At 60.3% G+C, this 57,671-nt stretch carries 52 protein-coding genes and 1 pseudogene (2 of these 53 only partly in view); 21 read left to right on the plus strand and 32 right to left on the minus strand.

Going from position 1 to position 57,671, the window contains the following annotated elements; all coding sequences use genetic code 11:
* Together AB7951_RS18045 and AB7951_RS18050 are read left to right on the plus strand one after the other, a co-directional pair.
* Window positions 1-748, plus strand: partial view of an AMP-binding protein gene (locus tag AB7951_RS18045; protein WP_441255971.1) — the 3' portion only. Its footprint begins 482 nt before the window's first position; the window shows 748 of its 1,230 coding nt (coding positions 483-1,230); the start codon falls outside the window, past its left edge; its stop codon occupies window positions 746-748.
* Window positions 749-839: 91 nt separating this feature from the next.
* Entirely contained in the window at window positions 840-1,292 is a 453-nt protein-coding gene (locus AB7951_RS18050; RefSeq protein WP_441255972.1) for a GtrA family protein, read from the plus strand.
* 13 nt (window positions 1,293-1,305) lie between these two features.
* On the opposite strand, the gene AB7951_RS18055 is transcribed toward AB7951_RS18050, so the two are convergent.
* Window positions 1,306-2,463, minus strand: a complete 1,158-nt coding sequence (locus AB7951_RS18055) for an AGE family epimerase/isomerase (RefSeq protein WP_441255973.1) — start codon at window positions 2,461-2,463, stop codon at window positions 1,306-1,308.
* Window positions 2,464-2,879: 416 nt separating this feature from the next.
* Here AB7951_RS18055 and AB7951_RS18060 point away from each other — a divergent pair, with 416 nt between their 5' ends.
* The 6 genes from AB7951_RS18060 (at window position 2,880) to AB7951_RS18085 (ending at window position 8,997) form a co-directional block, all read left to right on the plus strand.
* Window positions 2,880-4,331 carry a glycosyltransferase gene (locus tag AB7951_RS18060; protein WP_441255974.1) on the plus strand — a complete coding sequence of 484 codons (1,452 nt, stop codon included), beginning with the start codon at window positions 2,880-2,882 and terminating at the stop codon, window positions 4,329-4,331.
* An 11-nt stretch (window positions 4,332-4,342) separates the two neighbouring features.
* Window positions 4,343-5,080, plus strand: coding sequence for a class I SAM-dependent methyltransferase (locus AB7951_RS18065; protein WP_175366737.1), 738 nt, complete (start codon window positions 4,343-4,345; stop codon window positions 5,078-5,080).
* Window positions 5,081-5,087: 7 nt separating this feature from the next.
* A complete protein-coding gene (locus tag AB7951_RS18070; protein WP_441255975.1) occupies window positions 5,088-6,749 on the plus strand; it encodes a hypothetical protein in 1,662 nt (553 codons plus the stop codon).
* Window positions 6,730-7,218, plus strand: coding sequence for a GtrA family protein (locus AB7951_RS18075; RefSeq protein ID WP_441255976.1), 489 nt, complete (start codon window positions 6,730-6,732; stop codon window positions 7,216-7,218). The genes AB7951_RS18070 and AB7951_RS18075 overlap by 20 nt, the downstream gene beginning before the upstream one ends.
* A gap of 52 nt (window positions 7,219-7,270) precedes the next feature.
* Window positions 7,271-8,119 carry an FkbM family methyltransferase gene (locus AB7951_RS18080; RefSeq protein ID WP_441255977.1) on the plus strand — a complete coding sequence of 283 codons (849 nt, stop codon included), beginning with the start codon at window positions 7,271-7,273 and terminating at the stop codon, window positions 8,117-8,119.
* Between the two features lie 101 nt (window positions 8,120-8,220).
* Window positions 8,221-8,997 (plus strand): GDSL-type esterase/lipase family protein, encoded by a 777-nt coding sequence (locus AB7951_RS18085; RefSeq protein ID WP_441255978.1) that lies wholly within the window; start codon window positions 8,221-8,223, stop codon window positions 8,995-8,997.
* Between the two features lie 106 nt (window positions 8,998-9,103).
* On the opposite strand, the gene AB7951_RS18090 is transcribed toward AB7951_RS18085, so the two are convergent.
* A complete protein-coding gene (locus AB7951_RS18090; RefSeq protein WP_441255979.1) occupies window positions 9,104-10,057 on the minus strand; it encodes an NAD-dependent epimerase/dehydratase family protein in 954 nt (317 codons plus the stop codon).
* Window positions 10,058-10,279: 222 nt separating this feature from the next.
* Here AB7951_RS18090 and AB7951_RS18095 point away from each other — a divergent pair, with 222 nt between their 5' ends.
* Complete coding sequence (locus tag AB7951_RS18095) at window positions 10,280-11,191, plus strand: alpha-1,2-fucosyltransferase (RefSeq protein ID WP_441255980.1); 912 nt, start codon at window positions 10,280-10,282, stop codon at window positions 11,189-11,191.
* Between the two features lie 20 nt (window positions 11,192-11,211).
* On the opposite strand, the gene AB7951_RS18100 is transcribed toward AB7951_RS18095, so the two are convergent.
* The 19 genes and pseudogenes from AB7951_RS18100 to AB7951_RS18190 all read right to left on the minus strand — a co-directional run bounded on the left by AB7951_RS18100 (window position 11,212) and on the right by AB7951_RS18190 (window position 31,919).
* Window positions 11,212-12,363 (minus strand): glycosyltransferase, encoded by a 1,152-nt coding sequence (locus AB7951_RS18100; RefSeq protein ID WP_441256121.1) that lies wholly within the window; start codon window positions 12,361-12,363, stop codon window positions 11,212-11,214.
* A gap of 16 nt (window positions 12,364-12,379) precedes the next feature.
* Window positions 12,380-13,129: a glycosyltransferase gene (locus AB7951_RS18105; protein ID WP_441255981.1), complete on the minus strand. Its 750-nt coding sequence runs from the start codon at window positions 13,127-13,129 to the stop codon at window positions 12,380-12,382.
* Window positions 13,130-13,139: 10 nt separating this feature from the next.
* A complete protein-coding gene (locus AB7951_RS18110) occupies window positions 13,140-14,078 on the minus strand; it encodes an NAD-dependent epimerase/dehydratase family protein (protein WP_441255982.1) in 939 nt (312 codons plus the stop codon).
* Window positions 14,079-14,358: 280 nt separating this feature from the next.
* On the minus strand, window positions 14,359-15,459 hold the full coding sequence (gene gmd / locus AB7951_RS18115; RefSeq protein WP_175366746.1) for a GDP-mannose 4,6-dehydratase: 1,101 nt from the start codon (window positions 15,457-15,459) through the stop codon (window positions 14,359-14,361).
* A gap of 2 nt (window positions 15,460-15,461) precedes the next feature.
* On the minus strand, window positions 15,462-16,394 hold the full coding sequence (locus AB7951_RS18120; RefSeq protein WP_441255983.1) for a glycosyltransferase: 933 nt from the start codon (window positions 16,392-16,394) through the stop codon (window positions 15,462-15,464).
* Window positions 16,391-17,317, minus strand: a complete 927-nt coding sequence (locus tag AB7951_RS18125) for an NAD-dependent epimerase/dehydratase family protein (RefSeq protein WP_441255984.1) — start codon at window positions 17,315-17,317, stop codon at window positions 16,391-16,393. The genes AB7951_RS18120 and AB7951_RS18125 overlap by 4 nt, the downstream gene beginning before the upstream one ends.
* Window positions 17,318-17,363: 46 nt before the next feature.
* Window positions 17,364-19,223: an asparagine synthase (glutamine-hydrolyzing) gene (gene asnB, locus AB7951_RS18130; protein WP_441255986.1), complete on the minus strand. Its 1,860-nt coding sequence runs from the start codon at window positions 19,221-19,223 to the stop codon at window positions 17,364-17,366.
* A 32-nt stretch (window positions 19,224-19,255) separates the two neighbouring features.
* A complete protein-coding gene (locus AB7951_RS18135; protein ID WP_441255987.1) occupies window positions 19,256-20,416 on the minus strand; it encodes a glycosyltransferase in 1,161 nt (386 codons plus the stop codon).
* A gap of 135 nt (window positions 20,417-20,551) precedes the next feature.
* Window positions 20,552-21,697 carry a glycosyltransferase gene (locus AB7951_RS18140; protein ID WP_441255988.1) on the minus strand — a complete coding sequence of 382 codons (1,146 nt, stop codon included), beginning with the start codon at window positions 21,695-21,697 and terminating at the stop codon, window positions 20,552-20,554.
* Window positions 21,694-23,484, minus strand: coding sequence for a glycosyltransferase (locus AB7951_RS18145; RefSeq protein WP_441256122.1), 1,791 nt, complete (start codon window positions 23,482-23,484; stop codon window positions 21,694-21,696). Before AB7951_RS18145 ends, AB7951_RS18140 begins: the two co-directional genes overlap by 4 nt.
* 366 nt (window positions 23,485-23,850) lie before the next feature.
* Window positions 23,851-24,501, minus strand: a pseudogene (locus AB7951_RS18150) (class I SAM-dependent methyltransferase); the annotation flags it as partial.
* Window positions 24,470-25,465, minus strand: a complete 996-nt coding sequence (locus AB7951_RS18155) for a methyltransferase domain-containing protein (protein ID WP_441255989.1) — start codon at window positions 25,463-25,465, stop codon at window positions 24,470-24,472. The pseudogene AB7951_RS18150 and the gene AB7951_RS18155, both read right to left, overlap by 32 nt.
* A 2-nt stretch (window positions 25,466-25,467) precedes the next feature.
* A complete protein-coding gene (locus AB7951_RS18160) occupies window positions 25,468-26,316 on the minus strand; it encodes a methyltransferase domain-containing protein (protein WP_441255990.1) in 849 nt (282 codons plus the stop codon).
* 98 nt (window positions 26,317-26,414) lie between these two features.
* Complete coding sequence (locus tag AB7951_RS18165) at window positions 26,415-27,785, minus strand: ATP-binding cassette domain-containing protein (protein WP_441255991.1); 1,371 nt, start codon at window positions 27,783-27,785, stop codon at window positions 26,415-26,417.
* Window positions 27,782-28,657, minus strand: a complete 876-nt coding sequence (locus tag AB7951_RS18170; RefSeq protein ID WP_441255992.1) for an ABC transporter permease — start codon at window positions 28,655-28,657, stop codon at window positions 27,782-27,784. The genes AB7951_RS18165 and AB7951_RS18170 overlap by 4 nt, the downstream gene beginning before the upstream one ends.
* Window positions 28,657-29,514 (minus strand): methyltransferase domain-containing protein, encoded by an 858-nt coding sequence (locus AB7951_RS18175; RefSeq protein ID WP_441255993.1) that lies wholly within the window; start codon window positions 29,512-29,514, stop codon window positions 28,657-28,659. The genes AB7951_RS18170 and AB7951_RS18175 overlap by 1 nt, the downstream gene beginning before the upstream one ends.
* A gap of 212 nt (window positions 29,515-29,726) precedes the next feature.
* Window positions 29,727-30,272, minus strand: a complete 546-nt coding sequence (locus AB7951_RS18180) for a DapH/DapD/GlmU-related protein (protein WP_441255994.1) — start codon at window positions 30,270-30,272, stop codon at window positions 29,727-29,729.
* 77 nt (window positions 30,273-30,349) lie between these two features.
* A complete protein-coding gene (locus AB7951_RS18185; RefSeq protein WP_439093830.1) occupies window positions 30,350-30,967 on the minus strand; it encodes an acyltransferase in 618 nt (205 codons plus the stop codon).
* Window positions 30,954-31,919 carry a glycosyltransferase gene (locus tag AB7951_RS18190; RefSeq protein ID WP_441255995.1) on the minus strand — a complete coding sequence of 322 codons (966 nt, stop codon included), beginning with the start codon at window positions 31,917-31,919 and terminating at the stop codon, window positions 30,954-30,956. Before AB7951_RS18190 ends, AB7951_RS18185 begins: the two co-directional genes overlap by 14 nt.
* A gap of 534 nt (window positions 31,920-32,453) precedes the next feature.
* On the opposite strand from AB7951_RS18190, the gene AB7951_RS18195 reads away from it, so the two are divergent.
* Window positions 32,454-33,647 (plus strand): CaiB/BaiF CoA transferase family protein, encoded by a 1,194-nt coding sequence (locus tag AB7951_RS18195; protein WP_439093832.1) that lies wholly within the window; start codon window positions 32,454-32,456, stop codon window positions 33,645-33,647.
* Between the two features lie 121 nt (window positions 33,648-33,768).
* A complete protein-coding gene (locus AB7951_RS18200; RefSeq protein WP_441255996.1) occupies window positions 33,769-34,698 on the plus strand; it encodes a glycosyltransferase in 930 nt (309 codons plus the stop codon).
* Window positions 34,699-34,727: 29 nt separating this feature from the next.
* On the opposite strand, the gene AB7951_RS18205 is transcribed toward AB7951_RS18200, so the two are convergent.
* The 5 genes from AB7951_RS18205 to AB7951_RS18225 all read right to left on the minus strand — a co-directional run bounded on the left by AB7951_RS18205 (window position 34,728) and on the right by AB7951_RS18225 (window position 40,345).
* Window positions 34,728-36,245: a tripartite tricarboxylate transporter permease gene (locus AB7951_RS18205; RefSeq protein ID WP_089267956.1), complete on the minus strand. Its 1,518-nt coding sequence runs from the start codon at window positions 36,243-36,245 to the stop codon at window positions 34,728-34,730.
* A 10-nt stretch (window positions 36,246-36,255) separates the two neighbouring features.
* Window positions 36,256-36,798, minus strand: a complete 543-nt coding sequence (locus AB7951_RS18210) for a tripartite tricarboxylate transporter TctB family protein (protein ID WP_441255997.1) — start codon at window positions 36,796-36,798, stop codon at window positions 36,256-36,258.
* Window positions 36,799-37,037: 239 nt separating this feature from the next.
* Entirely contained in the window at window positions 37,038-38,045 is a 1,008-nt protein-coding gene (locus AB7951_RS18215) for a tripartite tricarboxylate transporter substrate-binding protein (protein WP_441255998.1), read from the minus strand.
* Between the two features lie 191 nt (window positions 38,046-38,236).
* Window positions 38,237-39,034 carry an enoyl-CoA hydratase gene (locus tag AB7951_RS18220; protein WP_441255999.1) on the minus strand — a complete coding sequence of 266 codons (798 nt, stop codon included), beginning with the start codon at window positions 39,032-39,034 and terminating at the stop codon, window positions 38,237-38,239.
* Window positions 39,035-39,145: 111 nt separating this feature from the next.
* The gene (locus AB7951_RS18225; RefSeq protein WP_439061257.1) at window positions 39,146-40,345 is read right to left on the minus strand and encodes a pyridoxal-phosphate-dependent aminotransferase family protein; all 1,200 of its coding nucleotides are present in this window, start codon (window positions 40,343-40,345) and stop codon (window positions 39,146-39,148) included.
* 232 nt (window positions 40,346-40,577) lie between these two features.
* Here AB7951_RS18225 and AB7951_RS18230 point away from each other — a divergent pair, with 232 nt between their 5' ends.
* From AB7951_RS18230 to AB7951_RS18260, 7 genes are all read left to right on the plus strand, one after another.
* Complete coding sequence (locus AB7951_RS18230) at window positions 40,578-43,538, plus strand: FAD-linked oxidase C-terminal domain-containing protein (RefSeq protein WP_441256000.1); 2,961 nt, start codon at window positions 40,578-40,580, stop codon at window positions 43,536-43,538.
* 12 nt (window positions 43,539-43,550) lie between these two features.
* The gene (locus AB7951_RS18235) at window positions 43,551-43,982 is read left to right on the plus strand and encodes a heme-binding protein (protein WP_441256001.1); all 432 of its coding nucleotides are present in this window, start codon (window positions 43,551-43,553) and stop codon (window positions 43,980-43,982) included.
* A 7-nt stretch (window positions 43,983-43,989) separates the two neighbouring features.
* A complete protein-coding gene (locus AB7951_RS18240; RefSeq protein ID WP_320447580.1) occupies window positions 43,990-44,955 on the plus strand; it encodes a metallophosphoesterase in 966 nt (321 codons plus the stop codon).
* A gap of 128 nt (window positions 44,956-45,083) precedes the next feature.
* Entirely contained in the window at window positions 45,084-46,097 is a 1,014-nt protein-coding gene (gene galE / locus AB7951_RS18245) for a UDP-glucose 4-epimerase GalE (RefSeq protein ID WP_441256002.1), read from the plus strand.
* A gap of 97 nt (window positions 46,098-46,194) precedes the next feature.
* A complete protein-coding gene (locus AB7951_RS18250; protein ID WP_441256003.1) occupies window positions 46,195-47,625 on the plus strand; it encodes a hypothetical protein in 1,431 nt (476 codons plus the stop codon).
* Window positions 47,626-47,779: 154 nt separating this feature from the next.
* Window positions 47,780-48,772 carry a glycosyltransferase family 2 protein gene (locus AB7951_RS18255; protein WP_231077516.1) on the plus strand — a complete coding sequence of 331 codons (993 nt, stop codon included), beginning with the start codon at window positions 47,780-47,782 and terminating at the stop codon, window positions 48,770-48,772.
* Between the two features lie 14 nt (window positions 48,773-48,786).
* Window positions 48,787-49,470 carry a class I SAM-dependent methyltransferase gene (locus AB7951_RS18260; protein WP_320447576.1) on the plus strand — a complete coding sequence of 228 codons (684 nt, stop codon included), beginning with the start codon at window positions 48,787-48,789 and terminating at the stop codon, window positions 49,468-49,470.
* On the opposite strand, the gene AB7951_RS18265 is transcribed toward AB7951_RS18260, so the two are convergent.
* From AB7951_RS18265 to AB7951_RS18275, 3 genes are all read right to left on the minus strand, one after another.
* Complete coding sequence (locus AB7951_RS18265; protein WP_231077518.1) at window positions 49,471-50,862, minus strand: hypothetical protein; 1,392 nt, start codon at window positions 50,860-50,862, stop codon at window positions 49,471-49,473. It lies immediately after the preceding gene.
* Window positions 50,863-51,018: 156 nt separating this feature from the next.
* Window positions 51,019-51,798, minus strand: a complete 780-nt coding sequence (locus AB7951_RS18270) for an enoyl-CoA hydratase/isomerase family protein (protein ID WP_439068919.1) — start codon at window positions 51,796-51,798, stop codon at window positions 51,019-51,021.
* A 45-nt stretch (window positions 51,799-51,843) separates the two neighbouring features.
* A complete protein-coding gene (locus AB7951_RS18275) occupies window positions 51,844-52,494 on the minus strand; it encodes a glutathione S-transferase N-terminal domain-containing protein (RefSeq protein ID WP_441256004.1) in 651 nt (216 codons plus the stop codon).
* Between the two features lie 126 nt (window positions 52,495-52,620).
* On the opposite strand from AB7951_RS18275, the gene AB7951_RS18280 reads away from it, so the two are divergent.
* Together AB7951_RS18280 and AB7951_RS18285 are read left to right on the plus strand one after the other, a co-directional pair.
* A complete protein-coding gene (locus tag AB7951_RS18280; protein WP_441256005.1) occupies window positions 52,621-52,935 on the plus strand; it encodes a hypothetical protein in 315 nt (104 codons plus the stop codon).
* Between the two features lie 435 nt (window positions 52,936-53,370).
* Window positions 53,371-53,553 carry a hypothetical protein gene (locus AB7951_RS18285; RefSeq protein WP_309946426.1) on the plus strand — a complete coding sequence of 61 codons (183 nt, stop codon included), beginning with the start codon at window positions 53,371-53,373 and terminating at the stop codon, window positions 53,551-53,553.
* Window positions 53,554-53,717: 164 nt separating this feature from the next.
* Here AB7951_RS18285 and AB7951_RS18290 read toward each other — a convergent pair whose 3' ends face one another.
* A complete protein-coding gene (locus AB7951_RS18290) occupies window positions 53,718-55,499 on the minus strand; it encodes an adenylate/guanylate cyclase domain-containing protein (protein WP_246297553.1) in 1,782 nt (593 codons plus the stop codon).
* 253 nt (window positions 55,500-55,752) lie between these two features.
* Between AB7951_RS18290 and cysK the strand changes: the two genes are divergently transcribed.
* Window positions 55,753-56,808: a cysteine synthase A gene (gene cysK / locus AB7951_RS18295; RefSeq protein ID WP_175366775.1), complete on the plus strand. Its 1,056-nt coding sequence runs from the start codon at window positions 55,753-55,755 to the stop codon at window positions 56,806-56,808.
* A 71-nt stretch (window positions 56,809-56,879) separates the two neighbouring features.
* Here the strand turns inward: cysK and AB7951_RS18300 are convergent, their stop codons facing one another.
* Both AB7951_RS18300 and AB7951_RS18305 read right to left on the minus strand, forming a co-directional pair.
* Complete coding sequence (locus AB7951_RS18300; RefSeq protein WP_175366776.1) at window positions 56,880-57,095, minus strand: hypothetical protein; 216 nt, start codon at window positions 57,093-57,095, stop codon at window positions 56,880-56,882.
* A 536-nt stretch (window positions 57,096-57,631) separates the two neighbouring features.
* On the minus strand, window positions 57,632-57,671 hold the end of the coding sequence (locus tag AB7951_RS18305) for an IclR family transcriptional regulator (protein WP_309946428.1). Its footprint extends 716 nt past the window's final position; only the last 40 of its 756 coding nucleotides appear in the window; its start codon lies beyond the right edge, outside the window; the stop codon is at window positions 57,632-57,634.

The raw sequence follows: 57,671 nt of genomic DNA on the forward strand, positions 1-57,671 counted from the left end.
GCTCGAACTGATTGAAGCCTATCGACCGGCCGCCTATAGCGGCACGCCGGATTTTCTGAAGATCTTGCTGGATGCTGCGAAAGCCTCCAAGCGCGACATTTCCTCGATCAGGCGCGCCATGGTGTCCGGCGCAGCCTTCCCGCCATCGCTGCAGGCTGAGATCGCATCGCGCGGTGTCGAGGCCTATCAGGCCTTCGCCACGGCTGATCTGGGTTTCATCGCCTATGAGAGCACGGCCCGGGACGGGATGATCGTCAATGAGGACCTGATCCTGGAAATCGTAACCCCCGGGACCGGCGAACCCGTGGCCGAGGGCGATGTTGGCGAGATCGTGGCGACGTCGCTGGATCCGCACCACCCGTGGATCCGGCTGGCTCTGGGCGACCTGACGGCCGCCCTGCCCGGCCCCAGCGCCTGCGGCCGAAGCAATATGCGCATCCGGGGCTGGATGGGCCGCGCCGACCAGGCCACCAAGGTCAAGGGCATGTTCGTGCGGCCCGAACAGGTCGCCGAAATCGGCAAGCGGCACCCGGAACTCGGCCGGCTACGGCTGGTGGTGTCCAGAGACGGTGAAAATGATGCCATGGTGCTGAAAGCCGAAGCGGCGGCCCGGGACAAGCCCGGCCTGCAGGAGGCCGTCACAGCCACGCTCAGGGCCGTCAGCAAGCTCGGTGGCGCCGTGGAGCTGGTGGCGCCGGCATCGCTGCCCAATGACGGCAAGATCATCGCGGACGAGCGCGGGAACTGACCGGGCAGGACTGCCGCGGCGCATCATAAAAAGCCGGACTTCCCCGGGCGATCCTGCTATGCAGCCGCCCAGATCGAGGATGCCTGCTGCCGTGAGACTGAATTTACCACAAATTGTCGAGACCTGGCTGTTGCGCCCCACGGTGTCGAAGATCATCAGCTTCGGCGTGATCGGCCTCGGCAACACCCTCATCGATCTCGCCATCTTCACCCTCGCCTATCAGGTGCTGAAGCTGCCGCTGGTGCCCGCCAATGTCATAGCCTGGCTGGTGGCCGTATCGTGTTCCTACGTGATGAACACCATGATCACGTTCCGCGCCGAATCCGGCCGCGTGCTGCGGCGGAAGGATTATCTCAGCTTCGTCGCCTCGGGTGTATTAGGCGTGATCGCGACTACCACCACGCTCGTGGTGCTGTCGCACTTCATGCCGGTCTATGCCGCCAAGCTTCTGGCCATTTTGGTTAGCTTCATCGTGAATTTCACGATGTCGCATTTCGTGGTGTTTCGGACCAAGCCGACGGATCCGAACGAAGCCATCCGCTAGATCGCACAGGCGGTCAGGTGTCGAGCACCCGGTCGGCTTCGGCGACCGCGCATAGAATATGATAGAAGGATGACGCCGGGATCGCATCGACCAGCGAGCGTCCCTCACCGTCGAACTGATCGTACCAGCCGCCTTTGACGGGATGCTGCAGATAATACTTGTCCAGCCGCACCAGCGCCGCCCGTGCCTCGTCGGCCGCGCCCTCAACGCCTGACTCCGCCTGCGCGACGAAGGCCTTGATGATCTCGGTCTGCGGCCAGCAGCGCCGTGTGGCCTTGACGATATTGCCCTGGGCGTCGCCTTCGTCCACCAGACAGCCGGTGGCATCGCGATAGCGCAGCGCGGATTCGAGCAACGCGGCACGCTGTTTGCCGGTCGGACAGCCGGTGATGCGCTCAAAGCCCTTGAGCAGCCAGACCCATTCGGCCTGATGGCCGGGCTCGACGCTGACCGGTTCGATCCGCGACCAGTCCTGTTCGAAATACTCGCCGAGCACGCCCTTCTTCGCATCGAACAGATTCGACGAGAACAGACCGAACAGATCGCCGGCCCGCGCCTGGAACGCCTGATCATGGGTCGCGTCAAAGGCCGCGATGAAGGCTTCCAGCAGATGCATCTGCGGATTCTGCCGACGCGGCATTGAAGCCGGCACACCCTCCACATAGCCGCCATCGGGCGAACGCAATTGCGTATCGATGAACTGCATCAATTCGTCGATCTCGGCGCGCACCTTTGCATCGCGATCGAGTTGATACACAGTCGCGAGCGCGAGAAGGACGAAGGCATGATCATATGTGTCGCGCAGCGGATTGAGCACCGAGCCATCGGGCGCGAGGATATGCACGAAGCCGGGCTTGCCATCTGGCGACTTCGCCTTGGCCAGCATGTAATCGAGACCCTTGCGCGCAATCTCGGCGCCCTGCGGATACCAGCCAAGCTGCGCAGCCTTGGCGAAACAGTAGATCTGGCGGGCCTGCACGCGGACACGGCGAGGGGCCGCAAGATCCGGGCCGCCTGCCGAACTCAATCTCTCGACGAACCCACCCGATCGCGGGTCGCAGCCTTCTGCTGCCCAAAGAGAAAGCGCGTCCTCGATCATATGTAATTTTAGCGCCCGGACTATGTCGGTGAGGCCGGTTACCGGGTTTGCTGCGCTGCCAGACTTGGCCATTTCAGTCCTTGAGAATGATGCGGTGCGTGCAAGGCTCGGGGATCGTTCGCATGACCTCGCGGTCAAGCATTAACTAGCTGATTTATGGTTTAAGCATAGACCGTCCGCCAGCAGAGGCGAAGGCGGACCTTCAACGGGACGCCTACTCCCCTGATCGAGCAAGACGGAACCATCTATCTCAAAGACCGCCTTTGAATCTATCTGCGTGAAATGCTTTTATGTTGTAGGCAACGGTCGCGCCCGGCCTGCACCGCCTTTAGATGCAAATACAACAAATAACAACTCCAGGTTGAACAATAACTCTAACCGCAGATGGCTCAAAAATGCGGTTTAGGTGTTTCCAGATAGTATCGTGTTTCAAAAAAGACTAATTGGAGGCAGCTAACCCGATTGCCAACTTTGGATACCAGTTTTTCATGAACGAGCGTGCACCTGAGTCCTCTCTTTCCCCCATGGAGGTTTATACTGCGGAGAGAAAAAGGCATTGGGGTTCAAGAACCACCATTGAATGTGGAAATAGCGCCGCGCCTCGCGCCTATCGACGGACACTCGCCCATCTGTACCGCTTTCTGGTTCCTCAGGGAGCCCGTGTTCTGGAAGTCGGATGCGGCTCAGGAGATTTGCTTGCGGCCGTACAACCGTCACGCGGTTATGGAATCGATTTTTCGGAAAAGAGACTTGAGCGTGTCAATGCGACCACCCTTCCGAGGGTGACCTTTCATAACCAGGACGCCCATTCCTTCAGAGTCGACGAGGCTATCGACTACGTCATCCTGTCTGATCTGGTTGACGATCTCTGGGATGTCGAAGCCGCCCTTCGTAACCTTGCCGGACAGATCTCGCCGGATACCCGAGTCATCATCAATTCCTACAGCAAGATCTGGGAATGGCCGCTTTGGCTTGCCCGCAAGTTTCGGCTGGCGACACCCCTGTTGCGACAGAACTGGCTCTCGCCGCACGACATTCAAAACATCGCAAGACTTGCGGGTTTTGAATGCGTCAGCACGTCGCCGGAAATTCTGTTGCCACTGGACATCCCGATCCTGTCGACGCTGTTCAACAGATATTTGGTTCGTCTGTGGCCGTTTCGGCTGTTTGCATTGACCAATTTTTACGTGCTGCGCAAACGGACGCTCCGCCCCGAGGCGGAACTCACGGTCAGCGTGATCGTGCCAGCCAGAAACGAGGCCGGACATATCGCCGATCTGCTTCGGCGAATCCCAAAAATGGGCCGCGAGACGGAAGTCATTTTTGTCGAAGGTAATTCGACGGACGATACGTTCGAGGTCATTCAGCGCGAACTCTCCTCGCGCACCGACATCACCTCTGCACTTTACAAGCAGGACAAGAAGGGCAAGCGCAACGCTGTCGAACTCGGCTTCGCCAAAGCCAGCGGCGACATCCTGATGATCTTGGACGCGGACATTTCTGTCCTGCCAGAAGATCTCCCCAAATTTCTGCGAGCATGGTCCAGCGGTGCCGGCGAATTCATAAACGGTGTGCGTCTTGTGTATCCGATGGAAGGCAATGCCATGCGCCCGCTCAATTTGCTGGGCAATCGCGCGTTCAGCCTCGCGATTTCCTGGGTGCTGGGGCAGAAATTGCAGGACACTCTTTGCGGCACGAAAGTTCTGCATCGGGATCAGTATGCGAAGATTGTTGCCAGCAGATCGTATTTCGGCGACTTCGACCCGTTCGGCGACTTCGACCTGATTTTCGGTGCAGCCAAGCAGAATTTGCAAATCATTGATTTGCCGATTCGCTATCACGAGCGTGTTTACGGCGAGACCAATATTGCGAGATGGCGGCACGGCGTGATCCTTCTGAAGATGGTTCTGCTCGCGGCGCGCAAATTCAAATTCCGATAGAGGGTGAAAATGTGAAGACCGCCGATCTCGACGATCCCGCAGTCACCAATCAACGCATCGAAACCCTGCAGAAAAAGAAGTTTCTGAATAGGATATATCGGGAATGGTACGCGACGATTGAAGCCGAACTTCCCGCGATCTCGGGACCGGTGCTCGAGATTGGTTCGGGCGCCGGATTTCTCAACGAGTATATTCCGGACCTGATCACGTCGGATGTCATGCCCGTGCGCGGCGTGCAGCGCGTGTTCGATGCGTGCGAGAGTTTACCGGAGGATTGCAAGGCGTTGCGCGCGGTCGTCATGGTGAACGCATTTCACCACCTGCCGCGCTCGCAACGTTTCCTTGCAAACGTTTCCACGTCACTAAAATCGGGCGGCCGCTTGATCATGATCGAGCCATGGAAAACGCCGTGGTCAACCCTCATCTACCGCAAACTCCATCACGAACCTTTTGAGGATACGAGGACCGACTGGGATTTCGAATCGTCCGGTCCGCTTTCGGACGCCAACGGAGCGCTGCCCTGGATTGTGTTCGAGCGCGACAGGCAACGCTTTGACCGCCTGTTTCCAGATCTTGTTTTGAGAAAGACCTCGCCCCTGATGCCGGCCAGCTATCTCATTTCGGGCGGGTATACCGGACCATCTTTGTTGCCAGCACCGCTTTACCCGGCGTGCCGGACGATCGAGAAATGGACCGGCCTCGACAGGCTGCTCGGCCTGTTTGCTCTGATCTCGATCGAGAAACGATGATCTGCAAATGGACGATGTGAAGGCATTTGAGATGAACCGTTCTATCTCCACCGGTCTGCTCCTGATCGTTCCCGTATTCTGCTTCGTGGTCGGCCACATCCTGCTCCGATCGTATGAGCCAATCTATTTCGGTTTTACGAACCTCGCCTTTGGCTATGACTACGACCCAAGCTACGCGTACCTGTTCAATGGGGCCGCCGTCGCCGATCTGCATTCGCCAGGCATCGTCGTTCATCCCGGCACGACGTCATTTATCCTGATCGCCTGCTATCTTCGCCTGTATCAGGCGTGGAATTGGATATCGACGGCAGGCCAGCAAAACCTTCTTACCATCATCCTGAGCGATCCTGAAGCGGCTCTCAGGTTCGTATCTCGCGCGAATATGGTACTTTTCGCTTTTTGCGTGTTGTGGCTCGGGTTTGTGGCAAAGCAAGCGCTCCGGAACACGGAGGCAGCGCTCCTCATCCAAACACTCCCTATTCTATATGCCGAGTTCGTTCGCCCAGGCATGATTGGAGCCGAAGCAACGCTCATGGTTTTTGGCGTCCTGCTGCTGTCGCTATTCTTGCTCGAGTGGACGGTCTATCGAGACGACACGCTTGACAAAAAACGCTGGCTTCCATTCGCAATCGGCTTGTGTATCGCCGCCATGCTGGTCGCAAAGATAACGAGCGCTCCGCTTCTTTTGCTGCTTGGAGCGATAGAAAGTCGACGAAGGCTATTGCTCGGCGTCGCCGGGGCCGTCGCGGGAATCGTGCTGCTGCTGCTTCCGATATTGCCCGGCCTCCTCGCAATGGCCAACTGGTATGTGGAACTCGCAACCCACACGGGGCAATACGGCAGTGGCTCGACGGGTGTCCTGGAGTGGGTGACGGTCAAAGGCAATGCATCGCGCTTGCTGAAGAATTATTGGCTCACTGGGCTGCTGCTCGTCGCTGCATCCGTCATCGTCGCTTCATCTGTCAGAGCCAGCCACAACTCCTTCAAAGAAAGGATGTCCGACTGGCGCAGCCGCTTTGTCATCGCAGCGCTAGGCGCATCGCTGCTGCTGACCGCCCTGGTTCTGAAGCATTTCGGATTCCGCTACTTCGTGCCGTGTGTCATCGTATCATCCCTGCTTCTGGGCCTCTGCATCTTCCTGCATTTCAGCGAGTTGCTGCCACGGTCGTCGCGCCGCGCGATCCTGGCTGGCTCCCTGGCGTGCTATGCCGTATGGTTTGCCGCCTTTCGGGCGCCGGAACTGCCGACGAGCCTGTCACAGCGGGATGAAATTCAGCGTCGATCCAAATTCATGCAATCGATGGCCAGCCTGAAGGCGGAACTTCCGAATTCGATCTGGATCGGAGCCTACGATGTTCACGATGTCAATTATGCCGTGGCGTTCGGAATCGGGTACGCGGGCGAACGAATTGCGCGCCAGATGGCTGGGCGCAGCCCGCTCGTCGCCTCATACAATCGCTGGAATAACAAATTCTGGCTGAACGGCGAATGGGTGCCCGGACAGGTCATCACGGAGCTTGTACGTCGGGGGAAATCCGTTTTTATGCTGTTGCCGAACGACTTGAGCCCGCAGAGCCTCGACGTGCAGGTGCAGTTGGAACGCGAGCTGTTTGATGGGACACATGTGTATCGTGTTATGGATCATCTAGATGGCAAGGGCAGCAATTAGAGGCGCAGGTTCAGGCATGCATCAGTTGTGGCGAACAATGCGGTTCAGTCAGCGTGGTAGCTTCCTGCTGCTTCGCTACATTTTTATCGGATTAGCTTCCAATCTGATTTTTTTGGTGATTTCCAACCTCGTTTACAATCAGACTGGAAACGGATGGCAGAGTTCTCTGGTCGGCGGCATCGGATCAGTTTTCGTGTCGTTTATGGGCCACGGCTTAGTGACCTACAGATCCGTCATTCGACCCATTACGGTCGTCAAGTTCTTCTGCCTGGTCGGCTGGAATCTGATGATGATCCAGCTCATCACCTACGGCACCCATTCGATTCTTCGCCTCCCCTATCTCGTCACCACGTTCATCGTCATCACCATCATTCCATTTACGTCGTTTCTCTTCAGCCGATATTACGTGTTTAGTCCGGGATCGCGAGATTGCTACGATGTGTCCGAACCTGCGCGTCCCGAGCGGTAAGAGACTTTAGCGAAGCATTGACGACGGACGTCTCGGAGTAGCCAGAACTGAAATGAAGACGCGAACCAAAATAGCCATCGCCGGCTTCATGGCGAAGCCGCTGATCGCACTGCGCGGAGGCCTTGGAGTCGGCCCTATCGTCCGAACGCGGCGGAGCGACTTCAATTGGGAGCTTGATCTGCGCGAGGGAATCGATTTTTCGCTATACGTCGCGCAATACGAGCGTCGGACCACGCGCTTTCTCACCACGCATTTGAAGCGCGGCGACATCGCGCTGGACCTCGGGGCAAATATCGGAGCACAGACGCTCCCGATGGCCCAGGCGGTTGGCGACACCGGGCGTGTTATCGCCGTTGAAGCGACCGACTACGCCATGAGCAAGCTTCAGCGAAACCTGTCGCTCAATCCGGGCCTGACGAGCCGCGTGACCTGCGTTCAGGCAATCCTCAGCGATTCCGACGGCAGCGAAAACAACAGCATCTATTCGAGCTGGCCGATCACCAGCACGGCGGAGGATCTTGACCGGCATGGCGTGCACGGCGGCGTCCTGAAATCGACCAACGGAGCGTTTCGCTCCCTGGACGCACTTGTAGCCGAACTCGGATTGCCCAATGTCCATTTCATCAAGTTGGATGTCGATGGCAATGAATTGAGCGTTCTCAGATCTGGCGCTGAGACAATTCGCCGTTACCGACCCAAGATGGTGGTCGAATTTGCGCCGTATCTGCATCGCAGTGTCCCGGGAGGCTTCGAAGCTCTACTGCAATTCATCGGGGATGCAAGATATGCGCTCTACAAGACAGATGGCGAGACGCCAGTAATGGCCACGACCGATGCCTTCGATCAGATCGTGGATGACGGGGCCAGCATTGATCTCGAATTGCGTCCGCTACCGCTCTAAAAACAAGGTATGCGGCGTACCGATGACACGACGGGTTCTCTTCGCTACAGGTCAGAAGATCATCGAGCATCGAGTGATCTGCGCTAAAACGGGTTAATTCCATGAAGACGATCTGGTCCGCGGCGCTGGTTGCCGCTCTTGGCGCTCTCTCCGGGTCGGTCTATGTCGGCGGCCGGGCCATCTCCGACAAGATCAGCGCTCAGACAGCGCAAATTTCTGCGCTCTCAAGCAAGACCGAGCTCCTGCTGGAAGACCTTCGCGGAAACGCCAGGCCGGAGGCAGGACACCTGCACACCGATGTTCGCGTGAGTGCGATTCACAGTCAGATGGACCAGGTGACGGATCCCGTCGTCGTGGTCGGCGACAGCATCACTGAACTTGCGCTATTACCGGCCGCGATCTGCGGCAGGCCCGTGATTAATGCAGGCATCGGCGGGCTGGCGATCTCCAATTACTTGCCACTCGTCGACGCGATCTTCGGAAACAAACGGGTGCCGCTGATCGTCGTCGCACTGGGCACGAATGATTCCCAGAAGGCATATCGCGACGCTGCGCCAATTGCCAAACGATACACTGCGTTGACAGCGGCGCTGACGGCCAAAACCGATTCATTCGTTTATGCCGGGATCCCCCCGATCGAAAAAGCACCGCTTTCCGACATGTACTTTTCCACAGCGTTGGCGGATCAAAACGATAGCGACATACGAAAGCTGGCCGATGCGCGCTCTATCGCCTTCATTGACTTCAGAGCAAAGATGTCGGGCGAAAAGCTGACGACCGATGGCGTCCACCTGACTGCGGATTCATACAAGCCATGGCTGACGGCCATGGTCGGCACGATCCAACAAAAGCTCGGATGCAACGTCGGAAGCAAATAGACGCGGCGCTAAACGGCATCTACCGTTTTCAAGGCAAGCACTCTCAACGCCGCAGCGACACGTCTGCCGCCCGAACGACAATTTGCGCGGTGCGTCTCGTCTGCCGTCACTGTCCTGAAGAACAGCCTGCACGTCGGCGCGTTCTGTAAAAGGCGCCAACCGCCCTCAGGCCCTCCTCGGTCAAAACCAAGGGCCGAAAACCGGCGTTCTGGAGCTTTGTGGAATCAACGACGAATTCCTGTCCAATACGCCCCCAAATATCCGGGCGCCCGACGAGACGGAGCAGACGCTCGAAAAACGCCGGCGGTACCGGAACGAGGCAGGGTTGCCTGCCGAGGCCGCGACGAAGCTGCAAGAACATTGCGGAGACCGTGATCGCTTCGGGATCGGCCACGAGAAACGTCTGATTGAGAGTCGCCTCGCCGTCGAGACAGAAGATGACGGCCGCGATCAGGTTGTCGATCGCGAGAAGCGACCGACGAATCTCAAGCGCGCCAAAGGGAAGCGGCAGTGACAAACGGGCAAGTCGGACAGCGAGCGCGAAATTCGCCTTGGCAGCTGCGCCATAGACGACGACGGGACGGAGAATAGTGTAAGGCGCGCCGCTGTCTTCCACAGCACGTTCCGCTGCGATTTTGGCACGGTCATATGCGGTCGCCGGATCCGGCGCGTGACTTTCTATTACAGCAGCTTTCGAGGTGGACCCGGCATGCACACCGGCCGACGACATGAAGATCAGCCGCCTGACGTCGTGCCGCTGACAAGCCGCCGCAAGAGCCGCAACGGCACCTCGATTGACCCTATCGATCGCGTCGCCGTGTACGCCATTGCGATGGGCAATTCCGGCCAGATGAACGACAACGTCCACATTCGCCAGCAGCGAAGACCATTCAACCGCGCCCCGCAGATCCGGCAATTGAACCCATTCGACCCGTCCTGATGGAAAGTTCGCGCGCTGCCGCGAAGCGGCGCGCACCCGATGGCCGGACGCGACCAGAGCCGTAACAAGAGCCTCTCCGATGAAGCCGGAAGCGCCGGTCACTAACACGCGCAACGCCATTAAATCCCCTATTGAAAGCGCAGCCGACCATGGCGGACCGTGCAGCGGAGCAACGTCAGTTCAAAGAATCTGGGGAACATGAGAACCGCAACGACGCCAATCACGCCTGCACATGGCTGACATCCATTGCGTGCGTGCATCGATCTGCTATGCGATATATGTCTGTCACAGCCAATACAACCCATCCGAGCATACGCCGCTCGTCCCAATATCCATTGGCTGGTGACCATTATCTCCATACGCATTCGCTATCACAACGCCCATGCCCTGGTTGAGATCTTGATGTGCACAGACCAACGGGCTGCTAAAGCGGCCAAGATCAGCACCACACTCGTTTATACCGACGATCAGGGTCGGCTCGCCAATCAACTCTTCAGCCATGCTCATCTCCTGGCATTCTGCCTGGAGCACTCACCTCGCTTCTCGCTGTTCAATCAATCACTCGCGCCTTTTCGCCAGCACCTTGGTCGTGGCACCGAAGTGTTCGGAGTCCCTGCTCGACCGTTCACGCTGGTAGCACGCCTGCTATTTGCCAGATGGAGCATCAGGCGATTCATGAAATTGATTCCCCCAAGCACAAACAGTCTTGCCCGCCCGGATTGGCTCGCGCGACATCGGCACGTTGTTCTTCACGGCCTGCGAGACTGCGATGCCTCTCTCCTTCACCGGCATCGGGAAGGGGTTCTCGAACGTATTGCGCTGCGATACCATCAAGAGCTCGTCGGTGAGATCGCCGCAAGGGCCCGGTCTGACTGCGACTATTTGATCGGAGTGCACATCCGGCACGGCGATTTCCGAACATTCGCGGGCGGCGCTCTATTCGTGCCGACGTCCGATTATGCCCGCGCAATGCTGGAGGTCAAGAAGTCGACGCCGCACAGGATTTCGTTCTTGGTCTGCTCCGATGAACGGCGTAATGAAGCCGAGTTTCCCGGTCTCGATGTGACGATTGCAACCGGCACATCACCGGCCGACGACCTTACGCTGCTGTCGAGATGCAACGGCGTCATAGGCTGCCACTCCACCTTCGCCGCGTGGGCATGTTTCGCAGGAAATATCCCGCTGCTTCCGATCGAAAGCGGAATGCCAGCGGCGACCATTCGCGAGGCTGCCAAAGAATTTTGGACCAGGTAGTCGTCGCCTAGAACGCCTTTTTATCCGGGGGCCTTTGCAACCCGCCTGTAGATCGACGCATAGGCCCCTGCCATCCTCTCTGCCCGGAACAGCGCCTCGAAGCGCTCGCGCGCAGCACGTCCCATTGCTGCAGCCAGCTCCGCGTTATCCCATATCCGTGTCATCGCAGACGCCAGCGCAGGCGGATCTGCAGGAGGCACGGTGATCCCTGTCTCGCCGTCGATATTGACGTAGTCCGTTCCCGTGCCCATGGCGCAAGAGATCATCGGGCGGCCGGCACGTGCCGCCTCCAAAAGAGCAACACCGAATGCTTCGGAGCGAAGATGCGAGGGAAAAATGAACCCGCAACACAAGTCGAGCAGAACCGCTTTTTCGGCGTCGCCGACTGCGCCAACCATATGCAAATTTGGCAAACCTGCACGCTCGATCGCAGCGCGCTCTTCACCATCGCCAACGAGCACGATTGGCAGGCCACTTTGCCGCGCGGCTTCGATGAGGAAGCTTACGCCCTTGTAGTAACGCAACACACCGACGAAAAGGAAGAAGCGCGGCGGCAGACGCACGGCAAATGATGTCCGCAGCGCGGCATCGATGCTGCCCGGATCTGCGTCAATGCCGATAGGCACAACCTCAGTCACCAGCGGAAATTGCCGCAACACCGGACTGGTCTCGATGTAGTTCGGCGAGGTCGCGACAATTGCGCTCTGCAAAGCGAGGAAACGCATCATCAACGGCCGATACAGCGCGAGCAGCCCCGACTGACGCACGATGTCAGAATGATAGGTGACGATTGCAGGCCGCCCGCGCCCGTGAGCCAGATGCAACAGATCCATGAATGGCCACGGGAAGTGGTAGTGAATGACGTCGGCCTGGCTTACGCGGTCGCGAAACCGGCGAAAGGCGGACAGCGACAGGCCCGTGGATGCGACGAACGCATCCTGGCGCGCGCGAAACACACGCACGCTATCAAAATCGATTTCGGCAGGTTCGGGCGACGGACTGACGGTAAAGACCTCACCGTCGATGCCAAACGCTCGGCCGAAGCGTATGATGCCATGTATTACGCGTTCAATGCCGCCGAACGTATCTGGCGGATAAGTCTTGAAGACGTGCAGTACCTTCAACCGGCGACCGGCGTGATCGTCCCGTACAATTTCTGCTTGTGTTGTCATGACCTGCACTGTGCGCTCAACGCATCCCACGCAGTGCTTTGTACCAGACCGCATAGGGTTGCAGCAGCCACCACTTGAGCGGAACGCGGCCCGCATGCCGGCGCACCACGGCAATCGCCTCGCGATAATGCTGGCTGCGATACGTGTTGGTCTTGGTACCGGGATGATCGCGATTCACGGCGACGTAGTCGGGAACAAAGGCAAGGGGGCCGCTTGCGTGATAAAGCCGCCACCACAAGTCATAGTCCATCGCCATTCGCAGTGAGATATCGAGTCCACCGACCCGCTGCCATGCCGATCGGCGGATCAAGGTCGCAGGCTGGGAGACGATGCAGCGTTGAGCCAGACGTCGCAGTTCGAACGGCTCGACCCAAACCGGCGTGCGCCGGCCATTGGCCTCGTTATGGTTCCAGGCGCGACCATACGCAGCCGGGGCGGATGGGGCAGCCTCGAGCGCATCGATCAGCCTGTGCAGCCCCCCGGGGAGCAACAAATCATCGCTGTTGAGCCAGGTTACGAAGGGGGCACTTCCAAGCGCAATGCCTTCGTTGATAGCCGCTGATTGTCCGTCGTCTTTGTGGCTGCGCCAGCTCGCCAGATGCGGAGCGTAGCGCTGCAGAATTCCCACCGATCCGTCAGTCGATCCACCATCCATGACGAAGATCTCAAGCGGCACGTCCTGATCCGTCAAGGACTTCAAGGCCTGTTCAAGATACTGCGCCTGGTTGAAGGACGGCACCACCACAGTGACGAGCGGATTGGTCATGCCTGATCGTTTACATCGCAACCTGATGTCGAGCAAGGAAGTCGGCATAAGCCTCGCGAATACCGTCTTCCAGCGAGATGCGCGGCGACCAGCCGAGTTCGCGCAGACGGTCAATATTGAGCAGTTTGCGGGGCGTGCCGTCCGGCTTGGAAGCATCGAATACGATCCGGCCGCTGAAGCCAACGATCTCCATGATCGTCCTGGCGAGCTCGCTGATGGTCACATCGGTGCCGCGGCCCATATTGTAGAGCCCTCCCTCGATGCCTCTTTCCATCATGAACACGCAGGCGTCGGCAAGATCGTCCACATCGAGAAACTCGCGGCGTGGCGTGCCGGATCCCCACACGACGAGTTCGCTCGCGCCCGCGACCTTGGCTTCATGGGTCTTGCGGATCAGCGCCGGAAGCACGTGGCTGTTCTGCAGATCATAATTGTCGTTGCGCCCGAACAGATTGGTCGGCATCGCAGAGACGTAATGCGTGCCGTACTGGCGATTATAGCTCTCACACAGCTTGACGCCGGCGATCTTGGCAATCGCATAAGCCTCGTTGGTCTGCTCGAGCGGACCAGTCAGCAGGTAGTCTTCACGGATAGGCTGCGGACAATCGCGCGGATAGATACAGCTCGACCCCAAGAATAGCATCCGATTGATGCCAGCTTGCCAGGCGCCGTGGACCATGTTCGCCTCGATCATCAGGTTTTGATGGAGGAACTCGGCGCGATAAGTATCATTCGCATGAATGCCACCGACTTTGGCGGCAGCCATGAAGATGTAGTCAGGTCGGGTGTCTGCCAGGAACTTTGAGACGGCGACGGAATCGGTCAGATCGAGTTCAGCCCTCGCCTGGGTCACGATATCCGTATAGCCGGCAGCAAGCAGCCGGCGGACGATCGCGGAGCCGACCATGCCGCGATGACCGGCGACAAAGATCCGAGCATTCTTGTCCATCTGCAGTTTCCAACTCTCACCGACCAACACCGGCACGGACAGTCATTAGAAGCGAGCACATTACGTGCGTGCAACGTCGCAAGATCAGAGAAGTCTGCCGATACGGCATCTACTGAAGCACCCACTATCCGGCCGGAAGGCCTGATCGGATCATGGAATGCCGAAGTGCGCTGTGAGCTCACTCCCCAGATATCAGTCCTCATGCTCCGATCGTGATCGGACGCATGCCCCTTCACACGTCCAAGCCCAACACGTTTACCTTCGCGGGCCAGCCGGACGCTCATTCATGATAGTTCATCGACTTGAAGCCGTGGCGCTTGACCAGTTCATCACGCTCGGCCGACCGAAGATCTTCGCGAACCATTTCCGAGACTAGCTCTGCAAACGTCGTCTTCGGCACCCAGCCAAGCTGCTTGCGCGCCTTGCTGGCATCGCCCAACAGTGTTTCCACCTCAGCAGGTCGGAAATAGCGTGGATCAACGCGGACGATCGGTTGAGAGGGATCGGCGCCCACACGATTTTCCCAATAACCGCGTTCCTGGACGCCTTTGCCTTCCCAGCGAATCGAGATGCCCAATTCCTTCGCCGCGGCATCGACGAACTGGCGTACCGAATATTGAACGCCGGTCGCGATCACGTAATCTTCTGGGTGTTCCTGCTGAAGCATCAGCCACTGCATCTCGACATAGTCACGCGCATGCCCCCAATCGCGGAGCGCATCGAGATTGCCGAGATACAAACATTCCTGCAGACCCAGCTTGATGCGCGCGAGCGCACGCGTGATCTTGCGCGTTACGAAGGTCTCGCCGCGAACAGGGCTTTCGTGATTGAACAAGATGCCGTTGCAAGCAAAAATCCCGTAGGCGTCGCGGTAGTTCACTGTAATCCAGTAAGCATACAGCTTGGCCACCGCGTAGGGCGAGCGCGGATAAAACGGCGTGGTTTCGGTCTGCGGCGTTTCCTGAACCAGCCCGTAAAGTTCCGACGTCGACGCTTGATAAAATCGAGTCTTCTTTTCGAGGCCAAGAATACGAATGGCCTCTAGGATACGCAGCGCACCCAGCGCGTCGGAGTTGGCCGTGTATTCCGGCTCCTCAAACGACACGGCAACGTGAGACTGAGCTGCCAAATTGTAGATTTCCTCCGGCTGCACCTGTTGAATGATGCGCACAAGACTTGATGAGTCGGTGAGATCACCATAGTGCAGGATCAGTCGACGATCTTCTTCATGGGGGTCCTGATAAAGATGATCGATACGATCCGTATTGAAAAGCGAAGCGCGGCGCTTCACGCCATGCACCTCGTAGCCCTTCTGGAGGAGCAACTCGGCCAGATAGGATCCGTCCTGTCCGGTGACGCCAGTGATCAGAGCTTTCTTCATCGTCATCTTGTCAACTTATCTCGCAATTCACGAGCGAACCGCTTGTCCGCTTGCTGGTGGGCCAGGAGAAAAAAGCCATGCGACGCCAAACGCTGGAAGTAGTTCCCACTTTGTGCACGGTTTTGCAATCGTAAAAGTCGCATCTCGCCAGCCCCGTCAGCGACGAAACTTGCCTGGGTTTTTTGTGCGGCATGGGCGCGGAACAACGCAAACAGCCATGGCAAATGACGAAAGACAGCCTGGTGCTGGAGAAATCGCAGCAATAAGTCCCAGTCTAGCGCAAAGGTTGCGTTCTCGTCGAAACGGGCGCCGCAACGCTCCCAGATCCTGCGACGCCAGAACATCGTTTCCTGTGGAACATAGTCGATTTGTGGCAGTACCTGCGCATCATGCCGCGGCAGGATCCAGCGGCCGATCTCGCGCGAATGGTCGTCGATCACCAATCGATTGCCGTAGACCACATCCACAGAAGGATGGTCCCGGAAGAAGCGACCGATCCGATGCAGTGTTCCCGGTACATACATGTCGTCGGAGTTCAAATAGGCCAGAACCTCGGCGGAAGTGCGGGCGAAACCGCGATTGAGCGCATCCGACTGTCCGCGGTCGGGCTCGACCACGACGGTTACGCCACGGTCGGCAAAATCCGCGAGCACCTCCAGCGAGCCGTCCGTCGAGCCTGCGTCCTGGACGATGTATTCCAGGTGCGGGTAGCCCTGCGACAGCACGCTTTCCATTGTCGCTCCGACATACGCGGCCTGGTTGAAGGAGGGCGTCACGATTGCAATGGAGGGCAGATTTTGGTCCAACCCGGGGGCTGCAATCGAGGGCACGGATAGGGCTCTCGGCGGGTACTGAAACAACCGGCCCAGCCGAATGCCGAATGCCCGGCGCAAGGCCGTCCCGAGACCAAGGGCGGAGAGCCATGCGCGGATCACCGCGCGCGCTCCGCAAGATACCAGGCAACGTAGCGGCGCAAGCCCTCACGCCAACTGGTGGACGGCGCCCATCCCGATTGCAACGCACGCGTCATGTCGGCTTGATAATCCCGAGGATCGCCGGCGCGCGTGGCACCTACAAAACGCGGCTTTTCATCGACGCCGAGCAAAATCGCGAGCTCGTTAAGGATCGCTGCGACCGTAACGGCCTCACCTGTACCACCATTCATGGTCGGGCATTCGGGCGATGCCACCTCGCCTGCGCGGATCAGCAGAGCAGCAGCATCGTCGACATGCAGCCAGTCGCGTGTCTCGTCACCGGTGCCAAAGAACTCCCGCTCGCCGGCGAGAATCTTGCCGCAGGCGTCCCATAGGAGCTGCTTGCGAAAGCCCTCTCCATAAATCGAGAACAAGCGCACGATGGAGACCCGAAGGCCGAACATCACGCCATGGGCGCGGATCAATTCCTCGGCTATCTTCTTGTGGAAGCCGTAGGGCGAGACCGGGCATAGCGGCCCGTCTTCCTTCGTCGGCAGCCGCTCGGCATGACCATAAACCGCCGCACTCGACGGGTAGACCAGCGCCGCTGCCGGGCAATCGGCACGCATATATTCGAGCAGCACGGCCGTTGACCCGACCGTACGCTGAAAATCGGCTAACGGGTCGACGAGTGACGTGCCAACGGATCCGCTGCCGGCACAGTGCACAATCAGGTCTGGCTTTAGCGCAAGCGCGCGCAACGCTGGCAGATCCACAGTGCCGGCGTGCCAGCGGCGCAGGCCGGCGGTGGCGGCGCCTTCGGCCCACTCGCCATGGCCAAGGCCGTGCACCTGCCAGCCGAAGGACGACAGCGCCTGCGCCACATGCCGACCTATAGAGCCCCGCGCTCCGGTCACGAGCGCCACCTGGTTGCTGTTGGTCACGATTGCCTTTCACAATGAGGAGTTGGTGGGCCGAGGCTGCCCTGAATTACACGCGTGCGTGTTCACGCTTCGACGGCGCACCGACGGTCAGCTCTTCACCTTCGATGTGCCGGCGGGACCAGCACTCGAGCAGTACCAGCTTATAGAGGAAGAACTGGTCATAGCCGCCCAGCCCGCCGTCTGCCACCTCTGGCCGGATCAGCCCCTGACGAACCAGCGCCCCGTCGGCTAGAAGCGGCAGATAGCGCTGCACAATCCCACTCATCCATTTGCCGATCGGCGGCGTAAATCCTTGCTTCTTGCGCGACAGAACATCCGCAGGCAGCGCGTCCCGCAGTGCCTCGACGAGCAGATGCTTGTGCGGCTGGTGCCAGTCGGCAAGGCCGGAATTGCGCATGCCGGTCACCCGTTCCACGAGCTGGACGTCGAGCAATGGCAGTCGCCCCTCGACGGAATGCGCCATCGTCATGCGATCGATGAGAGTCAGGCAGTTCGAGCGCAACCACGTCCGGTTCAGCAATTCCGTCGTGGCGAGATGCAGCGGCAACGACTTGTCGAGACGCGTTTCGCTGAGCCACAAGTCATGCGGCAGGGCCTGGCGCGCAGCCTCGGGCATAATGCGACGCGAATTCGCGTCGCCATTGCGGAGATCGGGATGCACCCCGAAGAACTCCATCGTGGTCGTCGCCTTATGGCCAAGCAGGCGATGCCACCAGGACTGGCGCACGGGCTTACCCGCCTGCAGCGCCTCATTGCGCGTCATGGCTTCGCGTACCCACTGATAGCCCCAGAAGAATTCGTCCCCGCCGAGGCCGGACAGAAGCACCGGATAGCCGGCGGCGCGCGCGGCTTCCGCCACCGAGTAATAACCGAAGGCCGCGATATCGCCGATGGGCGTGTCCATAGCGCTGATCAGTTGCGGGAAGCGGTCGACGACGTCGGCCGTGCGCAGTTCCACCTCGGTGAAGCCAATGCCCAACTCATGGGCCAGCGTCTGGGCAAAGTTGCGCTCGTCGCTCTCGGGCCTGCCTTCATAGCCAATCGTAAATGCATGGATCTGGCCGGGAAAATGCTTCGCAGTCAGCGCAGCCACCAGACTAGAATCGATACCGCCCGACAATGCAACGGCCACTGGCACGTCCGCCGTGCCCATGAGCCGGCAAGCGTCGTCGAGAATTTCCTCGGTGGTGCGCACCGGCTCTGATGGATCCTCACGGATGTCCAAAAGATTCCAGTAGGGAACCGGGCGGGCGTCGAGTGCGGCAGGCGCCAATTCGAGATAATGACCAGCCGGAAGCTGCTCCAAACCGATCAGCGGTGTGACCGGCTCGGGCACATATTGGAATGTTAGGAAAAGATTGAAGGCCTCGGGCGACAAGCGCAGCGGCCGCGGCATGACCTGAGAGACGGCAGCGAGTTCACTGGCAAACCAGAGCCGGCTGCCATCGGGCGAGCGATGCAGGAACAGCGGCTTTTCGCCGAGACGATCGCGGGCGAGAAGCAACTTGTTGGAGCGGCCATCCCAAAGTGCGAAGGCGAACATGCCGCGCAGACGTGCAAGGCAGTCGTTGCCCCACTCCTCATACGCATGCACGATGGTTTCGACGTCGCTCATCGACGAAAATCGATGGCCAAGCGACTTCAGTTCGTCGCGCAGTGCCGCATGGTTGTAAATTTCACCATTGCAAACGATCGCGATATTGCCGTCCTCGTTGAACAGCGGCTGTCGGCCGCCAGCCAGATCGATGATCGACAGGCGCCGCATTGCCAGCATGGCATGATCGGCCTGGAAGTCACCGTCGGAATCGGGGCCGCGGTGCAACAGGCGCGCATTGATTGCACGCACCGCAGCGATATCGTTCGCCGACAATATATCCGACGAAATGAGGCCGCTAATGCCGCACATGGTTGCGCTCTCCGTTGCCTGCAACTAGCCGATCAGGCCACCGACTGCACCAGCGCAACGAAGGCGCGTGCCCGTTCCAGCCGCCGGTCAACAAGGCGCGCGGCGGCTTGCTCTTCCTGCACGAGGTCAGGTCCCGATGCAAGCTTCGGCCATACATCCGCGAGGGCCGAGGCCAGTCCAGCGGGATCGGAAACCGGGAAGATGCAGCTGATCGGATAATCCGCAAGCTGCTCAACATGCACGGGAATATCAGACGCGATTACCGGTCTCCCAAGTGCCCTCGCATCCTCGATCACCGTGCTCCAGCCCTCGAAACGAGACGGCTGTACAACCGCTGCCGCCATCCGAAACAGTTCGACCTGCTCGGCGCGTGACACCAGCCCTAGGAAACAGATTTGCTCGTCCAGTTCCCACTGTTCGACCAGCCGCCGCAGCGCCGGCACGTGGTCGGGGGCGCGCCGGTCCTCCATCAATCCCGTGCAGACCACGGGAATCACGAGACCTCGCTGACGAAGCAGGTGGAGCGCCTCAAACAACGTCGCATGGTCCTTGTGCCGCCAGAAATGGTTCGCGACATAAAGGAATTTTTCCGAAAGCTGGTGCCGCGCGCGCGCCAGTTGGCCCTGTTCTGCCGAGCCTGCCACCAGGGTACTGCAGAAGGTCCAGACAACGGGCCGGACGGTGGCGTCCGGAAAATATGTCCGGAAGTCGTCCAAAGCAGCGTGGCTGGACAGCAGGAGAGTTCCGCGCGTGCGGGCGATGGCAGCCATAGCTTCCTTGCGCACCCGGCGCTCATCTGCGTCGAACAGATCCGGCAGCCGCAACGGCTGGAAATCCGGAATCCAATAAAGGTTGCGGCGGCTCGGCAGAGACGCATCGAATACGGGAAAAAATACCTCGTCGCGATCGCCCGGCAACAGCCTGGTCAGCGCTGGCGCACGGCGCAAAACCGCGCGCTGGAGCCTCCGCGCACGAGCCAAAAGACGCGAGGAGCCTTTGATTGTCTGCGCGACGGGAAAGGCCCGCAGGCGCTGCGCCAGTGGCGTCGTCGGGTCGGACAAGAAGCGCATTGCAACTTCGGGCCTCTCGTCTTGGGGCAAGGCCGAAAGCGCGGAGAGTAGGTTCTCGATATAGATCGAGCCACCCAGCCAGCGGGCGTCCTCGAACATTTCGATCGCGATACGAATGGACACTGCAAAGACCGCGCGGAAGATTGAACGATGCTGCACAGGAGCCTGGCCCTGCAGGCCATAAGCTACGCGCGTGGAGCCGTAGCATAGCTCCTAGAGATCTTTTATTCCACCAGCACGCGGCAGCGCTGTGGCACGTCACGGGCTATCGCGGCTGTCCTTCATGTCGATCGTCTCCCTTGCGATCGACATGAAAGTGCGAGCGGCCTCCAAAACCAGTTCGTCGAGTTCTTCGGCGGCTCGGCGCTCGGCGGCATGATCAGGGCCTGGGGTAAGCCCATCCCACGCATCACCGAGCAGGCGTGCGAGTGCGGCATCATCGGCGGGGTCGAAATAGGTGCAGCGGGGCGGAGCCTGTTCGCGGTGCACCGGGATACCTGAGAGAAAGATTGGGCGCCCGATTCCGCGTACATCCTCGACGACAGTGCTCCAGCCCTCGAACAGCGACGGCTGAATGACAGCCGCGGCATGGCGGAGCACGTCCAGTTGCTCGCTACGGTCGATGAGACCTAGCAAATGGAGCTGCGGCACAATCCCGCTCTCCCGGGCGAGCGTCTCAAGCAGGCCGAAATGCGCCTCATTGCGCCGATCCGCGGTCGCACCGGTACATACCAACGGGATCTCCGGGCCGCCCTCGGCGCGCAGCCTCGCAAGCGCGCGGAATACCATCACGTGATTCTTGTGCACCCAGAACTGATTGGGCAGGTACAGAAATTTTTCCGGCAACCCATATTTGCGCAACGTCGCAGGATTGGCCGGCGCCGTCGTGTCAACTAGCGACCGGAACCGCCAGACACGCGGACGCGCATGGTGGCCCGGGAAAAATCGCGCAAAGTCCTGCGCTGCGGTCTCGCTGCTCAGCACGAACGGACCGGGCCGCGCCGCGATGGCACCGATGGCCTGGTCGCGGGCGGCAATCTCCGCCTCTCCGAACAGATGCGGGAGATGGCGGTGCTGAAAGTCCGGAACCCAGCGCAGCGTGACGGCTCCAGGAACGGTCGCGCCGAAACCGGGATAGACGAGATCAACAGGCTGTTCACCGCGCGACTGCGGCATCAAGCGTGACAGGATACGGCCCAGCATCCCCCCCGCGGCGGGGACGCTGGCGCCGATCTCAGCGGCGACGCGATCAACCGCGCTGGAAGGCCCAATCAGGCGCAATTCGGGCCGCTCACCGGCGGGAAGCCGCGACAGACAGATTGCGAGATTGCGCAGATAAAGGACACCGCCCATCCAGGCAGGATCGTCGATCAGTTCGAGCGCGATGACGGGGGAACCAATCACGATGGCCCTCCAATCGACGCGCGCGCACGTCGCCATGCAAGCGTGTTGGAGATCTTGCGGAAAGGATTCCAGGCCATCCGCCGAAGGCGCGCAAGCTTCCTCGCCTGTGGGTGATTGCCGAACATCACCTTCTGGAACGCGAACCAGTCGCCGCACTGGAGCCGGCGGAGCGTTCCATCCGACACCAGTTTTCCGGAATCGAGCCCGGCAAGCAGCACCATCTCCTCGCTGATCGGTCCAGGGGCAAGGAGCAGGTAGGAGGGCCCCCGGAGGAATGCCGGGAACTCGGCGGGAAAGCACAGCACATCCCAACCATGGCGATCAATTGCACTCTGCAGACCGCGAAGTTTGTACCATTGGCCTCGAGCTATCATCATGATCCGGCCAGGCAACCGTACGATCCAGAGCAAGGGTAGAAATATCGGCCGCAACTGGCTCCGCAACGCGAAATCGAAAAACACACGACGTGCCAGCCTTCGCTTAATCCAACCACGCAACTTATCGGGCGCGTGACGGTTCACGAAGCGCCAGTGGTCGCGGACGTTGTTCATCGATCGGCGCGAGAAAGCCTCCCGCCACAACTGCCGAAGGCTGGAACGGCCGCCCGAGGGCATGATGCCGGTCTCTTCGACATGCGCAAGAATCTTCGTCTCACAACACACCCCGAGCCTGAAGCCCGCGCGTTTCAGGCGGGTAAAGAATTCGTAGTCCGCGAGATAGTGCGGCAGCAGCTCCGCGTCCACGTTGCCGGCGGCACGGATCATATGCAGCGGCACTAGGCTGCCGCGGCCCGGCAACACATCGACGTCGCCGACGAAACGGTCGCCGGCATCGATGGAATTTTTTACGGGAAACGCATAGTTCTGCCAGTCGACATATTCGCCCGCGTCCAGAATTCGATCGGGGTCGCGGCTATCGACGATCAATCCACAGACGGCCGCATCGAACTCGCGCGAGGCCATCACAAGTTGTTCGACATAGTCGCCAACAAGCTCGGTGTCGTTGTTGAGCATCAGCACATAGCCATCAGTGCCGGTGTTGCTTTCGAGGACATACGCGATCCCCATCTGCATGGAGCCGGTCCACCAGAGCTCGGTGTCGGTCGTCAGGACCGTGACGTCCGGAAAATCCGTGCGGATCGCCGCCACAGTCCCGTCAGTCGAGCCGCCGTCGGCGACAATGATGTGGAGCGGCGCGTAGGTCTGCGACTTGAGATCGGTGATACAAGAGCGTGTGAAGTGCAGTCGGTTAAAAACCGGAATGACCACGTGGACGGGCGCATGCGGGGCCTTCGATGGTCCCTCCCCGAGATTCCAGATGCGGCGTCGACGGACCTCGAAGGATGCACCGAGCAGGCTCCGATCGTCGCCGGTCTGCTTGATCTCGACGCAGAACGTATGGCCAGGCGCGATCGAGTGCAGATCGACCGACACCTCCGCCCAGCCAACCGGAGGGACAGCCTCGCTCTGCACCGGCACGCCGTTGAGCAAGATACGGATGGTTTCGACGGCGGAGCCTTGAGGCCGCGCGACTTCGAAGGTGAGCTTGCCCGGAATGGTCGGGGCTGTGAGAAACCATCGCCCGCGATGATAGGCCGATCGTGCGTGACGGTGCGCCTGCGGTCGACGCCAGCCGTTCAGGAGCTCGAACTTGCTTGCCCGCTTGCCCGGAAACGGCAGATCGACGAGGTCGGGCGACAACAATGGCGTAAGCCGGCTAAGCGCGGTAGCGGCCGAGTCCATCCAGGATATGTAATCCCGGGCCGAGACGATGCCCGCCGTCTGCACGCGCGGAGCTCCGGACCACTCCTTCTTCAGGAAAGCTTTTATCGCGATGGAGCCACCCCTGGCACCGAGGCGAGCCACATCGCGCGGGTAATCCCATCGCGTCAATTCAGTCGACGTGCCACCATCGAGACCGCCGTAGAGCACATGCGTGTGAAGCTCGACATCGACCTCATCGAGATGCGCAGCAAACGACGAAACAAAATCCGAAAAACGCGGCACGCATTCGTTCACGCCAAGCAGGACCGCGGTGTCAGCGTCGAAAATGTCGAGCTCTGCCTCAGGTGGCGAGTCCGAGGGGCGAAACGAGTCGCAGGTGGTGATGAGGACACCGCCCCGCCGCAACACCCGCAAGGCCTCGGAGATCGCAGCGGGAATATCCCGCATGTGACGCAGCGCCGCGTTGCAAAAGACGAAGTCAAAGCTGCGCTCTTTGAAGGGCAAACAATGCGAGAACCCGCCGATCCACCTGATGTGGGGAAAATTCTTCCGGCCGGATTCCGCAAGCAGCGGCGAGAATTCGAGCGCGGTGACATGCGCCCCGCGAAGCGCGAGCCGATGACTGTCAAAACCAAGACCCGCGCCAAGGTCGAGAACAGCCTTGCCTGCAAGATCGAGTTTCTCCGCCAGCGTTTCTATCTCCAGCCACTCGCCGTAACGATTCTGGAAATATGGCGCATGGCCTTCCGGCACTTCGTCGAGAAAGCGCTCTTTGTCGACGGCCGCATGATAGCGTGATAGGCGAAGGTTCCATTCTTCGACCACGCCCGGCGTGACACCGAAACTGCCGCGATTCACCGCATTCGCAGCAATCTCGATCAGGCCCAAGACATCGTCCGCTTCAAAGTCGCCGAAGAACGGAACGCCCAAGGCATCACGATACTGCGCGTGACACATGTCGCAAGCATATGCGCCCGCTGCAGACGGCGATATCGGACCGCCTGAACACTTAACGCATCTCAGATCGCCGGTGCGCAAGCCGTCCATGTTACCGCTCTGAACTGTCGTAGATGCCGCCATCCTTATCGATGACCATGAACTCTATGCGATCGGTCCAATGATAGGACGTGAAAAAAAGGTCGCGGTTGCGCTCGAAGAAACTCTGAAACTGGTTCGAATACTCGCTGTGAAGCGCGTTGAAGAACTCGTTGCCAAGTTCGCGGCGCTCCCGCTCGTTCCATTCGGTCAACAACAGCGTCGGCCCCTGCCTGACACTATGCCAGCGATGGTGGTCCTTAATACGGGTGAAGTTGAACATGACGTCGGAGAGGCGCGTCGGTACTTCGAGGTAACCTCGTTTGGCTACGCGCATCAGTTCGCGCATCGCCTTCCCCGGATTGTCGAGATGTTCGATGACGTGCGAGCAAAATACGAAATCGTACTCCTTGTCCTTGAACGGCAGGTTCTCGATATCGACCTCGAAGAAGGTCCGACCGTCGCGCACCATCGCTTCCACACGATGCGTGGTGTGATCGGGAAACTTGTCGGCGAGGTGGTTGGCGCGGCGAAACGGCCAGCCGCCCGAACCGACATCCAGGACGAGGTCGCCTTCGCGGATGTCGAATTCCATCACCTCGTTCTGATAGGTCCAGGTACTCATGACAGGCGCGGTGCGACGCTCCAGTGCGGGTACAAGTCCCCAGCTATCGCTTGGCAGCTGATCGATCAGCAACTGCCGGGCCGCAAGCCGTAGCGCGTCGCTGCTCTCCGGAGATTGATCGGGAGTGGCGAGGCGCTGCCATGACGGCAGCAGTTGCTGCACACGTGCAGCGCCGTTGCCTTCAGACGCGATCCGGTCGATCAGTGCGCTTGCCATCCTGACCTCGACGTCGCCGCTTTCGGCGCCGCCGAGCAGAATACGCGTAAAATCCGCAACCATGGCGCGGCGACCGCGGATTTCTCCCCTGTCCACAACAGCACCGTCCTGCAGCCAGGCCGCCGCTCGAATGCGAACCCGTCGTAGCTTCTCCGCGAGCCGTCCCATGACTAGACGCCCTCCGCTGGAACCTGGATTGTCGCCATCAATTCTCCCGTCACCGGCAGCGGCGTGACCTGTGGCGCCCATTCGGCGAGAAGCGTGGCAAATGTCTCGACGTTCCAAAACCAGTTATGTCCCAGAAACTGGTCGAGTGTTCCGTCCGGTACCACAATGGCGACAAGCCCCCCAGGTTTGCAAATGCGCACGAGCTCCGCCACCACGCTCTGCGGATACTCCAGGTGCTCCAGCACATCGGTGCACGAGACGAGGTCAAACGAGGCCGTCTGAAACGGCAGTGTGCGATCGATGACGAACTGCTGGAACGCCCCGTCCGGATAGGTGCGCTGCGCGTTCTCGACGGCCTTGCCTGAAAAGTCTAGACCCGACACCCGGACGCCCGGTCGTCGCCGTCGAATCTCTCCCAAGAGATCCCCGACCCCGCAACCGATGTCGACGATATTGGCATCAGCAGCGATACGGTGTTCGATACGGTCGACAATTTCGACCTTCAGCTTCTCCCGTGCACTGTCGCCTTCGAGCCGATACACATGCAAATTGTCGGCCTCTCCCCACAACAGGTCATAGCCTTCCGAACTGTTGTCTTCGGTGATCCAGCCGACGCCAAGCTCCATCCGGCGTTCCTGGCCCGGCAGCAGCACCGCACGATATCGATTTTTGGGTACCAGAAGGAATTGGTCGGCAGGCCCGAACACGTGGGTGCCCTTCGGCACGTAGTCGTATTCTCCTTTCGGGATGTGATCCCAGCCGTTTTCCGAATAGGGAATGCGGGGACGTTCCGGCTCCGGTCCGCTCAACAATCCCGCCAATTTCTTTGCTAGTCGACGGATCAATGCCACCGTAGCTGCTCCTTGTCACACATAGAGGCAAAAGCCACGGCTATCCTCGGCGTTGTCACTGCGTATCGCCGCGTTAATCGGGGGGGCAGCGAGCATTGTCAGGCAACCGGTGCCCCAACGACATTCCCGGACGCTACAGCCTCCAGTGCAAAGTCGCTGTTGATGAACATGATCGCATTGTTGTCCGAATACAGGAATTTATCGGACGGATGCAGCACCACCATACGCGCTGCACCGAACCAATAAAAGAGATGAACACCGACCGTCTTGCGCGATATTCCCATATTGAACGTGTATGCGCCGGGCCGGAAGTTGGGATCCTTCATGACGACCTTGAGCGAATATCGTCCGGCGTCGACACGCTTCCATTCCAGCCCTTGCTCATAATTATCGACGGTCACGATAAAACGGTAATGCACCGCATCAATCGTGAATCTGATCAGCAGGTCTTCCTGCGCCTCCTTCAGCTCCACGTCCGCAGTAATGAGGATCGGCTCGCCGAAGCCGAATTCCTCCTTTGGCTGCTCTGTGCCGACATCGCGCAACACCACATTGGTGCAAATGGCGTCGCCGGTACCGCCCTTGTTGTGGCCGTAGGAATTCGGAATGACCTCCCCGGTGGTTGCGCCGGCCTCGTTATCCGCCTCGACTTTCTCGGCATGCGTGCCGGCGGCGATCTCGAATTGCGCTGCCGACGTTTTGGCATTGCGCGAATTCTGATCGTCGTAAGCACGGATCACGTCTTCGACAGGCCCCTCGACGAGCACCTTGCCCCTGTCCATGAAGAGGCCGCGATCGCAAACGGACCATATCGCACCGGGAGAATGCGAGACCAGGATGATCGCTGCACCGTCGCGCTTCAGACGCAGAATATGATCGTAGCACTTCTTCTGAAAATTCATGTCGCCGACGGCCAGCACTTCGTCCATCAGCAGCACGTCGGGACGGCTGAGCGCCGCGATCGCAAAGCCGAGGCGGACATACATGCCGCTTGAATAGTTCTTTACCGGCAGATCGATGAATTGGCCGAGCTCCGCAAAAGCAACGATCTCGTCCATCAGGCCATCGATTTCGATGGTCGACAGGCCGAGCAACGCACCATTGACGTAAACATTCTCGCGGCCGGTCAGCATCGGGGCAAAGCCAGCCCCGGCGGCGATCAGCGCGCCGACCCGCCCCTTCATCTGAACCATGCCACGATCAGGCGCATACACGCCGTTGAGAATTCTCAGCAGCGTCGTCTTGCCGCTGCCGTTCACACCCATGATCCCAAGCGCCTGCCCGCCGCGCAATTCGAAGCTGGCGTCGTTCACGGCCCAGAATTCGCCTTCACGTAGCGTTTCGCTATTGGAGCGGCCGAGCAGCCGCGCGCCGATGTCGCGCAGGCCATAATTCATCGACTGACGGAGCGTCAGGCCAAACTTCTTCGACACTCCTTCGGCGCGGATAGCCCAATCGTTGGTTGTCACAGGCGCTCCGAAACTTTGTCCTTGATGATATAGAAAGCGTGGATGCCAACCCAGAACACCACCAGGGAGAATATCGTCGCAAGCGTGAAGCCCAGCGGATTCGGCACCCGACCGAGCACAAACAGCGAGCGCGGCGTATCGACGAGATAGGTCAGCGGATTCCAGCGGACGATGAACTGCAGCACCGGGTGCTCGAACTTGGTCTCGTAGATCACCGGGGTGACATACATTGCGAGGTTGATCACGGTCGTGGCCATTCCGGTGACGTCGCGCGCCACGGCGCCCACAACGGACAAGATCAGACCCATTCCAACGCCCAACAGGATGATCGGGATTATCGCGAGGGGATAAAGAACCGCCCAAGCCGACGGCAGCATGCGAACCGTCATCATGACGATCGCCAGCACGACGAAGCCCACGAGGACCGAGTAAGACAACGGCGCCAGCCCGGTGACGGCAAGGCCGATCTTCGGGATGTTCGTGCGCATGACCAGATCGGTATTGCCGATCAGGCCATTCGCTACATTGCCCATCGCGGTCATGAAGATCGCCCACAACGACGTGCCGATGAACACAAAAACCGGATACGGATAACCGATGTCGCCCGGATTCAAGATGCCGGTCGACTGCATGAAGACGAAACTGGCAATGCCGATCAGGGGGACCAGCACGATCCAGAGATAGCCGAGCAGCTTCTGCCGGAAACCGACGACGAAGTCGCGTCTGAACAGATGCCACACCACGTGGCGCGACCAATACAGTTCGCTGAAAGCCAGACGCAGAGATGTCAGTGGGCTGAGCGACGGACCCATCGCGGTGTAAGTCCGCACCATGGTCGGCGACCGGAGATCGCCCTGAAGGTTGCTTGCCATCAGATGCCCCCGTCTTTGGGCCGGACCGCCAGGAAGGAATAAAGACGCCCCGGCGTATTGTCGCGCGCATTGATCGCCGCAACGAGACGGTTGAACAAAAATCTGCCGAACGGATTTCGACGATCGAACAGCGCGTTCGTCAGGGGCCGGCCGATCCGGTCCGCGACGGGACGCGTACAATGCACGAACTGTTGGTCGATCGTCATCGGGAAATAGTTGATCGGCGAATCAAGTGGCGCCATCACGCTGTCGACCCGCAGCCCTGCGCCCTGCATGGCATCGAGATATTCGGGGAGAAGAAAAGCATTCTCGCCGCCGTAAAACTTGTGAAGCGCATGCTGTTGCAGGAAGGCATCCAGATCGGCACGACGTGTCAGCACATGCTCACGCGTGGCGACCATCACGCCGCCCGGTTTGAGCACGCGGAATATCTCGCGACATGTCTGCTGCAGATCGCGGGCGTGGTGCAGAACCTGCCGGCAGTTGACCACGTCAAACGTCGCGTCGGCGAATGGCAGTCTCTCCGAATACTCCGCAGCGATTTCGATCGGGTAGCCGGTCGCCTGCGAGAGCATCCGAATTGCGCCTGCGCCGACCAGGTTGCTTGGATCCGGCTCGAGCGCGGTGACCTGCCAGCCATCCCGGGCCAGGGCATAGCTGCTGATGCCACGCCCCGCGCCCATATCAAGCGCGCGCCCTGACGCCGGCGGCAGCAGCGCAGCAATGGCCTTCCACTCTTCACTGTTCCAGAAGCGCTCGGCGGCTTCGCCGAGCGGATCGTCGAAATAACAGGCGCGGACCAAAACCTGCTGTTCAGGCTGACCGCGCAGCCACTCGACAGCTTCTTCCCAGGTCATCTGACTCACCATTACCGAAGTGTCCCATGTCGACATCGCCGACGATCGTCGTCACACCGTCAGCGCGACGGAGCATCCAAGCTTTGCCGCAGGCGACTTCTACCGAGCGCGCCAATTAACTCAAAGTCGCACAGGCCACAATCGCGATGCGGCCCCGAAACATATCAAGAACCCGCGTGATGAGAACGATGTCCCGAGGGGGCGCCGACTGCCTATCGGAGTTCCTTGATCGGACGGGCTGGATTTCCTGCGACGAGGGTCCAGGGCGCTACATCTTTCGTGACAACGGATCCCGCAGCGACCACGACCCCCTCACCGATGGTGACGCCCTTTAACACAGTTGCGTTCATGCCGATCCAGGACTTTGACCCGATCGAGATCGGAGCCATCTCGACGACGCTCCAATCCTTTGAGCGGCTAGCATCGGCCAGTCCACCCGACAAGAGGCCGGCACGCCAATCCGCCACATCCTGGCTGCGGCGACGCCAATCCAGCGAATGGGAATCATGATCCACGATCGTGCACCCCCAGGACACCAGGACATCGTCGCCGATGCTGACGCCTGTCGCACAGATGATCGTCGAGGAACCGAGATAGCTGCGCTCGCCAATGGACACGTTGCCGACGTCCCTCTCGAGCACAATCCGGCAACCGATCACCGATTGCTTGCCAAAAGAAACCCGCTCCTTGGCACTGCCAGAGCGGCAATCGATGACCGCACCTTCCAGCAGCGGAGCATCCGAGTCGGCCGAGATCATTGAAGCGGTCGCCACGCGAGCAATCGCATCGCGCCGGCGTAGAACGGCATCCCTGCCGCGAATGAGAAAGCGCCTGATCATTTCAATGGGACAATCTGAGGTGTGATGTTACAGCGATAAACGACACCCGGCGGCACATCGTCAACCACCGTCGCGCCCGCAGCGATGATGCTGCCAGCGCCAATTCTCACGCCGCGTAGGATTGTCACGCCGAAGCTGATCCAGACGTCATCCTCGATAATCACCGGCGCCGAGTGGATACCAGGCAACTCATCCGCAGATGTCGGATGACCACGGGTGATCATGGTATGGAAGTGCTCATGCCGCTCAACCGCATTGGCGGAATGCGCCGTCCCGTCATGGATATTCACATTGTGCGAAATCAAAACACGATTGCCGATCTCGATGGAATCCATCGACCAGATCTCCGACCTGACACCTATGTAGCACCACTCTCCGATGCGGATTTTACCGCCATGTGCATAGGTCAACAGACGCCCGCGTATATAGCTGCTGCGTCCAATTTCGATATTGGCCCGATCTTCCGTCAGGTTTTCAACACTGCCCTCGGGCAGCACTGTCGCCCCCGGATGAAGGATGAAATTCGTGACGGGCGACGAGGAAACGCGCTCGCGCTCGAAAGCGCGCGCGAGTCGAGAAACGACGCCACGCTTCACGCGATCAACGAAACGCATACGCGAGCCTTGCTTTGAATCGTCCCAGCTGGGAACGCCACCCCGATCTTGTCTGCGGGTTTGCCGGTGCAACCGCAGCCGTACCGGCGACGAAGGCTTCGAGCTGCTCCAGATGCTCTTGCTCAAACGAAACCTTTTCCGGAAACCGCGGCGGCTGCTGCATGCGCCAGGCATCCGGATCGATACCTGCCTGCCCCGTGAAATCTGCATCGCCACAATGGACACCGGATCCATCGAACCCCCCGTTCCATACCAGTGTCTGCGCGGGATAAACCACCAGTCCGCGGCGGCGAGAAACTGCATACCACCACAAAATACCCCAGGAATCGTTGCGGCCGGCAAGACGATCGTCCAGCATGCCGTTATAGAAGCCTGGACCGGCAAGATCGAACAACTGCTTCCATTCAGCGTCGCGCCGAGCCTCATCCAGCGCATGCGGCTGCCAGGCGAAAGCCTCCCAGGCGCGTTTCCAGGTCGCCCAACCCCAAGTCGTCGTCACCGGCAGTAGAAATGCATCCGTCGACAGATTCTTCGGCGGGCTCAGCGTATAACCGCCAACCTGCATGACTGCCGCATCGTCCGCGTATCGATCGAGCGCGGAAATCATGAAGTCGAGAAAGTCCGAACCGAGAACGAGATCGTCCTCGATGACAATGACGTGCCCATAGCGCTCGCAAAGCGCCGTTGCGCCGGCGTGTATCGAGCGGGCAAGACCCAGATTCACGTCGCGCTCAACCAGTTCGGCGTCGAGACGCGAAGCCCAGTCACGCAGCACAGCACGCGTGGCCTCAATCTGCGCTCGTGACGCCTCACTTGCCTCAGTCTTGGGCCCATCGGCGAATAGGAACAGATCGCATTCGTCGAAGCGTCGGCATGCCGCGAGTGACCGCAACGCACGATCTGCATGCTCCGGTCGGTTGTAGGCAAAAAATGCGATGGGAGTACGATTCATTGCTCGTTCGGTATGATTTATGAGCATGCTGCAGCGGTTCTAGCGTGCTCCCACAACACACGCGAGGAAAAACAGCCGCTGATACAGAAGTTTAGGGCACGCAACGTGCGATCGCTGCACCGCCTCCGATTTCATATCAACGCCACCAACCGCATCCTCGAAACAAACGCCCCCATCGAGACACCTTGCATTCTAAGTATTCTCATCGCCAATAATGCGAAAAGTCGCTCCGATGCGCGACGCGGTGATAAACGGTCTGGTTTGGGCGCCATCAACTCGTTTCCGGCCTTTTACAGGGTCGTTACCATACTCGCAAGCTTCGCGAGGGCGACCGACCGTAATCATAACCGGTTAGACTCATTGTTGAATTTCGCTCCGACCGATTCCGCCGCAATCCCAGAACCTGCGCGTGAGTGGTGCAACGCAATCATGGAACTATTGGCGAGATCCCAGATTTGCAGGATCGCACGAGTACAGACATTATCACCACAATGGTTCTCGTGCGCCCATGCCGTGCGAGTCGGAGCCCTCTGAATGCCCTTCCCGCGCGCCTCGCAGGCCCTCTCACGGTTTACCGTTCTCGACCTCACCCGGATCCGTTCGGGCCCGACAGCGGTGCGGCAGTTCGCGGACTGGGGCGCCAATGTCATCAAGATCGACGCGCTGAGCGATGACGCGGGTTCCGAGCAGCCCGGCGGCCCCCGGCAGGGCTCGGACTTCCAGAACCTGCACCGCAACAAGCGGGCCATGACCTTGAACCTGAAGGACCCGCGCGGTCTCGCCGTGTTCAAGCGTCTGGTCGAGAAAGCCGATGTGGTGGTCGAGAATTTCCGCCCGGATGTTAAGGCCCGGCTTGGCATCGATTATGAGAGCCTGAAGGCGATCAATCCGGGCATCGTCTACGGCAGCATTTCCGGCTTCGGCCAGGATGGCCCCTACCACAAGCGGCCGGGCTTCGATCAGATCGCCCAGGGCATGGGCGGCCTGATGTCCATTACAGGCGCCCCCGGCGAGGGCCCGATGCGGGTCGGGATTCCCGTGGCCGATCTCACCGCCGGGCTGTTCTGCGCGCTGGGCGTGCTTACAGCCCTACTGGAACGCGATGTGTCCGGTCAGGGCCAGTGGGTTCAGACCTCGCTGCTGCAAGCGCAGATCTTCATGCTGGATTTCCAGGCCGCGCGCTGGCTGATGGAACAGGACGTGCCCAAGCAGGCCGGCAACAACCACCCGACCAGCATTCCCACCGGCGTGTTCAAGACCTCCGACGGCTACATCAACATCGCCACCACCGGCGGCAAGATCTGGGAGCGCTGCGCGCAGGCGATCGGCGCCCCTGATTTGATCACCCATCCCGATTACGCCACCGGCCCTGCCCGCTCGAAGAACCGCGACGCGCTCAACGCCGCAATCAGCGCCTGCACCGCAAAGCGCACCACCGAGGAATGGGTCAACGACCTCAATGCCGCCGGCGTGCCCTGCGGTCCGATCTACTCCGTCGACCAGATGTTCGAGGACGCGCAGGTCAAGCACCTTGGCCTCGCGCAGGACGTCCCCAACGACCAGAACCGCAAGATCACGCTGGTCGGTCAGCCCTTCACGCTGTCGCGCACGCCGAGCCACATGGCCGCTCGGCCACCAGAAGTCGGCGAGCAGACGGAGGAGCTACTCGCCGAGTTTGGCTTCGGCGCCGAAGAGATCGCCGAATTGCGACGAGGCAAGGTGGTCTGAGGCCGCGAGCTGTCAAATACTGTGAAAATTAACGCCATAGGCTGCATTAATCGGGAGCACATATTCGTCCGGTGCAGTCGATCGGAGATCGTGCTGCGCCTCGAACCAGCCGGAAAGCTCCATGACCGCACCGCACCGCGTGGCTATCCTGATCCCCTGCTTCAATGAAGAGGTCGCAGTCGCGACGGTCGTGAACGATTTCCGCAGGGCGCTGCCCGCCGCCACGATTTATGTTTACGATAACAACTCGACAGATCGCACACGCGAAGTCGCGTCGCAGGCGGGCGCGGTTGTTCGCAGCGAGCCCCGTCAAGGCAAGGGTCATGTCGTCCGCCGCATGTTCGGTGACGTCGATGCTGATATCTATGTTCTTGTAGATGGTGACGCGACCTACGACGCGACATCCGCACCAGCTATGATCGAAGCGCTGTTAAACGATCGCCTCGACATGGTCGTGGGCCGCCGCATCGAGCAGCAGGTTGCCGCCTATCGCCTTGGCCACCGTACCGGTAACTCACTGCTCACCGGCTTTCTGTCAATGACGTTCGGTCAGAACTTCAAAGATGTGCTGTCAGGCTATCGCGTATTCTCGAGACGCTTCGTCAAATCCTTCCCGGTGCTGTCCGATGGTTTCGAGATCGAGACCGAACTGAGCGTTCATGCGCTGCAGCTCGCGCTACCGGTCGCTGAAATCGAGACGCCGTATTTCGCGCGGCCGCAGGGCTCCATCAGCAAGCTCAGCACTTGGAAGGACGGCTTCCGGATCCTCGGCACCATCATGAAGCTCTATCGTTCGGAAAAGCCGCTGCGCTTCTTCGGCACAATTGGCCTGTTTTTCGGCATTGTCTCCATCGGCCTCGCGATTCCCATCACCGTCACTTATCTGGAAACAGGGTTGGTGCCTCGGCTACCCACCGCTGTGCTCTCGACCGGCCTGATGATCGTCGGTGTGCTCTCATTTTCGTCAGGCCTCGTGCTCGACACGGTCACCCGCGGACGCCGCGAGATAAAGCTGCTGGCATATCTGGCGCAGCCGTCACCGCCGGATTAGGCCTCCATCCAGCCAGGCGCGAGCACGATTTACGTCGTCACCGGCGTCGGCCGCCAGATACGTGCAACGGCCGTAAAGGCACGATCGATCAGTGGCCAGAACAGCAGCGTAATCGCCAGCGTGGTGATGGTGCCGACGAGGCCATTGGACCAGAACACACCGACGCTGCCACCAGAACCGATCATGGCGAGACGGAACGCATCCTCGGCTCGGCTGCCGAGCACCAGCGCCAGCGTGAATGGCGCCAGCGGAATGCCGATCTTCTTGAAGACATAGCCGACCACGCCGAAGCCGAGCATCAGCCAGATGTCGAACATCGCATTCTGGATCGCATAGGCACCGATGGCGCAGGATACCACGATCATTGGCGCCACAGCGGCGAACGGCACGCGTAGGATCGAGGCGAAGACCGGAACGGTCGTCAGCACGATGACGAGGCCGACCACATTGCCGAGATACATCGAGGCAATCAGGCCCCAGACGAAATCCTTGTGCTCGACGAACAGCAGCGGGCCTGGGTTGAGGCCCCACACCATCAGGCCGCCGAGCAGGATCGCCGCAGTGCCGGAACCTGGTATGCCGAGCGCCAGCATCGGCAGCAGCGCCGCGGTGCCTGACGCGTGCGCAGCGGTCTCCGGTGCGAACACGCCTTCGATGCGGCCCTTGCCGAAGCTTTCGGGATCCTTGGAGAAGCGCTTGGCGAGGTTGTAGCCCATGAAGGACGCTGCGATGGCGCCGCCCGGCGTGATGCCAAGCCAACAGCCGATCACGGATGAACGCAGCAGCGTCACCCAGTATTTCGGCAGATCCATCCAGACCTTCAGCACCGTGCGCAGGCTGATCTTGGCGGCGTGTCCGCGCAGTGCGAGGCGTTCTTCCATGGTCAGCAGGATTTCGCTGATGCCGAACAGGCCGATCACCGCGACGAGGAAGTTGATGCCGCGCAGGAGATTGTCCGAGCCGAAGGTCATGCGCAGATTGCCCGACACCGTGTCCATGCCGATGCCGGCGATCAGCAGTCCCAGCGCCATCGAGATGACGGTCTTGTGCTTGGCCTCGCGGCCGAGACCGACGAAAGAGCAGAAGGTCAGAAGATAGACCGCAAAGAATTCCGGCGGGCCGAATTTCAGCGCGAAGGATGAGATCATCGGCGCCAGGAATGTGATCAGCATCACCGCCACCAGCGACCCGATGAAGGACGAGGTAAACGCCGCCGTCAGCGCTTCCGCAGCTTTGCCCTGCTGCGCCATCGGATAGCCATCGAAGGTCGTGGCCACCGACCACGCCTCGCCGGGGATATTGAACAGGATCGAGGTGATGGCGCCGCCGAACAGCGCCCCCCAATAGATGCAGGACAGCATCACGATGGCCGAGGTCGGATCCATGGTGAAGGTCAGCGGCAGCAGAATGGCGACGCCATTGGGGCCGCCGAGGCCCGGCAGCACGCCGACGAAGATGCCGAGCACGAGACCGACGACCATCAACGAGATGATCTTCCAGGTCATCAGCACGGCGAAGCCGTGCATCAACAATCCAAAGGCTTCCATAGTTAAAGTCCTAGCGACCGAGAGCCGATTCGATCGGCCCCTTCGGCATGATGACGTCGAAGGCGACATCGAAGGTGACGAACATGATCGCGGTGAACACGAAGGCGGTGAGCAGCGACTTCCACAACGCGATCTTGCCGACCATGCGCATGAAGCCGGCGATCAGCACGAAACTCGCGACATAGATGCCGAGAAACTGCGTGGCGAGACAAAACAGTGCGGTGGGAATGAACACCAGCGCCACGCGCCGCAATTGTGCGCGGGTGACGAAAGTGTCGGAACCGCCATTGCGGGCGAAGAACGTCGTGATCAGCCCGTAAAGGCTGGCGCCGCCGAGAATGACCGAGAGATAGAACGGGAAGTAGCCGGGCTGAGGCCCGGTGGAATCCCAGGCGATGCCGGTGCGCCAGTTGTCAAAGCCAAGTACGATGGCCAGTGCCAGCAGGACCAGCGAGACGATGATCTCGACGGTGCGCGTGCTGACGACGGAGGGCGAGTCGTCCTCCGGAGCGGTCGGATCTTCGACGATGATTTCGAGGTCGGTGTTGGACATTGGGTCTCGCAGATGGGAGCTAGCGGAATGATGTGGTGCTAACCTCTCCCCGCTCCCGTGCACAGCGGAGCTGTGCTAGGCGGGGAGAGGTCGAAGCCTGAGCGAAGCGACGGCTTCGGGTGAGGGACGAGGCACGAACGCAAAGCAAATCGCCGAGCCTGCGGATCGAAGAGCCCCTCACCCCACCCCTCTCCCCGCAAGGGCGGGGCGAGGGAGAAGAGACGTCGCTTCGCAGTTACTTACTTCGCCACGAATCCCGCTTCGGTCATCAGCGACTTGTTGAGCGCATCGTCCTCTTCGAGGAACTTGAGCATCTCCGGCCCCTTCAGGAAGATTGGCTTCAGCGCCTGCTTCTCCATGTAGTCCTTGTATTCGGCCGTCTTGGTCACCTTCTCGAACAGGTCGACATAGAAAGCCTGCTGCTCGGGCGTCACCTTGCCGGGCAGGAACATGGCGCGCAGCATCAGGTACTGCACGTCGAGGCCCTCTTCCTTGCAGGTCGGGATGTCGTTCCACGACTGCGTCTCGGTGACCTTGGTCTTGTAGGAGATGCGTTCCTTGTCGAACACGCAGAGCGCACGCACCTGACCGGCGCGCCAGACTTCAAGATTCTCGCTGGGGTTATTGACGTTGGCTTCGGTGTGATTGCCGACCAACTGCGTCGCCGCCTCGCCGCCCGACTTGTAGGGCAGATAGGAAAACTTGGCGCCGGTCTGCTTTTCCATGAACACCGTCAGCACGTGGTCTTCACGCTTGGATCCGGTGCCGCCCATCTTGAACGGCGACGATGCAGCCTTGGCCGCCGCGATGAATTCCTTCACCGTCTTGGCGCCACCCACATTGTCCCACAGCACGAACTGGTCCATCGCGACGACGGACACCGGTGTGAGGTCGCGCCAGTTGAACGGAATCTTGGCCGACAGCGGCAGCATGTAGATCAGCGAATAGGCGATCAACACCTTGTTGGCGTCGCCGTCGCTGGATTTCATGTAGATCAGCGCTTCGGCGCCGGATGCGCCACCCTTGAGCGACACCACCACCGGCGCCTTCATCAAATTGTTCTTCTGGATGGCAGCCTGCATCATGCGCGCCATCTGGTCGGAGGCGCCGCCGGCGCCCGCTGCAACGACGATCTCGACGGGCTTCGTGGGCTCCCAGGCCATGGCCGGCGATGTGGCCGATGAGAGGATGGGCGCGCTGGCGAGCACGGCTGCAAGCGCAGCTGTGGCCCTGATCGACTTGGACATTGGTTTCTTCCCTGTAGAGGCCGGCGGACATTGGATGCCCGCCATTTTTCATTGGTTCTATTGTGCGGGGTATTGACCGTGACTTCAAGCATGTCCCGCGCATGCGAAGGCCGACTTTGGTCAGGGACCGGCCCCCTGTTCGGCTGCCGGGCGGCGGAATGAGGTGATTGCCCGAGACCGCCGCCTGCCCGTTATGTGCCCTGCCAGTTCGGCTTGCGCTTGTTCAGGAAGGCATCCATGCCCTCGCGGAAATCCTCGCTCATATAGGCCTTGAGCACGAGATCCTTGCCCTCCTCGCGGGTCAGGGTCGGGCGCAGGCGGCGCACGGCTTCCTTGGTCACTTCGAGGGTGATCGGGGCATGGCTGGCCACCAGTTGCGCGAGTTCCAGCGCGCGGCGCTGCAGCGTATCGACATCGGGCACAATCTCGTTGATCAGGCCCAGCGCCAGCGCCTCGTCGGCCTCGATGAGGCGGGCGGTGAAGATCATGTCCTTGGTGCGGGCCGGTCCGACCAGCGCCATCACACGGCTGATATTGGACATCGACAGGCAGTTGCCGAGGGTGCGGGCAATCGGGAAGCCCATGCGCGTGGCAGCCGTACCTATGCGCAGGTCGCAGCAGGCGGCAATGCCGGCGCCGCCCCCGGTGCAGGCACCGGCGATCGCGGCGATGGTCGGCACCCGGCAGGTCTCCAGCGCAGTGAGCACACGGTCGATCCGCGCCTCGTAATCGAGCGCGTCCTGCGCCGTCTTGAATTCGCGGAATTGCGAAATATCGGTGCCCGAGGCGAAGGCCTTGTCGCCGGCGCCGGTCAGGATGATCGCCTTGATCGAGCGGTCCTCATTGGCCGCCTGGCAGATCTCCGCCATCCGCTCATACATCGAGAACAGCATGGCATTACGCGCCTGCGGACGGTTGAAGGTGATCTTGGCGATCCCGTTCTCGACGGAATACAGCAGGTCTTCAGTGGCGGGCGTTGGTGCGTTCATGTGATTCGTCCTCTGGTGCAGCATTCCGCCGCAACATGTTGAAAAGGCTGGAGCGATTATGCTCCAGCCTCCAGTAGATTGTTAGGCCTCAAAGACGGGATTTCGTGGCCTTTAAGCCACCGCGGCCTTGGTCATCGGCACCACGCTTTTGCCGGTCAGCACATCCATCGCTGCCATCACGCCGCCGGCGCGGTGCGGGACCTTGGCGAGTTCGAGACCCATCTCGACGCCGGCCAGTGTGCCCATCAGCATCAGGTCGTTGAAGTGCCCGATATGGCCGATGCGGAAGATCTTGCCCTTCCACTTGTTGAGGCCGGTGCCGAGTGACATGTCGAAATTGTCCAGCACCACCTTGCGGAACTTGTCGGCGTCATGCCCTTCCGGCATCAGCACGGCGGTCAGTGCCGGCGAGTGATCATGCGACTCGATGGAGACGGTCTCGAGGCCCCAGGCCTTGACGGCGGCGCGGGCGGCGGCGCCATGGCGCTTGTGGCGCGCGAACACGTTATCGAGCCCCTCCTCCTCCAGCATCGCCACGCCTTCCTTCAGCGCATAGAGCAGGTTGGTCGCGGGCGTATAGGGCCAGGAGCCGAGCTTGTTGGCGGTGATGATCTCTTCCCAATCCCAATAGGACCGGAAGGAGTTGTTGGTCTTGGAGGCGGCAAGCGCCTTGTCGGACACGGCGTTGAAGCCGAGGCCCGGCGGCAGCATCAGGCCCTTCTGCGAACCGGCGACGGAGACGTCGATGCCCCAGGCGTCATGTTCGTATTCGAGCGAGCCGAGACCCGAGACGGTGTCGACCATCAGCAGCGCCGGGTGCTTCACGCGGTCCATGATCTTGCGGACATCCTGCGGATGGGTGACGCAACCGGTCGAAGTCTCGTTATGGACGATCATCACGGCCTTGATCGCATGCGACTTGTCGGCGGCGAGACGCTTCTCGATCTCGGCGAGATCGGCGCCGTGGCGCCAGTCGCCCGGCACGAAGTCGATATCGAGCTTGAACTTCTCGGCGAGGCCCCGCCACAGCGTGGCGAACTGGCCGGTCTCGGCCATCAGCACCTTGTCGCCTGGCGACAGCGTATTGACGATGGCGGCTTCCCAGGCGCCGGTGCCCGAGGACGGATAGATCATGACCGGCTGCTTGGTCCGGAATACACGCTGCATCGCAGCAATGACGTGGAGGCCCAGCTCGGCGAATTCGGGACCGCGATGGTCCAGCGTGGGCATATCCATCGCCCGCAGCACCCGGTCGGGTACGTTGGTCGGGCCAGGAATCTGCAGGAAATGCCTTCCGGTGTGCACGGTCATGTCTCGTCCTTCCCAGGGAGTCCATTTTTATTGAAACGCCCGGATAGCACCTTTCAAACGGCTTGTCCCGCGTCTGGTATACCAGAGCGCCGAAGAAAAACGTGGGGCAGCCATGAGGATTTCTTATCCCTCCCGTATCTCCTTGTTGCCATTGCCGGAGCGCGGCACCTCCGGGTTGCCAAGCCGGAATCCGGATGCAAGACAGGACGATAGAGGGACAAGGCGGGAATCCATGACGAAGGCGGCAATCATTCGGAGCACGGCGGCAGACAGCGCGCTGGCCGCAAAGCTCGCGCGTGAAGTCTCCGGCGATGTGTTCTTCGACCCATTCAATCGCGGCCGTTATGCCACCGATGCCTCGTTCTACCAGATCGTACCGTTCGGTGTGGTCGTGCCGCGCACCATCAACGAGGCGCTGCGCGCGCTGGCGATCTGCCGGGACGATGGCCGCATCGTTACGCCGCGCGGCGGCGGCACCTCGCAATGTGGACAGACCGTCAATGACGGCATCGTCATTGACCTCTCCAAACATCTCAACAAGCTCATCTCGCTCGACGTCGAGAACCGCACTTGCATCGTCGAGCCCGGCATCGTGCTGGACGATCTCAACCGGCAGCTCAAGAAACACGGGCTGTGGTTTCCAGTGGATGTCTCCACCGCATCACGCGCCACCATCGGCGGCATGGCCGGCAACAATTCATGCGGCGGTCGCTCGCTGCGCTACGGCACCATGCGCGACAACACGATCGCGATGGATGCCGCACTGGCCGATGGCAACCTGCTGCATTTCGGCGAAGTAAATTCCGGGGACGATGCGCCTGCCCTGTTTCGCGACATGCTGGCGCTCGGTGAGCGCGAAGCGACCGAAATCGCGGAGCGTTTCCCGCAGGTGCAGCGCCGTGTCGGCGGCTACAATCTCGATGCGCTGACGCCGCGCAACACCGCCAACAATATGGCGCACCTCCTCGTGGGCTCCGAAGGCACCCTCGCCTTCACCACACAGGTCGAACTCAAGCTGTGGCCGCTCATCGGCAGCAAGGCGCTCGGCGTCTGTCACTTCGGCAGCTTCTATGAAGCGATGGATGCGACCCAGCATCTGGTCAAGCTCAAGCCCATCGCCGTCGAACTCGTCGACCGCACCATGATCGCGCTCGGCCGCGACATCGCGATGTTCCAGCCGATCATCAAGAGCGCCGTGCGCGGCGATCCCGATGCGCTCCTGATCGTGGAGTTCGCCGAAGCGGATCAGGCCGCCAAGCTGAAAGAGCTGGGCGCATTGATGGGCGATCTCGGCTTTGGCTGGAACAACCCGCCGCGCAAATGGGGCGGCGTCGTCGATGTCACCGAGCCTGCTCTGCAGTCGGGCATCGCCGAGTTTCGTGCCGCCGGCCTCAATGTCATGATGTCGATGAAGCAGGACGGCAAGCCGGTCTCCTTCATCGAGGACTGCGCGGTGCCGCTGCCGCATCTCGCTGATTACACCGACCGCCTGTCCGCGATCTTCAGGAAGCACGACACCACCGGCACCATGTATGCACACGCCTCGGAAGGCTGCCTGCATGTCCGCCCGGTGCTGAACCTGAAGCTCGACAAGGACGTCAAGGCAATGCGCGCCATCGCCGAAGAAGCCTTCGCGATGGTCAGGGAATACAAGGGCTCGCACTCCGGCGAGCACGGCGACGGACTCGTGCGCTCGGAATTCCACGCTGAAATGTTCGGCGAGCGCATCATCAGCGACTTTGCCGAAGTGAAGCATCGCTTCGATCCGCAGAATATTCTCAATCCCGGCAAGATCGTCGATCCGCCCAAGATGGACGATCGTTCGCTGTTTCGTTACACGCCGGACTATCGCGTCGGCGAATTGAAGACCGCGCTCGACTGGTCCGCATGGCCCGGCGCCGGCGGCGGTTTTCAGGGCGCCATCGAGATGTGCAACAACAACGGCACATGCCGGAAGTTAGAAGGCGGCGTGATGTGCCCGTCCTATCGCGCGACGCGCGATGAGAAGGATGTCACCCGCGGCCGCGCCAACACGCTGCGGCTGGCAATCTCCGGCCAACTTGGCCCGGATGCGCTGACGTCGGATGCCATGGCCGACACGATGAAACTTTGCGTGTCGTGCAAGGCCTGCCGCCATGAATGCCCGACCGGCGTCGATATGGCCAAGATGAAGATCGAGGTTCTGTCCGCACGCGTCGCGAAACATGGTCTCACCCTGCGCGATCGCCTCGTCGGCTATCTGCCGCGCTATGCCGCTTTGGCCGCGCATGCCGCGCCGCTGGCGAATTTGCGCAACAAGAGCCCGCTGCTGCGCAACCTGCTGGAACGCTATGCGGGTATCAGCGCCAAGCGCAGCCTGCCGGAATGGCGCAGCGACGTGTTTCACAGCGACGCCCAAGCCGTCGGTCCCATCGATGGCCGCGAGGTCGTGCTGTTCGCCGACACCTTCAACCGCGCCTATGAGCGCGAGAACCTCGACGATGCATTGCGCGTGCTCACCGCCGGTGGCTACCGCGTGCATCTGCCGAAGCCAGTGGATCGCAGCAGTCGTGCCTTGTGCTGCGGCCGTACGTTCCTCTCGGCGGGCCTTGTCGATCAAGCGCGCGCCGAACTAGACCGCCTCGTCGCCACCTATGCGCCCTTCGCGGCCCGCGGCGTCCCCATCGTCGGGCTGGAGCCGAGTTGCCTGCTGACGCTACGTGATGAATTGCTGTCGCTACGTTCCGACGATACGGCCAGGAGCGTCAGCGCGCACGCCATGCTGTTCGAGGAATTCCTGGTCCGCGAGGCCGAGGCCGGCCGGCTGCAACTGCCGCTGAAGCCGATCGCGCCGAAGGCGATGGTTCACGGCCACTGCCATCAAAAGTCATTCGGTGCGTTCAAACCGGTCGAACAGGCCTTGCGCCTGATCCCTGATCTGAAGGTCGAGACCATCGAATCCAGTTGCTGCGGCATGGCGGGCGCGTTCGGCTATGGTGCCGACACCTATGACGTCTCGATCCAGATGGCCGAAGCGTCCTTGCTACCCGCCGTGCGCAAGGCCGACGCCGATACGCTGATCGTCGCCGACGGCACATCCTGCCGGCATCAGATCGCTGACGGCGCCTCGCGCCATGCGCTGCATGTCGCGCGCGTGCTCGCGATGAGCCTCGACGGCGCTGCAACAAACGTCCATTCTTCCACGCTCAACTAGGAAACAACCGACATGGCCGACCTCACCCTCGACGTAGCCCGCAAGATTCTCGACGCCTCGCTCGCCAAGGTGATCGAGATGAAGTTCAAGCCGATGGTCATCACCGTGCTCGACGCCCGCGGCTGCGTAAAGACCACCATCGCGCAGGATGGCACCAGCCTGATGCGCGGCGAAGTCGCCCACGGAAAAGCCTATGGCGCATTGGCCATGGGGCTCGGCTCGAGGGCTTTGCTCAAGCGTGCCGAGGAACAGCCGTTCTTCATCGATGCCGTGAATACCATGGCGCGCGGCGCGCTGATCCCGGTGCCGGGCGGCGTTCTCATTCATGACGCATCGGGCAGCCTGCTCGGTGCCATCGGCATCTCCGGCGACACATCGGACAATGACGAGATCGCAGCCGTCGCGGGCATCGAGGCGGCCGGCCTCAAGGCCTCGACCGGCTAGATCGACGTTGACTCAGCCACCGCATCCCCCGATCGACGACAGCGCGCTGCGCCCGCTGATCGACCGTATCGGGGATGCGCATGTGAAGGCACGGTTGGAGATCGAGACCCATCGCGATCACCAGCTGTTCGGCCAGGGCCGCTTGTTCTTCAATCTGGAGAACTGGCTCACCGCACCACCGATCGTCCGCACCGTGCTGCAACTCGCCGGCCTCTATGGCCGCGCCCGCCGCGAGGCCAACCGCGTGTTGGTGCGCGAGAATATCGTCGCCTCACCGCGCCTGCCCGCTGCGTTCGACGGCTTCACGATCCTGCATATCAGCGATCTCCACGTCGATCTCAGCGAGGCTGCGCTGCGCCACCTGATCTCCTTCGTCGGCGATCTTGATTACGACATCTGTGTGCTGACGGGCGACTATCGCGGCAAAACCTATGGGCCATATCAGCGCGCCACCGAAGGTGTCGGTGAACTTCGCACGAGGCTGCGCGATCCCGTCTATGGCGTTCTCGGCAATCACGACAGCATCCGCATGACGCCGGCGCTGGAAGCCATGGGCATCCGCATGATGTTCAACGAATGCGAGACGATCGCTCGCGGCGACGAGAGGATCTATCTCGCCGGTGTCGACGATCCGCATTTCTACCTTGCCGACGACATCCCGAAGGTCGCGTCGCAAATTCCGAAGGACGCCTTCTCGATCCTGCTATCGCACACGCCGGAGACCTATGCCGAGGCGGCCGAGCACGATTTCGATCTGATGTTGAGCGGCCACACCCATGGCGGCCAGCTCTGCCTGCCCGGCGGCTACGCCATCAAGCTGGAAGCTGTGCTGCCGCGCCATATGGGCAACGGCGCGTGGCGCCATGAAGGCATGGCCGGCTATACGTCCGTCGGCGTCGGCACCAGTCTGCTCCCGGTGCGGCTGAATTGCCCTCCGGAAGTGACGCTGCACCGGCTGAAACGCACCGGCTAGTTGATAGATACGATTTACTAACCAAAGCCGCTGTCGGCCGCCACCTGTCACCACGAGCTGCCGTTTATTAAGCTGACAGGGCTAGTGTCAATGGTCGCCCGACGGCTTCCAGGCAGGACCATTCCGACATGACGGTGATGATTACAGGCGGTGCTGGGTTTATAGGTTCGCATATCTGCGTGGAGCTGATCCATGCCGGCCGCAACGTCGTCGTCTATGACAATTTCTGCAACAGCCATCCCGAAGTCATCAACCGCATCCGGCGGATCACCGGCACCGCTCCCGAAGTGGTCAAGGGCGACGTGCGCGACGTCGAAGCGCTGATATCGGCACTGTCGGCGCATGGCTGCAGCGCTGTCATTCACCTTGCCGGACTAAAGTCGGTTGCGGATTCCGTCAGCAAGTCGGCTGAGTATTACGATTGCAACGTGGTCGGCACGCTGAGGCTGGCGCAGGCCATGCAGCAGACCGGCGTGCGCAATATCGTGTTCTCGTCGTCGGCGACCGTCTATGGCGAGCCGGACGTACTGCCCTTGCGGGAGGACCACAAGCTCGCACCATTCAGCCCCTATGGCCGCACCAAATTGCAGGCCGAGGAATTGCTGATCGACATTGCGCATTCCCTAGCCCCGTTGAACGTGGCAATTCTCCGCTATTTCAATCCGGTCGGCAGCCACGAAAGCGGGCTGATCGGAGAAGACCCCAATGGCGCTCCGAATAATCTGATGCCCTATATTTCGCGCGTCGCTATTGGACGACTGCCCGTGCTCAATGTCTATGGCAACGATTACCCGACATCGGACGGCACCGGCATACGTGACTATGTCCATGTGGTCGATCTGGCCGCCGGCCATGTCGCCGCCCTCGACCATGTCCACAAGCAGAAGGTCCTCAAGGTCAATCTGGGAACCGGACGAGGCACAAGCGTGCTGGAGCTCGTCGACGCCTATACAGCTGTGAGCGGCAGGACGATTCCTTTTGCCTTCGCACCACGACGGGCCGGCGACATCGCCAGCTACTATGCGAGCGGCGACTTTGCCGAAGCAATGCTGGGATGGCGTGCCCGGCGCGATATTTCGGACATGTGCCGCGATGCCTGGAACTGGCAGCAGAAAAATCCCAATGGCTATCTCGACCAGTAATCCCGCTCCGGCCAACATGCGGTCCGCGGGAATAATCGTTTTTGTATTGCTTGCGGGCGCATCGCTTCTCCCGACTGTGCTGACTCCGATTCCGGCGATGGTCGATTATGTCAACCACCTCGCCCGCATGTATCTTCTGGCCCAAAATGGGCAGCCCGGCGCCAACCCGTATTACGAGGTGCACTGGGCGCTGTATCCGAATCTCGGCATGGATCTGCTCGTCCCGCAGATCGCACGATGGGTCGGCGTCGAGAACGCAACCCGGCTGTTTTTGCTCTGCAGTCAGTTACTGATCATTAGCGGGGCGCTCGCGCTGGAGCGGGTTGCAAAGGGCCGTGTTCAGATCGGCGGCTTTGCTGCGCTTCTGTTCGTCTATTGCCTGCCCTTCAGCTGGGGGTTTCTGAATTTCGAATTCGGCCTGGGTATCTCGCTCTGGGGCATCGCCGCCTATCTGGCGGTGATCGAGCGTGCTCCGCTGATACGGCTCGTCGTCAATGCCTGTTTCGTCCCGGCACTTTTCGCGGTCCACTTCTTTTCGCTCGGCATCTATGGCGCAGCCATCGGTCTGTATGAACTTTGGCGCGCCCATCAGCGGAAGGTGCCCTATCGCGCGATTCTGTTGCGCCTCGTCCTTCTCGCACTGCCTGTGGTGCTCTTGCTGATCATGATGCGCGCGACCTCCGGATCGGTCGGCAGTGACGGCACGGAGTGGCTGCTTCAGTACAAGCCAGTTTGGGTATTCCGTATCCTCAATGGCTATAACATGACGGTCTCCGCCATCAGCGTTCTGGTCCTGCTGGTATCGCTGTATCTGGCGTTCAAATGCGAGGTTCTGAAGATCGAACCGGTCGGCATCTGGCTTGTTGCCGGCTTTTCGTTTCTCTATCTCGTCATCCCTTCGAAGCTTCTCGGCACGTCATTTGCCGACCTCCGGATTATCCCTGCCGCGGCGATCATCGTTGCGGCCTTTTGCTCACTATCCCTGCCGGACCGGCGATGGCTCGCTGCCGCCTTGCTGGTGGTCAGCGGCGTCATCCTCGCCAATCTCGCAACCGTCTTTGCCGTCTGGCTCTCCTATCGCGCCGACTATGCGGCGCTGATCGCTTCGTTCCAGAAGCTTGATCGCGGTGCACTGGTTCTTGTCGGGACAAGCGGCAATGGCGATGACCCGCCGTTCAACGACCTGACAGAATATCCGATGGCCTATGCCCCGACCCTGGCCGTGCATTACGCCAATGCGTTCGTCCCCAACGTGTTCACCGAGACCGGCAAGCAGCCGCTTCGCCCCAGTGCCACCGTGCAACGTCTTGCCATTCCTTATGGCGGGCCCGTGCCGATGCGGTTGCTCAGTGCAATCGCCACCGGCAACGCGCCTGACGGCGCGCCGTCCTTCATCCAGACCTGGCACAGGGACTTCGACTATCTCTATGTGCTCGGTCCCGCTGCGGCGCCCCCGCTGCCCGACAGATTGCAAGAGGTGGACAGGTCTGCACGATTTGTCCTGTACAAGATTGACAGACGGCCATAGCCGAGCGAACCGCCACGCGGTCTGGTTCGCACCTGGGCCTGCCTCATGGAACCGCGCAAAGGCGGCCCAAGGCGCCTGATTTCAAGGCTCTTTGCAAGGCCGCCTTAACCATCAGGGCCTAGGATCCCGCCATTCAGCAGGGCGGAACTCCAAAATGGCGATTGATGGCGGGCGGATCATCTACAGCATCGTCGTGCCGGTCTATAACGAGGAGGCCGTGCTGCCTGTGTTGGTCCGCCGGCTGGGACTGCTGCTCGACCGCCTCGACGCGCCCGCGGAAGCCATCTTCGTGGACGACGGCAGCTGCGACACCAGCCCCATCGTGCTGCAGGCACTCGCCAAGAGTGATCCACGCTTCCGTTACATCGGCCTGTCGCGCAATTTCGGCCACCAGGTGGCCATCACGGCCGGCATGGACGCCGCGCAAGGCGACGCGATCGTCGTCATGGACGCGGATTTGCAGGACCCGCCTGAAGTCGTCGAACAACTGATCGCCAAGTGGCGCGAAGGCAATGACGTGGTCTATGCGCGCCGCCTGTCCCGCGCGGGTGAAAGCGCGTTCAAGCGCGCCACCGCCCATGTGTTCTATCGGGTGCTTGGCCGTATGACCTCGGTTCGTATCCCGGCAGACGTCGGCGATTTCCGACTGATCGACCGCAAGGTGCTGGACGCGTTGCGCCAGATGCCGGAGCGCGATCGCTTCGTGCGCGGCATGATCGCCTGGCTCGGCTTCCGGCAGGCCGAAGTGAGCTTCCATCGCCTCGAACGCGCCGCCGGCGAAACCAAGTATCCGCTGTTCAAGATGGCACGGCTTGCCATGTCCGCTGCGCTGGGCTTTTCCGACGCGCCGCTGCGGCTGGCGATCTGGTGCGGTCTCGTGGTGTCGAGCCTGGCTCTGCTGTATGGCGGCTGGGTGTTGCTGCTGTGGATGACGAACGACCCGCATCTGGTCGCCGGCTGGTCGTCGATCATCGTTATCGTGTCGCTACTCTGCGGGTTGAACATGCTGATGACCGGCATCGTCGGCCTTTATGTCGGGCGCATTCACGCAGAAGCGAAACATCGTCCACTTTATGTCGTGCAAAACCGCGTCGGTTTCGACCGCGATCAAAGCGAAGCATCTTACCGCACCTCGCGCAGCGCCTGACGGAGCGGATTGTCATGAGCCAGCTGTTCGACAGCTACCGCAGCAACTACCGCGACGTCGTTCAATCCTCGATCGACTTTTCCGGCCTGCCGCATAGCTTCTTCATGCGCGCCAAGGCTGATCTATTGCGCGAATTGATCGCAGCGCGGCTTCAATCAAAAAAGCCTGACATGCTCGATGTCGGCTGCGGCGTTGGCAGCTTCCATCCACTGCTGCGCGGCATGGTCGGTCAACTCAGCGGCATAGACGTATCCTCCGCCAGTATTGCGCAGGCACAGGTCGACAACCCCGACGTCGACTACCGGGCCTTCGACGGCAACGTCTTTCCGTTCGCCGATGCCAGCTTCGATCTGGTCACCACGATCTGCGTCATGCATCACGTCCCGCCCGCGGAATGGGCGGGTTTCATGCGTGAGATGCGGCGCGTTGTGCGGCCAGGAGGGCTGGTCTGTGTCATCGAACACAACCCGTTCAATCCGCTGACCCGTTTTGCTGTCGCGCGCTGTGAGTTCGATCGCGACGCGGTATTGCTCGGCGCGGGCAAGACGCAAAAGATCATGGCGGGCGCCGGCCTCCGCGACATCGCTTCGCATCATTTCCTGCTACTGCCGTGGGAAGCGAAAGCCGCGCGGCGTGTCGAAAACGCCTTCAGCGGCCTGCCGCTTGGCGCACAATACGCCACTTTCGCCACTGCTTAATTACTTCGCCGTTGCATTCTGCCGCTTGTGGACCACCGCGACGTCGTCGCCATAGACGCGCTTCCAGTCTGGCAGCCGATCGAGCAACGCCACCGCCGGAGTTTCCGGCTCCAGCAGCGTGGCATCTATTTTGTAATCGTCGAGCAGCTTCAGAAAATCATTCAGGTCCGCCAGCGAGAGGCCGCTGTTGTAGCGATGAAGAAAGCGACCGCCATAGAGTTCACCGCGACCATCGATGAAAGTGGGAATTCCCGCGAAGATCAGATAGCCGCCAAACGAATAATCGTTGAGCACGCGGTTCGCCGCGGTCAGACCGGCGCTGGCCACCGCTGCCTGCGGCGTATTTCGCGCGGCGGGGCGAACGTCGCGCGCCGAAGCGATTACGGTCGCCAGGATCATGACACCGACGGCACCGACCTGCAGCGTCCGACCTGAGCCGACCTCATTGGATGCGGCCCAGCTGCGAAACTGCCGCGCGATCGGCGCGGCAAGATAGAGCGGCGCCAGCATGGCAAGCAGATCGACGTTGCGCACCTGCGCCAAAGCAAAATGCAACAGGCCGATTAAGACCAGCGCCCGCACCATGGGAAGCGTCACGCCGCGCGACAGCGCAAAGATTCCCCCCAGCAGCAGGATCTCAAAGATCCCGATGCGGCCGAAATTCTGTGGCCGCCATTCGCCGATCCAGTTGAGCGCATCGCCAAGACCGAGCGTCGTCAGCGGCATCAACAGCGTGCCGGGCCCGTAAGGGGTCAGGCAGGATGCGGCAACAGCGAGAGCCGTGAAAGCGAGCCAATGGAGCACTTCGCGAGGCCGCTCGCGAAGCTTGTTTCGTATGAGGACTTCGAGGATGGCGGGTCCGATCAACCCCAGTGCCAGGATGACGCTGCCGTGGAGATTGGCCCAAAGGACCAGCAGCGGTAACGCCCAGTAAGGCGGTCGTGCACGCGTATCCATGGCACGAACGAGCGCGGTCGCCCAGGTCATCATGACCGGAAGTGCCAATACATGCGGCCGCGCCAGCAGATGGGGCGCGAGAAGAACGACCACGGCTGTAACGATGATCAATACCGGCTTCGGCGCAAGTTCGCGCAGCAGGAACCGGGTCAGAATCCCGACGGAAAGCGCGATGGCCGCGGCAGCGAGCGCCACGACGCCTTGCCAGCCGGCAAACGTATAGACCGCCCCGTAAATGACCTCGGAGAGCCATTCGAAGGCAAGCCAATGACCGCCATGCATGGAAAAGGAGAACGAGTCGGTCGACGGAATGACGCCATTCGCCAGGATCCAGCGGCCGATCGCGATATGAGAATAGCTGTCCGGATCGTTCAGCAGCCGCGGCCCGAGCGCCAGCAGCAGGCCATAGACGCACGCGCTCACCAGCAAAGGCATCGTTGCCCGCACCGGGAACTGTTTGGCTGGGCTGCTGATGGCCTGGTCGCTCACGGGCTACGAGGGTACGGCGACACTGTTAATTCCACTTTAAGGCTGACGATGCGCCCGTGCGCCGGCTCGATGGTCTGTCGTGGCGCGCCACCGAGAGCCGCCCTATTTGCCTGGCCACACTGGCTTGCGCTTCTCGCCAAACGCCTTGAGGCCTTCTTTCGCATCCTCGGTCATCGACAGGATCGCGATCTGGCTTTCGGTATAGGCGATGCTCTCGTCGAACGACATCGCGGCGATGGCGCGCATCGCATATTTTCCGCGGCGGATCGCGGTCGGCGACTTGTCGGTGATGCGCGCGATCAGCCAGTCGACCTTGCTGTCGAGCTCGGCCGCCGGCACCACGTGATTCAGCAGGCCAGCGCCAAGCGCGGTCTGCGCGTCGAACGGCTCGCCGGTGATGCACCATTCGTTGACCAGGCGACGCGGCGCAATGGACTGCAGCAGCGCCAGCACCTGCATGGGAAACACGCCGACCTTCACCTCGGGCAAACCGAAGATCGCGTTGTCCGCGGCCACCGCCATGTCGGTCATGCAGAGCAAACCCATGCCACCGGCCATGCAGACGCCGTTAACGCGGGCGATGGCGGGTTTGGTGGCGTTTTGCGACAGCCGCATGAGATCGGCGAGATCGCCATTGGGCTTGGAGAAATCCATCGAGAAGGCCGCGCCGGCATTGGCGAGATCGGCGCCGGCGCAGAACGCCTTCTCGCCCGCGCCGGTCAGAACGATCACCCGTACGCCCGCATCCTCGTGGGCGGTGCGATAGCCGTTGGCGATGCCGGCGATGACATCGCCATTCATGGCATTGCGCTTCTCCGGCCGGTTGATGGTGATCCAGAGTGCGGCGCCCTTCTTCTCCAGGATTACGCTATCATCGGCCATCGGTCTGCTCGCTCGTTTTGAATATGGTTCGGTCGGTATAGCCGCTCAGAAGCGGCGCGCCATACCCAGCGCGTCGCCGGCGCGATTCTCGGACTCAACCGCACGCAGGTAGCCCTCGCGCTGCTGCAATCGCGCCCAATAGGCTGTGACACTCGGCCCGAATTGCGATGCAAGCCCGAGACGATTGGCCAGCAGCAGTGCATAGCCGACGGAAATGTCCGCCGCGGTGAAACGGCCGGCGCAGACATAGTCGTTGCCGGTGGTGATGGTCTCGATCATACGCAACCGTCCAAGAAAGAACTTCGAATAGTCCTCGACCACCTGCGGATGACGGCGCTCCTCCGGCTCGAGCTTCGAATAACGCAGCACCAACGCCTGCGGGAAGGTCAGCGTGGCCTCGCCGAAATGCAGCCAGTTCAGGAAGGCGCCGTAGTCCGGCTCGTCGATGCCGACGGCCAGCGGCGTCGGACCGTATTTGGTCACCAGATATTGCGCGATCGCCGCCGATTCCGTCATTCGGATCTCGCCATCGAGCATCAGCGGGATAGTGCCGAGCGGATTGATGCCGAGATATTCCTTGGCAAAGACACGCGGCGGGAACGGCAGCATCTTCAGCTCATAGGTTAGCCCGAGCTCTTCAAGCGTCCATAGCGGGCGGAACGAGCGCGCGCGGGCGCAGTGATAGAGCGTGATCATCGGGCGAGACCTCCAAGCAGGCACGGACTATCGCCGTGCTGCCAGCCAATGAGAAGTAGACGCGAGGCTTCGTCAAGTCTTGCCCTTCGCTACATGGTCTCTGCAAACCGGGCGAAGCCCTTCCCGATGGACGACACCCATCACCACGCGCACATCACCGAGGCCGATCACGACGGCTTCGCGCCTCGGTTGCAACTAATGCCGCCGCCGGCGCAGCTGACATTATTTCGCCTGACTGCGACGAACTCCTGGCCAGATCATCGTCTGCTGCGAAGGCTCGTCGGCCGGTCTGGCGCGATCCTCCGGGGGAAAAACGCTGCGTGGGCAAACCCGGCGAGCAGGCCGTCTTGGGCGATGTCTGCTCCCATTGTGCTGACCGGCAGCAGCAAACGCGTGATGAAGAAGCCTGAGATCACGAAGAAGATGTCGAGCGCGATATAGCCCACGCGTGACAGCTGATTGACGTACTAGATCGCGTTGTAGGCGCTGCGATCCCGCACCTGCGGGCAATGGGTGAACACCACCACCACCACGCCAATCCCCCCGAAAGCCGTCGAAAGCCGGAAATTTCTCCAGCCGCTTGGCGACGCCTGCATTCTCCGACATTGCGATCTCCCCGTTTGAACCGGGGATAGCAACGGCGCGAATAACGAGGGTGAAGGCGATTTACAGGCCTAGCACCTCAGGCGAAATGTTCGGGCTTAACGTGAATGTCCGTTTGCGCGGGAGTATTAGGGTCGACGCCGCCGCGTTTACCACAATCAGGACAATCTTCACTGCGAATCCAGCGCCGCTTACGGTCCGTTAAGCATCAGGGGACAGGCTGGGAACGATCAAAATTGACTCAACTTGTATCAGCAAGTGTGAGGGCAACAGATGACCAGGGTTCAGTACCTCAGAGAACAAGCGATCCGTGCCGAACGGTTGGCAAAGACCATTATGGATGCCGTCACCGTCACGCGACTTGTCGAAGCATCGCACGCATACCGCCAGGAAGCCGATCGCCTTGAGCAACACGAGGCGAGCGATCAGGCGACAACGATGCGGATGCCTCACTAGGGCGTGAACCCATAAACTTGGAGCGGACGGCGGACGTCCGCTTAGGTGCCGATAACGGACTCAGGTCGGACATCGCCTCAGGTCGAAAAGTCCCACAAGCGGAAGTCAACTCATCGAGATGTGCTCGGAAAGGTATCGATGCCGGCCGGCTCTCTCCGGTCGTCCTAGTCAGGCAACCCGAGCTTTCGGAGGTTTTCTGCCATACGGTTCAGAACAGCAGGCGAAAACACCATTGCCTGTTTGAATTTTGAAATCGTCAGATCGGGGTAAGTAAGCATCAACTCCTCGAATGCTTGTTTAGCTTCGCCGACCCGGCCGGCTCCCGACAGGACCGACGCCAAATTGCGATAAATCCAACTAGCGTTTGGCCGTTCTTCGAGGGCGCGCCTATAGAACGCGGCAGCCTTGTCGTATTCTTGCGCTACTTCATGCGCAGAGGCTATTCCTACATAGTTGTTGAAATTCATTGGATCAATCGGGCTCAGGCGCAGAGCGCGCTCGAAATTGTCAATCGCCTTCTGAGGCTGATCGGCATAGTTCTCTAGCCATCCGAGCCTACTCCAGGCCCATGCAGCGTTGGGGTCGAGGCTGACGGCTCGCTCAAGCAGTATACGCGCGGTTCCATGGTTGCGTACAAATGTGTGCACTGCGCCGAGTACCGCCAGAATGATAGGGTCATCGCCACTCATCTCTGCTGCCCGCTCGGCGAGCGATCGCGCCATTGCCTGGCTTCCAACGATGTCGTCCGCCCAGTTATAGACCGAGCGCTGGGCGTGGCACCAACCAGCAAGCGACAAAGCTAGGGGATATTCGGGATCAATCGCGAGCGCCTTTTCGAGAAGTTCAATCGCTTTAGCGCTTTCTTCCTTCTCCAACGCCCAGACATGAGGCATCGCTCTCATAGTATAGTCATAGCTGCTCAGGTCTTGCGGCCGTTTGCGTCGCGACCGCTCAATCTCGGCAATGCGGATGGAAGGCTGTAGAGCGCCTGCCACCTGCTCCGTTATTCGGTCTTCGAGGTCAAAGAACTCGTCGACTGCGCCGTCAAAGCGTGAGCTCCAAACATGTGCCCCTCCCTCGGTTTCGATTAGCTGAACGATAATGCGGAGGCGATTGCCGACTTTCTGCACGCTACCCTCAAGCAAATAGGCAACGCCCAACTCCTTACCGACGTTGCGCGCATTTATCGCGCGGCCCTTATAGGTGAACGCTGAGCTACGGGCGATGACGAAAAAAGAGCGAATGCACGAAAGAGCTGCGGTAATTGCCTCGACGATACCATCAGCAAGGTAATCCTGACCCGCCTCAGCGGACATGTTGTCGAACGGCAGGACGACGATGGACGGCTTGTCAGGTAGCGCTAGATCTCGAACTTGTTTCGCAGACGAATTTGACGGGATCGCAGGGGCGCTCTCGCGGGCAAGCCGTATGAGCCATACGCGCATTGGTTCGGCAATATTCTTTAAAGTCTGCTCGCCGATGTCGTCGAAGGCGACGTCGAGCTTGCCGCGAATTTGCCTGTGTGCATCATCGGAGATGCAGATGCCGCCTGGCTCGGCAATTCCCTCAAGACGGGCTGCGATGTTGACACCATCGCCGAAAATATCGTTGTCGTCGATGATGATGTCCCCAACGTGTATGCCGATGCGAAATTCAATCCTGAGTTCTGGCGGAACGGCGGCGTTTTGTTGAGCCATCTCTTGCTGGATTTCCACCGAACAGCGCGCTGCATCGACAGCACTGGCGAATTCGACCAGCATGCCATCGCCAGTGGTCTTGACGATGCGACCGCAGTGCGTGGCGATCCTGGGATCGACAAGCGTCTTTCGAAACGCCTTTAGCTCCGCAAGCGTGCGCTCCTCGGCATGACCCATCAACCGGCTATAGCCGGCGACATCCGCCGCCAGCACAGCCGCCAGTCGCCGTTCCACGCGCTCGCCGGGCAAAAAACGCTCCCTGGCTCGGTGAAAAACTATCTGCCTCTACCAAAGCATAGGCGGTGGCTGTTCCGCTAGGTACAATGTTCAAAACAGGTCCATTTGCCGCGCTACGATCAATCAGGACGGGCGGTGAAGTCGGGTACGCCCTGAAAGCTAACTCTTGCGCGCCCAATGATTGTCCCCAATAACCGAGGGCAGCTTCGACGCAATGCATGGCAATTGGAGCCGTCGCAAACAACGCAATGTCGGGAAATGCATCATGGGACGGAAATATCAAAGTATCGTCGAAACGATCGGTAATACGCCGGTAGTGCGGATCAATCGTCTGGCGCCGGAAGGCGTGAATCTCTTCGTAAAAATTGAAGCCTTCAACCCGCTTAGTTCAGTGAAGGACCGATTGGCTCTCGGAGTAATCGAGGCGGCCGAAAAATCCGGAGAGCTCAAGCCTGGTCAGACGGTCATAGAGGCGACAAGTGGAAATACGGGCATTGGTCTTGCCATGGTCTGCGCCGCCAAGGGATACCCGCTTGTGATCACCATGGCAGAGCCATTTAGCGTCGAGCGGCGTAAGCTCATGCGGTTCCTTGGAGCGAAGGTCATCGTAACTCCCGCGGCTGAGCGCGCCGTAGGCATGATCAACAAGACCATCGAGCTCGCCAGGGCGCATGGCTGGTACATGACTAGGCAGTTTGAGAATGAAGCCAATCCCGATATTCATTCGCGTACGACAGCGCGTGAGATACTCGACGATTTCTCCGGAGAACGGTTGGATTATTGGATCACGGGCTATGGAACGGGCGGAACGTTAAAGGGCGTCGCGCGGGTGCTCGCAGAGGAGCGTCCCGAAACGAAGATAGTGGTTTGCGAGCCAGAGGATGCGCAGTTGTTGGCCAGTGGCACCCCGCAGTCGCGAAACTCAGATGGAACTCCGGCCGCCCCGCATCCGACATTCAAGCCCCATCCGATGCAAGGCTGGACGCCGGATTTCATCCCAAAACTCACCGACGATGCCGTCGCAATGAAGGTCATCGATCGCATCTTAGCGATCTCCGGTCCGGATGCCATTCGCTGCAGCAAGGACCTTGCTACCAAAGAGGGCATCTTTGTGGGTATTACCTCAGGCGCAACCTTTGCGGGCGCGCTCAAGGTTGCAGCCGAGGCAGAGAAAGGGGCAAATATTCTCTGCATGCTTCCCGATACCGGCGAGCGCTATTTGAGCACACCCCTTTTCGCTGATGTGTCGGCAGACATGAACGAGGAAGAGCTTGAGATCTCACGCTCTACGCCGAACGGACAGCTCAAGCCTGGCTCTTGATTTGCAAAGATCGAATAAAAAAACATCCGACGTTATGAGGCCCGGACCGGAACGCGATGCTCTGCGCGCAATCAGTTCGCCCGACAGACGTCTCGTTGCGCTTTGAAAGCAGCAATGAATAACTCGAGGCCGGCCGAGGTTAATCCGCTTTCGGTGATCAGACCGAGCCGCATGAGGTTGACTGTTTCTATCGGACCATCACCATAGGCTGATCCGCCGCCGAACAGCTTGTTCATAATTCGCTGTTCGCGGCGCGTTAGCTCGTTCCAGAGGATCAAATCATTCATCCCAAATGCCTCGCGAGAATCATTGCGTGACGTTGCGAGATTAGCCGATCGCTCGGAGGCGAAATCGTGGCGATTCAGTTGTCGCCATTGAAAGTAGATTCGACGCCAGCGACTTCGAAGCAGGACATGCAAAACGCGTGCAGCGGACACCTTGTTGATCACTGGTGATAGCCGTGGCCGACGATGCTCAGCCAAGGCCACCACGCAATAGCGGCAGTCGATCAACTTTCGCTTTCACAGCGAACGCGACGGTTTGCGAGAGTACTACCAGTTATTTCGCGGCGTCGCGGGTGACGTCCCTGTGCTCGCCGCGCTCCTGCGACCGCGCGCCGGTGCCCAGGAGATCGAAACAGCCCATGTCTGGTGTGGGTCATTCGGGTCGATTTTGGCATGTCCGGATATGTCCGCTTACGGGGTAATCTCGCAAGTACGGTCTTCCGTTTTTTGCCGATTGAAGGCATCGGCTTAGACGTGATTCAGGCGTCCAAACCGAAGCATCGATGCGGTATCACGGACTTCGAATGGGCAGCCATTGTTCACATCGCACGAACATGGCCGAGTGCCAGGCCGATGGCG

This window comes from Tardiphaga sp. 285_C5_N1_2 (genome assembly GCF_052076065.1).
In the GTDB taxonomy this organism is placed as follows: Bacteria; Pseudomonadota; Alphaproteobacteria; order Rhizobiales; family Xanthobacteraceae; genus Tardiphaga; species Tardiphaga robiniae.

Coding starts and splice junctions, on each gene's coding strand:
- AB7951_RS18055 (WP_441255973.1), bottom strand. CDS start 2,463: ATGGCCAAGTCTGGCAGCGCAGCAAACCCGGTAACCGGCCTCACCGAC.
- AB7951_RS18060 (WP_441255974.1), top strand. CDS start 2,880: ATGAACGAGCGTGCACCTGAGTCCTCTCTTTCCCCCATGGAGGTTTAT.
- AB7951_RS18070 (WP_441255975.1), top strand. CDS start 5,088: ATGGACGATGTGAAGGCATTTGAGATGAACCGTTCTATCTCCACCGGT.
- AB7951_RS18075 (WP_441255976.1), top strand. CDS start 6,730: ATGGCAAGGGCAGCAATTAGAGGCGCAGGTTCAGGCATGCATCAGTTG.
- AB7951_RS18080 (WP_441255977.1), top strand. CDS start 7,271: ATGAAGACGCGAACCAAAATAGCCATCGCCGGCTTCATGGCGAAGCCG.
- AB7951_RS18085 (WP_441255978.1), top strand. CDS start 8,221: ATGAAGACGATCTGGTCCGCGGCGCTGGTTGCCGCTCTTGGCGCTCTC.
- AB7951_RS18090 (WP_441255979.1), bottom strand. CDS start 10,057: ATGGCGTTGCGCGTGTTAGTGACCGGCGCTTCCGGCTTCATCGGAGAG.
- AB7951_RS18100 (WP_441256121.1), bottom strand. CDS start 12,363: ATGACAACACAAGCAGAAATTGTACGGGACGATCACGCCGGTCGCCGG.
- AB7951_RS18105 (WP_441255981.1), bottom strand. CDS start 13,129: ATGACCAATCCGCTCGTCACTGTGGTGGTGCCGTCCTTCAACCAGGCG.
- AB7951_RS18110 (WP_441255982.1), bottom strand. CDS start 14,078: ATGGACAAGAATGCTCGGATCTTTGTCGCCGGTCATCGCGGCATGGTC.
- gmd (WP_175366746.1), bottom strand. CDS start 15,459: ATGAAGAAAGCTCTGATCACTGGCGTCACCGGACAGGACGGATCCTAT.
- asnB (WP_441255986.1), bottom strand. CDS start 19,223: ATGTGCGGCATTAGCGGCCTCATTTCGTCGGATATATTGTCGGCGAAC.
- AB7951_RS18155 (WP_441255989.1), bottom strand. CDS start 25,465: ATGGGACGGCTCGCGGAGAAGCTACGACGGGTTCGCATTCGAGCGGCG.
- AB7951_RS18170 (WP_441255992.1), bottom strand. CDS start 28,657: ATGGCAAGCAACCTTCAGGGCGATCTCCGGTCGCCGACCATGGTGCGG.
- AB7951_RS18175 (WP_441255993.1), bottom strand. CDS start 29,514: ATGACCTGGGAAGAAGCTGTCGAGTGGCTGCGCGGTCAGCCTGAACAG.
- AB7951_RS18180 (WP_441255994.1), bottom strand. CDS start 30,272: ATGATCTCGGCCGACTCGGATGCTCCGCTGCTGGAAGGTGCGGTCATC.
- AB7951_RS18185 (WP_439093830.1), bottom strand. CDS start 30,967: ATGCGTTTCGTTGATCGCGTGAAGCGTGGCGTCGTTTCTCGACTCGCG.
- AB7951_RS18190 (WP_441255995.1), bottom strand. CDS start 31,919: ATGAATCGTACTCCCATCGCATTTTTTGCCTACAACCGACCGGAGCAT.
- AB7951_RS18195 (WP_439093832.1), top strand. CDS start 32,454: ATGCCCTTCCCGCGCGCCTCGCAGGCCCTCTCACGGTTTACCGTTCTC.
- AB7951_RS18200 (WP_441255996.1), top strand. CDS start 33,769: ATGACCGCACCGCACCGCGTGGCTATCCTGATCCCCTGCTTCAATGAA.
- AB7951_RS18205 (WP_089267956.1), bottom strand. CDS start 36,245: ATGGAAGCCTTTGGATTGTTGATGCACGGCTTCGCCGTGCTGATGACC.
- AB7951_RS18210 (WP_441255997.1), bottom strand. CDS start 36,798: ATGTCCAACACCGACCTCGAAATCATCGTCGAAGATCCGACCGCTCCG.
- AB7951_RS18215 (WP_441255998.1), bottom strand. CDS start 38,045: ATGTCCAAGTCGATCAGGGCCACAGCTGCGCTTGCAGCCGTGCTCGCC.
- AB7951_RS18220 (WP_441255999.1), bottom strand. CDS start 39,034: ATGAACGCACCAACGCCCGCCACTGAAGACCTGCTGTATTCCGTCGAG.
- AB7951_RS18225 (WP_439061257.1), bottom strand. CDS start 40,345: ATGACCGTGCACACCGGAAGGCATTTCCTGCAGATTCCTGGCCCGACC.
- AB7951_RS18230 (WP_441256000.1), top strand. CDS start 40,578: ATGACGAAGGCGGCAATCATTCGGAGCACGGCGGCAGACAGCGCGCTG.
- AB7951_RS18235 (WP_441256001.1), top strand. CDS start 43,551: ATGGCCGACCTCACCCTCGACGTAGCCCGCAAGATTCTCGACGCCTCG.
- galE (WP_441256002.1), top strand. CDS start 45,084: ATGACGGTGATGATTACAGGCGGTGCTGGGTTTATAGGTTCGCATATC.
- AB7951_RS18250 (WP_441256003.1), top strand. CDS start 46,195: ATGGTCGATTATGTCAACCACCTCGCCCGCATGTATCTTCTGGCCCAA.
- AB7951_RS18255 (WP_231077516.1), top strand. CDS start 47,780: ATGGCGATTGATGGCGGGCGGATCATCTACAGCATCGTCGTGCCGGTC.
- AB7951_RS18260 (WP_320447576.1), top strand. CDS start 48,787: ATGAGCCAGCTGTTCGACAGCTACCGCAGCAACTACCGCGACGTCGTT.
- AB7951_RS18265 (WP_231077518.1), bottom strand. CDS start 50,862: ATGCCTTTGCTGGTGAGCGCGTGCGTCTATGGCCTGCTGCTGGCGCTC.
- AB7951_RS18270 (WP_439068919.1), bottom strand. CDS start 51,798: ATGGCCGATGATAGCGTAATCCTGGAGAAGAAGGGCGCCGCACTCTGG.
- AB7951_RS18275 (WP_441256004.1), bottom strand. CDS start 52,494: ATGATCACGCTCTATCACTGCGCCCGCGCGCGCTCGTTCCGCCCGCTA.
- AB7951_RS18280 (WP_441256005.1), top strand. CDS start 52,621: ATGGACGACACCCATCACCACGCGCACATCACCGAGGCCGATCACGAC.
- AB7951_RS18285 (WP_309946426.1), top strand. CDS start 53,371: ATGACCAGGGTTCAGTACCTCAGAGAACAAGCGATCCGTGCCGAACGG.
- cysK (WP_175366775.1), top strand. CDS start 55,753: ATGGGACGGAAATATCAAAGTATCGTCGAAACGATCGGTAATACGCCG.
- AB7951_RS18300 (WP_175366776.1), bottom strand. CDS start 57,095: ATGAATGATTTGATCCTCTGGAACGAGCTAACGCGCCGCGAACAGCGA.